This window comes from Streptomyces sp. TRM68416 (assembly GCF_014596915.1).
In the GTDB taxonomy this organism is placed as follows: domain Bacteria; phylum Actinomycetota; class Actinomycetes; order Streptomycetales; family Streptomycetaceae; genus Streptomyces.
Genome location: NZ_JACVWU010000017.1, coordinates 167,445 through 218,438, shown reverse-complemented (window position 1 = coordinate 218,438; position 50,994 = coordinate 167,445). Strand labels below are relative to the sequence as shown.

The following is a 50,994-nucleotide window of genomic DNA, read 5'->3' as shown; positions in this document are numbered from 1 at the left end:
CAGGTCCTGGTGGGCCGTCTTGACAGCGGGCCCGTGGACGCGGGTTTCAGACATGGTGCCCTCCGAGCAGCATCGCCTCGATGAGGGAATCATCAAGTTTGACAGTCTTGCCGTCAAGACGTTCGCGACAGGAATTGATGACTTCATCAGAGCTGCTGTAGCCATCGCCCCCGCAGTTAGACTCTGTGCATGCCTACGTCAGCCCCGCCCAGCAACCGCTTCGAGCGGCGCCGCGCCGAGACCCGTCGCGCGCTCATCCACGCCGCCCGGCAGATACTCGCCGAGACCGGGGACACCAGCGCCAGCATCCAGGCGATCGCCGAGCGCGCCGACGTCGGCTTCGGCTCCTTCTACAACCACTTCGACTCCAAGACGGAGCTGTTCGAGGCGGCCGTGGTGGATGCCATGGAGGAGTTCGGCCAGAACTGCGACGAGCGCCTGACGGGGATCGACGACCCGGCGGAACTCGTCGCTGCAGGCTTCCGGCTCAGCGCCCGCATGGCCGACTCCCACCCCGAGCTGATGCAGATCCTGCGCCGCCGCGGCCTGGGCCACATCCACTCGGACAATGGCCTGGTCCGGCGGGCCCTGCGCGACATCGACGCCGGCCTCGCCTCCGGCCGCTTCACCCCCGTCGACCCGGCCGTCGCCCTGACCGCCCTGGGCGGAACCCTGCTGTCCCTGGTGGAGATGAGATTCGCCCGCCCCGACCTGGACGGCGACCAGGCCGCGGTGAACCTCGCCGAGATGGTCCTGCGCATGCTGGGCGTACCCCAGGACGACGCCCACGAGATCGCCCGGCGCCCCCTGCCCGAGCTCGACTGACCGTTCCCCGACCCCTCACCCCTGCACGGATGACGAGTAGCGGGCTGTATACCCCGAAGGGAGCAGCTCACGTGGACACTGCGACGTCGACGGCTTCTGGCTACTCCCTTGGGGAAGGTCTGGCTGACGCTGACAACGACGGCTAGAGGTAGGCCTCGTCACACGGGGCGTCAGCGCCGCACCCGGGGCATCCCCAGTCCGATCCACGAGATGATCTCCCGTTGGATCTCGTTGTTGCCGCCGCCGAAGGTGAAGATGACGGCGGAACGGTAGCCGCGCTCCAGTTCGCCGTGGAGGACGGCGCCCGCGGAGCCCTCCTTCAGGGCGCCCGGGACGGCGACGATCTCCAGGAGGCTCGCGTAGGCGTCGCGGCGGGCCTCGGAGCCGTAGACCTTGACGGCGGAGGCGTCCTGGGGGGTGAGGGTGCCGGCCTCGACGGCGTGCACCATCTGCCAGTTGAGGAGCTTCAGGGCGTCGAGGCGGGCGTGGGTCCGGGCGAGGTGGCGACGGACCCAGGGCAGGTCGATGACGCGGCGGCCGTCGGCGAGCTTGGTCTCGGTCGCCCAGCGCTGGACGTCGTGCAGGGCGCGGATGGCCATGGTGCCGTGGGCAGCGAGGGTGACGCGTTCGTGGTTGAGCTGGTTGGTGATCAGCCGCCAGCCCTGGTTCTCGGCGCCGACGCGGCGGGAGACCGGGACGCGGACGTTCTCGTAGTAGCTGGCCGTGGTGTCGTGGCCGGCGAGGGTGTTGATGAGGGTGCAGGAGTAGCCGGGGTCGGTGGTCGGGACCAGGAGCATCGTGATGCCCTTGTGGGCGGGGGCGGCGGGGTCGGTGCGGACGGCCAGCCAGACCCAGTCGGCGGTGTCGCCGTTCGTCGTCCAGATCTTCTGGCCGTTGACGACGTACTCCTCGCCGTCGCGCACCGCGCGGGTGCGCAGGGAGGCCAGGTCGGTGCCGGCGTCGGGCTCGCTGTAGCCGATGGCGAAGTCGAGTTCGCCGGAGAGGATGCGGGGCAGGAAGTACGTCTTCTGCTCGTCGGTGCCGAACTGCATGATCGTGGGGCCGACGGTGTTGAGGGCCATCAGCGGCAGGGGGACGCCGGCCTGGGCGGCCTCGTCGAAGAAGATGAACTGCTCCATCGCGCTCAGGCCGCGTCCGCCGTACTCCTTCGGCCAGCCGACACCGAGCCAGCCGTCCGCGCCGAGGCGCCTGATGGTCGCGCGGTAGAAGCGCTTCTGGGCGGCCGGGTCGTGGTGGCGGGCGTGGGCCGCGTCGGGCACCAGCTCGGCGAAGTAGGCGCGCAGTTCGGTGCGCAGCCGCTGCTGCTCGGGCGTGTGGTCGAGGTGCACGGCGCCTCCAGGTCTGCCTCAGCCGATGCTGACGGCGCACACCGTAGAACGTGTTCCAGAAATTGGGAATGGCGGGGACACGGCGAAGGGCCCCCGGCGGGGTGCGCCGGGGGCCCGTGGAGGTGGAGTGATCAGTGCGGTACGGGGGTTGCCCGCGCGGGCGCCGTCGCCTCCGCCTCGGAGGCGGGGGCGAGCAGTCGCTGCGCCAGCACGCCGAAGACCAGGCCGAAGGCGGTCCACAGGGTGACCTGGACGGCGAGTGCGGCGAGCCGGTACTCCCACAGCAGGGTGGCGGGGAAGTCGGGCGGGGTCTCGTTGTACGACGGCAGGAAGGCGTAGGCCAGACCGACGACGAGGACGAAGAACGCGCCCGCCGTGACCGTGGCGTTCCAACTGCCGAGGCGCGGGGCGAGGCGCTTGCCCAGGATGACCGTGCCCACCGTCAGCAGGACGCCGAGGACGACCATGAGGAAGTACAGGGCGGTGCGCTGGTTGATGGTGTCGGGGTCGCTCGACGCAGGCGGGTTGGCCGGGTACTTGAGGAAGGGGACGACGTAGACGGCGAGCAGTCCCGCGCCCGCCAGCAGGAGCGCGCTCGCGCGCGGTCCGAACCGGCCGATGCGGCCGAGCGCGAAGCAGTACGCGAGGGCGGCGATGCCGCCGAAGGCCACGCCGTAGACGAGGACGCCGGCGGAGAGGCCGACGGTGGACTGCATGGTACGGCTGACGAGTTCCTCGCCGCCGTGTTCGTGGGCGTGGGACTCCTCGAAGGCGATGGCCGCGTCGACGTGCGGTTCGCCCAGGAAGTAGGCGACGACGAGGGCGGCCAGGCCTGCGACGAGGCCCGCGAGCATGCCGCGGACCAGGAGGTTTCTGACGGTTGCGGAGTTCATGAGCGGTGGGGCTTCCTCGTCGCCGTCAGTGGCAGGGGAAGCCGAGGAGGTGGCGGGCGTCGTGCACGAACTCGTGCACGCCCTCGCCGGAGAGGAGAGCGGTGGCGCCCTGTTCGGCGCCGACGAAGTAGAGCAGGACCAGCATCAGGATGCCGAAGAAGACCGCCCAGGGGACGATCGCGCCGATCGGCAGCTTGGCGGGGGCGGCGGTGGAGCCGGTGGTGCCGAGGGTCGGCTGGACGGCGGACTGCGCCATGGCAGGTACCTCCTGGGGGAACTCGCGTCCCGTCTCGGTGGTGCACAGGACGACGGGACGGGTCTGACTCACCCGGCCCGCACCCCTGGGTGCGCCCGAGGCATACAGTGGCGCGACCGTGCCGGAATCTCACCGGCTTCCGTATGTCCGTCGTCGATTTCGACGAGAAGGTACCGCGTGCCGGGAAGGCGGCCAAGGGCGCACGGAACGGCGTCGTGCGCCCTCGGGGGGCGCGGGACGGGGCAAGTACCGGACAGGGGTGGGGCATTGACCGCAAGGACGGGCTCATGACAAGTCGGGTGATGTTGATCTCACCGGCGATCACCGCGGCACTGCGGGAGGCCCGCTTCGACGACGGCTCCCCGCTCGACCCCTCGGGGCTACGGCTCGCCCGCGCCGCCGCGGGCACCCTCCCGGTGGCGCGGCGGGCCTGGGTCTCCCCCACCGTCCGCTGCCGCGGGACCGCCGAGGCCCTGGGCCTCACGGCGGCCGTGGACGAGCCCCGGCTGGCGCCCCTGGACGCGGGCCGGTGGCGCGGCGCGACCCTGGCGGACGTCGGCACGCGCGAGCCGGCGGAACTGGCACGCTGGCTGACGGACCCCGACGCCGCACCGCACGGCGGCGAGTCGGTGCGCGCGGTGTGCGACCGTGTCGGGGACTGGCTGGAGACGGCCGCCGAGGCCGACGGACGGACCGTCGCGGTCATCGAACCGGAACTCGTCCGGGCCGCGGTGGTGCGGGCGCTGGAGGCGCCGGAGACGGCCTTCTGGCGGACGGACGTGCCGCCGCTGACGCTGGTGGAGCTCAGCGGGCGGTCGGGACGCTGGAACGTACGGATGGGACGGCCGGTGACGGCGTCACCCCAGTGAGGCCGGGAAGTCCGTCACCCCAGTGAGGCCAGGAAGTCCGTGCACGCCTGTGCGCACTCCCGGCACGCCTTCGCGCCGTCCTCCGCGCCCGGCCGTCCGTCGAAGACGTGGGCGCACTCCAGGCAGACGGTGCGGCACCACTCCAGTTGGACGCGGATGCCGGTCTCGTCCGTGCGGTTCTGTTCGGACAGCACCCTGCAGGTGGCGTCGCACACCTCGGCGCACATGATGCCCTTGCGTCGTACGAGCTCCTGTTCCTCCGTGCCGTCCGGATCCATCAGGCTCGCGCGCAGCGCACAGGCACGCGCACACTCGGTGCACGCCTGGGCGCACGCGAAGCGGTCCTCCAGGTACTGGAAGAGCTGCTGCTGCGTTGTAGTCGAGGTCACATCGCGCGGGTAGCCGACGCGCCGGGCGCCAAACCCGGTCCCGCCCCGGGCCCCTGCCCGCGTTCCGGCCCAGATTCCGTCCGGGCCCCGGCCCAGGTTCCGCCCCGAGCCCCGGGCCAGATTCCGCCCCGAGCCCCGGCTCGGGCCCGGGCCCGGGTTCCGGCAGATCGCGACGGCCCGGTTCACGAAGGTCGGCGGGGGTACTCGCGCCCCATGGACACGACCTGGATGAACATCGCCGCCACGAGCGGCGCGCTCGGTATCGGGCTGATCGTCGCGGGCGTGGTTGTCGTGGCGCTGCTGCTCGGTGCCTTCGTGCTGGGCGCCCGCATCAGGCGCCGTGAGCCCCCGCCGCCGCGGCGGCAGGACCAGCCCACACTGCCCCCCGAGGGCGCGGTGCACGAGGTGCGGGAGGGCAGGGAGCCGGACGAGGTGCCCCGGAGCGATCACCGTGTGACCCCGCACGAGATGCCCGCCTTCGGCAACAGCCCGTCCCGGCCGAGCCCGGAGAAGAAGCGGCCGCGCTGGAACGGGGGCAGCAGCGGCTCGTTCGGCAGCGGCGGCCCCGGCGGCAGCTGACGCCCACCGACGGAGACAGACCGTAGGGACCGGACGCCCGCCGGCGGAACCAACACCGTAGGGAAGTGAGAACCATGGCCGACCCCGCCCGCAACACCCTGCCGCTGCCCGACTACGACCATCTGCCGATCGGCGGCCTGGAGAGCCGTGTACGGTCGCTGACCGCCGGCGAGGTGGAGGAGCTGCTGGCGTACGAACGCTCGCACGCCGACCGGCTCCCGGTGACCGAGGTGCTGGCCGCCCGTCTGGAGCAGTTGGAGGCCGGCGCCGAACCGACGTCCGGCGACCCCCACGCGCTGCGTCCGGAACAGGACGAGCGGCGCACGGGTTCCCCGGTGTCGCCGGTGACCTCGCCCGAGCCGTTCAGCCCGCCGCCGCACGGCACCCCGGACCAGCGGGGCAAGCCGAAGGGTGATCGTAGGTAGTCACCTGTTTCCCGGCGCGGCTGCGAGGGCACTCGTGATCCGTGCTGTGGAGGACGAGAAGGGCCCGGGCCGCCGCGCGAGCCCGTCACGCCTCGCAACGCACCACCGACTGGGTGGACGGCCGCCTCCCTCTCTACGAGGGCGGCGGCCTGCTGCGCAAGGCGTTCCCCCACCACTGGTCGTTCTTCCTGGGCGAGATCGCCCTGTACAGCTTCGTCGTCCTGCTGCTGACGGGCGTATGGCTGACGCTGTTCTTCCATCCGTCGACGACGGAGGTCGTCTACCACGGCTCGTACCGGCCGCTCGACGGGATCCGCATGTCGGAGGCGTACGCGTCGACCCTCGACATCAGCTTCGACGTACGGGGCGGGCTGCTGATCCGTCAGCTGCACCACTGGGCGGCGCTGGTCTTCCTCGCCGCGATCGGGCTGCACCTGTTGCGGGTCTTCTTCACGGGGGCCTTCCGGCGGCCCCGCCAGGTCAACTGGCTGATCGGCGTGACGCTGTTCCTGCTGGCGCTCGTCGAGGGCTTCGCCGGCTACTCGCTCCCCGACGACCTGCTGTCGGGGACGGGCCTGCGGATCGCGCAGGGCATCATGATGTCGATCCCGATCGTGGGCACGTACGTGAGCTTCTTCGCCTTCGGCGGCGAGTTCCCGGGCGAGGACCTGATCCCCCGGCTGTACACCCTGCACATCCTGCTGGTGCCGGGGCTGATGCTCGCGCTGATCACCCTCCATCTGATCCTGGTGTTCTATCTGAAGCACACCCAGTGGGCGGGCCGCGGCCGCAGCGAGCGCAACGCCGTCGGCAAGCCGATGTTCCCGCAGTTCACCGCCTCCTCGGGCGGCCTGTTCCTGATGGTGTTCGGTGTGCTGACGGTCCTGTCCGGCGTGGCCCAGGTCAATCCGGTCTGGGCGTACGGCCCCTACCGTCCGCACGCCGTGTCGACGGGCTCGCAGCCCGACTGGTACGTCGGCTTCCTGGAGGGCTCGCTGCGCCTGGTGCCGCCCTGGGAAACGACGCTCGCCGGGCACACGCTGATGTGGAACGTGCTGCTCCCCGCGGTCGTCCTGCCGGGGGCCCTGTTCGCGGTGCTCTACGCCTATCCGTTCCTCGAACGCCGGTTCACCGGCGACCACGGGGAACACCACCTGTGCGACCGCCCGCGCGACAACCCGGTGCGCACGGGCCTCGGCGTCGCCGCGATCTGCGGCTACGGCGTCCTGCTCACGGCCGGCGGCAACGACGTGATCGCCCTTGTCTTCCACGTCTCCCTGAACACCCTGACCTGGGTGTTCAGGGTGGCCTTCGTCCTGTTGCCGCCGCTGGCGTACATGGTGACCCGGCGCGTGTGCCTCGCCCTTCAGGAGGCCGACCAGGAGCGGCTGGAGCAGGGCGAGGAGACCGGCGAGGTGCGGCAGACCGTCGCGGGCGGGTACGAGGAGAGCCACGAGCCGCTGGACGGGGAGCAGCGGTACGTCCTGGAGGCCTACGGCTACGAGCGGCCCCGGGGCGAGGAGGAGCGGGAGCGCTGAGCGTCGCGGCCGGCGTACTGGAAGACCAGGCCGAACACCCCGAGGGCGAGCACGCCGAGGCCGAGCAGGGCCAGCCACAGGCCGTAGACGATGCCGAGCGCGAGCAGCACCGAACCCAGGGCGGTGACGACGGGCCAGGGGCTGTGCGGCGGGAAGAAGTCCAGCGGGCCGGAGGTGTCGACGACCTCGGCGTCCTTGCGGTCCTGCGCGCGCAGGCCCCGTTTGCGGTACTGCGTGTGCAGGAAGAACGCGACGAGCGCGGCCATCAGGAACGCGAGGGCCAGCACGGCGGTGCCGGCGGGTTCGCGGGAGCGCCAGCCGTAGCCGACGGCCGTGACGAGGAAGAACACGGCCACGCCGGCGAACAGGCGGGACTCGGTGCGCATCAGCTCTCCTTGGCGATGTCCGGGTGGTGCAGGTCGAACGCCGGGGACTCGGAGCGGATCCGGGGCAGCGCCGTGAAGTTGTGGCGCGGGGGCGGGCTGGAGGTGGCCCATTCCAGGGAGCGGCCGTAGCCCCAGGGGTCGTCGGCGTCGACGCGGCGTCCGTGGCGGGCGGTGCGCCAGACGTTGTAGAGGAACGGCAGTGTCGACAGGCCGAGGAGGAAGGCGCCGATGGAGCTGATGGTGTTCAGGAGGGTGAAGCCGTCGGCGGCCAGGTAGTCGGCGTAGCGGCGGGGCATGCCCTGCTGGCCGAGCCAGTGCTGGACCAGGAAGGTGGTCTGGAAGCCGACGAACAGCGTCCAGAAGTGCATCTTGCCCAGGCGTTCGTCGAGGTGCTTGCCGGTGAGTTTGGGCCACCAGAAGTAGAAGCCGGCGAACATCGCGAAGACGACGGTGCCGAACAGGACGTAGTGCAGGTGGGCGACGATGAAGTAGGAGTCGGTGAGGTGGAAGTCGAGCGGCGGTGAGGCGATCAGGACGCCGCTCATGCCGCCGAGCAGGAAGGTCACCAGGAAGCCGCACGACCACAGCATGGGGGTCTCGAAGGACAGGGATCCCTTCATCATCGTGCCGATCCAGGCGAAGAACTTGATGCCCGTGGGGACGGCGATGAGGAACGACATCAGGGAGAAGAACGGCAGCAGCACCGCGCCGGTGGCGAACATGTGGTGGGCCCACACCACGGCGGAGAGCATGGTGATGGCGATGGTGGCGCCGACCAGTCCGAGGTAGCTGAAGATCGGTTTGCGGCTGAAGACCGGGATGATCTCGGAGATGATCCCGAAGAACGGCAGCGCGACGATGTACACCTCCGGGTGGCCGAAGAACCAGAACAGGTGCTGCCACAGCAGTGCGCCGCCGCTGGCCGCGTCGAAGATGTGCGCCCCGAATTTTCGGTCCGCCTCCAGGGCGAGCAGGGCGGCGGTGAGGACGGGGAAGGCCGGAAGGATCAGGATCGAGGTGAACAGCACGTTCCAGGTGAAGATCGGCATCCGGAACATGGTCATGCCGGGGGCGCGCAGGCAGAGGATGGTGGTGATGAAGTTGACCGCGCCGAGCGTGGTGGACACCCCCGTCACCACCAGACCCATGGTCCACAGGTCCCCGCCCGCTCCGGGGCTGCGTACGGCGCTGTTCAGCGGGGCGTAGGCGAACCAGCCGAAGGAGGCCGCCCCGCCCGGGACCAGGAAGCCGGAGACCACCATCAGGCCGCCGAACAGGTACAGCCAGTACGACAGGGCGTTCATGCGGGGGAAGGCGACGTCCGGGGCGCCGATCTGGAGCGGCATCACGGCGTTGGCGAACCCGGCGAACAGCGGGGTCGCGAACAGCAGCATCATGATCGTGCCGTGCACGGTGAACAGCTGGTTGTACTGGTCGTTGCTGACCAACTGCAGCCCCGGGCGGGCGAGTTCGGCCCGCATCAGGAGCGCGAGGAGACCGCCCAGCAGGAAGAACCCGAAGGCGGTCGTCAGGTACAGGTTGCCGATCACCTTGTGATCGGTCGTGGTGGCCCAGCGCAGCAACGCCCGGCCCAGGGTCGTGCGTGGTCCCGGCCCTGTCGTGCCCGGCCGCTGCGTCCTGCTGTCCACCGCCATGGGCCGCTGGGTACCCCGGGGGCGAAGGCGTCAGTCCTGCGCCCCCGGGCATTCACCCGTGCGCCTCACCGGCTGTCGCTGGTCCCGGTCGTGTCGGCGACGGCCGCCCGGCCGGCCTCCAGGCGGGCCGCCGGGATGCGGAACGGCGAGCAGGAGACGTAGTCCAGTCCGGCCCGGTGGAAGAAGTGGATCGACGCGGGGTCGCCGCCGTGCTCGCCGCACACCCCGGTCTCCAGGCGCGGGTTGACCGCCCGTCCGGCCTCGACGCCCAGCTCCACCAGCCGTCCCACGCCCTCCTGGTCGATGGTCTCGAACGGCGAGACCTCGAAGACGCCCTTGTCCAGGTAGAGCGGGAAGAAGGAGGCCTCGGCGTCGTCCCGGGACAGGCCCCAGGTGGTCTGGGTGAGGTCGTTGGTGCCGAAGGAGAAGAAGTCGGCGGCCTCGGCGATGCGTCCGGCGGTCAGCGCCGCGCGCGGCAGCTCGATCATCGTGCCGATCGGGCAGTCGAAGCCGGTGCCGGTCTCCTCGGCGACCCGGGCGAGGACCTCTTCCGCCTCGGTGCGGGCCAGGCGGAGTTCCTCGACCGTGCCGACGAGCGGGATCATGATCTCGGCGCGCGGGTCCCCGCCGGCCCGCAGCCGTTCGGTCACGGCCTCGGCGACGGCGCGCACCTGCATGGCCGTCAGGCCCGGCACGGCCAGGCCCAGTCGGACGCCGCGCAGACCGAGCATCGGGTTCTGCTCGTCCATCCGCTCCACGGCGGCGAGCAGTTCCTTGTCGTGCTCGTCGGGGCGCTCGGCGGAGGCGAGGCGGACGGCCAGGTCGGTGCGGTCGGGCAGGAACTCGTGCAGCGGCGGGTCGAGCAGCCGGATCGTCACCGGCAGACCGTCCATCGCCGCCAGGATTCCGGTGAAGTCCTCGCGCTGCAGCGGCAGCAGCGCGGCGAGCGCCCGCTCGCGCGCGTCGTCGTCGCGGGCCAGGATCATCGCCTCCACCAGTTCCCTGCGCTCGCCGAGGAACATGTGCTCGGTGCGGCACAGGCCGATGCCCTGCGCGCCGAGGGCACGCGCGCGTGCGGCGTCCTCGGGGGTGTCGGCGTTGGCGCGCACCTCAAGGCGGCGCACGGAGTCGGCGTGGGCGAGGGCGCCCAGGACGGCGTCGGTGAGCGGGCCGGTGGACGCGCCGGACTCCAGGGCGCGGCCGACGTCGGAGGCGGTGAGCGGGAGCGCGCCGAGGTGGACGGTGCCCGCGGTGCCGTCGACGGAGACGGTGTCGCCCTCGGCCACGACCGTGCCGTCCGGTGTGGTGAAGCGGCGGGCGGCCGGGTCGACGGTGAGGGCCTCGGCGCCGCAGACGCACACCTTGCCCATGCCGCGGGCGACCACGGCGGCGTGGCTGGTCTTGCCGCCCCGGCTGGTCAGCACGGCCTCGGCGGCGATCATGCCGGGCAGGTCGTCGGGGGTGGTCTCCCGGCGGACCAGCACGGTGCGCTCGCCGGCCGCGGCCCGCCGTACCGCCTCGGCGGAGTCGAAGACGGCGACGCCGACCGCCGCGCCGGGCGAGGCGGGCACGCCGTGGGCCAGGGGCACGTCGTCCTCGGTGGTGTCGAAGCGGGGGAACATCAGCCGGGTCAGTTCGGCGCCGTCGACGCGGATCAGTGCCTCGTCGGCGCTGATCGCGCCCTCCTCGCCGAGGTCGTGGGCGATGCGGAAGGCGGCTTCGGCGGTGCGCTTGCCGACGCGGGTCTGCAGGATCCACAGCCGGCCGTGCTCGACGGTGAACTCCACGTCGCACAGGTCGCGGTAGTGGTCCTCCAGGGTGCGCAGGTGGTCGCCGAGTTCGACGTACGCGCGCGGGTTGAGCGTCTTCAGTTCGGTCAGCGGCAGCGCGTCGCGGACGCCGGAGACGACGTCCTCGCCCTGGGCGTCGGGCAGGTAGTCGCCGTAGACACCCTGTTCGCCGGTGGCGGGGTCGCGGGTGAAGGCGACGCCGGTGCCGGAGTCGGTGCCGAGGTTGCCGAAGACCATCGCCTGGATGTTGACGGCGGTGCCCAGGTCCTCGGGGATGTGCTCGCGGTGGCGGTAGACGCGGGCGCGTTCGCCGTTCCAGGAGTCGAAGACGGCACGGATGGCGCGGGCGAGCTGGTCGGCGGGGTCCTGCGGGAAGTCCTCGCCGGTCTCCTTGCGGATGATCGCCTTGAAGTCGTCGGTGAGCTTGACCAGTTCGCCCGCGTCGAGCTCGTGGTCGGTGGCGACCTCGCGCTGTGCCATGTGCTCGGTGATGGCCTGTTCGAACAGGTCGCCGTCCACGCCCATCACGGTCCGGCCGAACATCTGGATCAGCCTGCGGTAGGAGTCCCAGGCGAAGCGTTCCTGTCCGGAGGCCTTGGCGAGTCCGGTGACGGACTCGTCGTTGAGGCCGATGTCGAGGATGGTCTCCATCATGCCGGGCATGGAGAAGCGGGCGCCCGAGCGGACGGAGACCAGCAGCGGGTCGTCGAGGGCGCCGAGGGTGCGGCCCATGGCCCGCTCCAGGCCCGCGAGGGCGCGGGCCACTTCGACGCCGAGCTCGTCGGGCTCCTCGCCGGTGGCCAGGTACACCTTGCAGGCCTCGGTGGTCACGGTGAACCCGGGCGGGACGGGCAGGCCGATCCGGGTCATCTCGGCGAGCCCGGCTCCCTTGCCGCCGAGGAGGTCTGCCATGTCGCGGCGGCCCTCGGCGAATTCGTAGACGTACTTCGTCGGCGCGGTCATCAGGGGGCCTTTCAGTCGTGAGGGACGACGGCCACAGGGCAGTCGACGTGGTGGATGGCGGCGTGCACGACGGGGCCGGTGCGGGGGCCCGCCGGGCGGTCGGTACTGCGGCGGCCCACTACCAGGAGACTCGCCCCGGACGCGGCCCGCACCAGGACGGACGGGGCCCGGCCGGCGGTGACCGTCTCGACGACCTCGACGTCCGGGTACTTGTCGCGCCACACCTGGAGCACGGCCGTCATGAAGCCCAGCCACTCCTCCGCCTGCCGGGGGCCCTCGGCCAGGCCGATCTCGCCGGGGCCGAGGCCGAGGGGGGAGGGCGGCTGCCAGGCGTGGACCACCTTCAGGCGGGAGCCGCGCAGCCGGGCGGCCTCGAAGGCGAACGCGATCACCTCGTCGCAGGGGTCGCCCAGGTCGATACCGAGGACGACGTCCCGGTATCCGGTGCGGACAGAGGCGCTGCCGCCGGGTCCGGGCAGGTGCTCGTCGGCGGCCTCCTCGTCCGCGCGGACGAGGACGACGGGCCGCTCGGTGCGGGCCACCACCCCGAGGGCGACCGACCCGACCAGGAAGCCGGTGAAGCCGCTGAGTCCGCGGGAGCCGAGCACGAGCAGGTCGGCCTGGGTAGCGGCGTGCAGCAGGGCCGCGGTCGCCGGGCCCTCGACCTGGTCCTCGTCGAGGGTGACGCCGGGGGTGGTGCGCAGGATGCGTTCCTCGGCCCGGTGCAGCGCCTGGCGTGCCAGGTGGCGCTGGGCCGCGGTGGCGAGATGGCTGTCGTCCCGGTGCGGCTGCCAGCTCCAGGCGTGCACCAGACGCAGGGGCCGCTGCCGGCGTACCGCCTCGCGGGCGGCCCACTCGGCGGCGGCGAGGCTCTCGGTGGAACCGTCGACTCCGGCGATCACGGGCAAAAGCATGGCGCGCACCTCCTGCGCTCGAACTGCTCCTCGGTGCCAGCGTCGTCCCACGGACCGCCTGCGGACAGGGGCCTCCAGGTCTTCGACCGGGGACCGTTCGGCCCCTGCTGCGGGAGCGGCCGGGCCGGAAAGGTGGGGCTCGGCCGGGCAGGGGCCGGGTTCCCCGGCCGGAAGGCGGCAGACATGGAACGAGTGATCATCGCCGGTGTCGACCGGTCGGCCCGCAGTCGCAGCGCGGCGGACTGGGCCGCGCGCGAGGCGCTGCTGCGCGGGCTGCCCCTGTGGGTGGTGCACGCGGCCGCGCCGGAGACCGAGGACACGGCCGGGCGATGGCCGTACCGCCCCGAGGCGGTGGCGGAGCACGTCGTGGCCGAACTCCTCGACCGCCACCCGGGGCTGACGTCCCGGAGCGTCTGTGCGGCCGGGGCGCCCGAGGCCGCCCTGCGCGGGGCGGAACTGCTCGTCGTCGGCCTGCGCGGCGAGGGCGGTCACGCCGGGATCGCCGTGGGGTCGACCGCGTCGGCGCTGGCCACGGGGTCCGACGGGCCGGTGGTCCTGGTGCCGGGCACGCTCGCCACCCCGGGGCCCGCCCATCGCACCGACGGCGTGGTCGTCGGCGTCGACGCGCGCGCCCCCTCGGACGCCGCGCTCGACTTCGCCTTCGCGGCGGCGGCGCTGCACGGCACCCGTCTGCACGCGGTGCACGCCTGGCGGCTTCCCGAGGGTGCCGCCTGCCTGCCCTTCCCGGTCCCCGAGGCCACACGTGCGACGTGGGAGGACCACGAGGTGCAGCTGCTGGCGGACGCGTTGCGGCCGTGGCGCGAGAAGTACCCCGGGGTCGCGGTCCTGGAGGACGTGGTGCTCCTGGCGCCGGCCGTGGCGCTGGCCCGCGCCTCCACCGACGCGGGCCTCGTGGTGGTCGGCCGGCGCTCCGGCGCCACCGCACGCGCGCTGCTCGGGCACGCCAGGTGCCCGGTCGCGGTGGTGCCCTCGTAAGGGGCGGCGGCGCGGGGCGGGTCGGCCCGGTGACATGGGTCGTTCGGCCCCTGTGGCAGGCGGGCGGCCCGCCCCAGGGTGGAGACATGAGCAGGCGTGCGCGGATCGCCGTGATCGGCGTCGGGAACGAGTTCCGGCGCGACGACGGCGTGGGCTGGGCCGTGATCGACCGGCTCCGCGCGCGAGAGCTGCCGGCGGACGCCGTGCTGGCCACCTGCGACGGTGATCCCGGTCGGCTGATCGGGCTGTGGGAGGGTGCCCGGCTGGCCGTGGTCGTGGACGCGGCACACACCCATCCGGGCTCTCCCGGCCGGGTGCACCGGCTCGCCCTCGACGCCGGACTGCTGCCGCCACCGTCGGCCACCAGCTCCCACGGGCTGGGCCTCGGCGAGGCCGTCGAACTCGCCCGGGTCCTCGGCCTGCTGCCCGAACGACTGATCGTCTACGCCGTCGAAGGCGCCGACAGCGACTACGGCACCGGCCTCTCCCCCGCCGTCGCCGCGGCCGTAGCCCCCCTGGCCGAGGCCGTCGAGGCGGAACTCACGCCGTACCTGACATCCCGGGAGCGGACGTGAGCGCGCGCGGCTGCCGGCAGGAGAGGGCCGGGCGCGGCGCCGACAGCCCGGGAGACGGGCTTGTGCCGGGCGCCCGCAGCCGGGAAGACGGGAGCTTGCAGGGCGTAGGCAGTTGGGGAGTCGTAGCCGGGCAAAGCGTCGACTTCCGGCCGCTCCTCCATCGCACCCCGCTCCTCGCCCCCGTCACCGACACCGTCGCGGCGGAACTCATCACCCACCCGGCACTCCAGGAGCCGACATGACTGCGCGCAGCTTCCGCAGGCACGGGGACGCGCAGGGCCTCGGCAGCCGGGCGAACGGGACAGCCCGTGGCGTCGGCAACCGCGGCGACGGGACCACGCAAGGCCTCGACAACCGCGGCGACAGGACCACACAAGGCCTCGACAACCGCGGCGACAGGACCACACAAGCCGTCGACAACCGCGGCGACAGGACCACGCAAGCCGTCGGTTTCCGGGTGGACGGGATCGTGCAGGGCGTCGGCTTCCGGCCGTTCGTCCATCGCACCGCGGCCGACCTGGGCCTGTCCGGCTGGGTGGCCAATGTCAACGGGCATGTCGAGGGCGAGGTGGCCGGCCCGCCGGCCAGCATCGAGGAGTTCGCCGAGCGGCTGCGCACCGCCGCCCCGGCCCTCGCGCGCGTGCGCAGTGTCCGGCTGAGCGGCGGCGGCCCCGGCCGGGCGGCGTACGGCGGTGGCTTCGAGGTCCGGCCCAGCGCGGCCGGTCCCGCGGAACCGGCCGCGCGGGAGGTGCCGCCGGACGCGGCGCTGTGCGAGGCGTGCCTGCGCGAACTGCGCGACCCCGGCGACCGCCGCTTCCGCTACCCGTTCATCAACTGCACCGACTGCGGGCCGCGCGCCACGATCATCGAGGACCTCCCCTACGACCGCGTGCGCACGACGATGCGTCGCTTCCCGCTGTGCACGGCCTGCGCGGCCGAGTACGCCGACCCGGCCGACCGACGCTTCCACGCCGAACCGGTGGCCTGTCCCGTCTGCGGCCCCCGGCTCGCCTGGGAGGAGCTGCGCGGGGAGGCGGCGCTGCGGGCCGCGGTGAAGGCCGTCGACGAGGGCGGCATCGTGGCGCTGAAGGGGCTGGGCGGATACCAGTTGGTGTGCGACGCGGGTGATCCGCGCGCGGTGGCGGAGCTGCGCCGCCGCAAGCGCCGCCCGACGAAACCCTTCGCCGTGATGGTGCCCGACCTGGCGGCGGCGGAGCGGCTGGCCTGGGTCGGGGCCACGGCACGGCGGTGCCTGCTCTCGCCGGAACGACCCGTGCTGCTGCTCACCCACCGCCGCACCGCCGCTGCCGCGCTCGCGCCCGAGGTGCACCCGGGGCTGGACCGTGTGGGCCTGTTCCTGCCCACCACCGGCCTGCACCAGCTCCTCCTCGACGAACTCGCCCGGCCCCTGGTGGTGACCAGCGGCAACCTCAGCGACGAGCCGATCGCGGTGGACGACGCCGAGGCCCGGCGCACCCTGGACCGCGTCGCGGACGGTTTCCTGACCCACGACCGGCCGATCCGCTCCCGCTACGACGACTCGGTGGTGCAGTTCACCGGGCGGGTCCGGATCACGGTCCGCCGGGCCCGGGGCCTCGCCCCCGCCCCGCTGCCGCTCGGCGCGCGGGGGCCCGTCGCCGGTGCCGGAGCCCAGCTCAAGCACACCTTCACCCTGGCCGCCGACGGTCGGGCCCTGACCGGCCCGCACACCGGTGACCTGTCCGACCTCGCGACCCACGACGCGTTCCTGGCGTCGTACGCGCACCTCAAGCGGCTCAGCGGCATCGAGCCGGTCGCGATCGCCCACGACCTGCACCCCGGCTACCTCTCCACGCAGTGGGCCACCGCCCAGCCGGTACGGCACATCCCCGTACAGCACCACCACGCGCACGTGGCGGCCTGCGCGGCCGAGCACGGAGTGCGGGGCCCGTTCCTCGGCGTCGCCTACGACGGCCTCGGCCTGGGCGACGACGGCACCCTGTGGGGCGGCGAGATCCTCGTGGCCGACCTGGCCGGCTACCGCCGCGTGGGCCGGTTCTCGACCGCTCCCCTGCCGGGCGGCGACGCGGCGGTACGCCGTCCCTGCCGCACGGCACTCGGCCACCTGCTGGGCAGCGAGACGCTGGGCACCCCGCGGCCCTACCCATGGCTCACCCGGCCCTTCACCGACCGGCTCGACCCGGCCGAGGCCGGCGCCGTGCGCGCCATGATCGCCCGCGACGTCAACTGCCCGCGGGCGTCCAGCGCCGGACGCCTCTTCGACGCGGTGGCCGCGCTGCTCGGCCTCGCGGACGAGGTGAGCTACGAGGGTGAGGCGGCCGTGCGGCTGGAGGCGGCGGCGGGCGACGAGCACGCCGCACCGCTCGCCCGTCGCGTCGTGCTGTCCCAGGGCCTGTGGGTCTACGACTCCGCGCCGACCCTCGCCGACCTGCTGGAGCGGCGGCTGGCCGGGGAACCGGTGGGCCGGCTGGCCGCGGCCTTCCATCTGACGCTGGCGGAGGCCACCGCCGAGCTGGTCGCGCGGGCCGTGGCCGAGGGCGCGCCGCGCACGGTGTGCCTGGGCGGCGGGTGCTTCGTCAACCGGCGGCTGCTGACCGAGGTGCGGCGCCGACTGCGGGCGCAGGGGCTGCGGGTACTGGTCGGCGGCGAGGTGCCGGTCGGGGACGGCGGGATCAGTTACGGGCAGGCCGCGGTGGCCGCCGCGAGGCTGAGCGGGGAAGGGTGAGCGCGGATGTGCCTGGGGATTCCGGGGCGGGTGCTGGAGGTCCACGACGACGCCGGGCTGCGGATGGCCACGGTGGACTTCGGGGGTGTGCGGCGGGAGGTGTGCCTGGACTGCACGCCGGACGCCGACGTCGGCTCGTACGTGATCGTGCACGTGGGTTTCGCGATCACCGAGGTCGACGAGGCGGAAGCACACCGGACGCTTGAGGTGCTGCGGGCGATGGCGGGCGCGGTCGAGGGCGAGCTGGGCGAGCCGCTGCCCTGACAGGACTCCGTCAGGCCGTGTTCGAAATGTTGATCAATGGCGTCTCCAGGGTCTCGATCAGCAATTTGAACTCGGCCAGTGCCGAGGCGATGGAGACGACGCATCGGCCTGCTGCGCTGGTGATCTTCCTGGATGCCGCTCACCGCGGGACGTGCGGTGGAAGGGCACCAGCTGTAGACGCCTCGCCAGTTGCCGAACTCTCCGGCAGGGAAACCCACTGCGTTCCGGTCTGGAACTTGAAGGCGATCGCGTCGATCACCTGTCGGTGGTCTCGCCGGCGACCACCCCGCTTCGGCGTCCGGTCAGGGAGCAAGGGCTCAATCCGCGCTCACTGCACGTCCGTCAATGGCACGCCCGGACAAACGATCCGATGATCCAAACGAAACAACCCAGGTCTGTCTTGACCTCGATGTCGCGGGTGGCTTGCTGGGCAAGGGCTGTTGGCAGGTACTGCAGACGCCGGTCCAGCACATCAGGAGTCCGGTGTGGGCGCTTTTGGCGCCCTGCCCGGCCCAGACGGCGGACCGGCGGGCGCATGCCCCCGTCCGCCAGCTCATCGCGCATGTCCAGGGCCAGCCGCCACTGCAGCGGGCAGGTTCACGAACTGCTGCGCGAGGGCGTGCTCTTGCGCGTGTCGTCGTCGGGTCGCCGGGCCATCCCTGCGCACATGGAAGCCGCAGTCAAGGACACAGCTCAGCCCACCGCATAGCGCCCCTTTCGCGCGTGACGGTGCCGTGCCGAGCGGCGAGGGCGGCAACGATGAACATCCCACGGCCGTGTTCGTCCTCCGAGTCCCTGCGCGACGGCCGGGGGGTGTGCGAGCCACCGTCCGTGACCTCGATACGCAGGGCGCCGCATCGCGTGCAGCGGACCCGTAGGGCTGCCGGCGGGCGAGCGTGGACGACGGCGTTGGTGACCAGCTCGGAGATGATGAGAAGCGCGTCTTCGCGTGCCGAGGGCGGGACGCACAGACGCGCCAGGAAGTCGTGCGCGAGGCGGCGGATCCGGCCCACGTCCTCGGCGCCGGCGGCCACCAGGACGAGGTGCCCGGCTTCCGTGTCCTCGGTGCCGGGCCGGAGTCCGTGGCGCTGGGCCTGCCCGGAACCGGCGTTCGTGGCTCTGGGGGGCGCGGCGAACAGTTGCACCGGCCCGGTCGGTTCGGGGAGTACTTGGGCAGTCATGGCAACCTCGCGCCTTCCGCATGGGGGCCGAGTGGTCTCCGCCCCACAAGCCAACTGGTAATAACCAGATATGACCAGATTGAACCCGGGGTGGAGAGGTTGTCAATTGGGTCAAAGGAGTTTTTCGGCAGGCCTCGGGACGAGGCGGCACGGAGGGGGTCGCACGCATCAACGGCCGCTCCGGATCCGGGCGCGGAAGGCTCGACGATGGGACTCCTGCACCTGCTCCAACGGATCACCGTCGAATTGCCACGGCCAGGCGGTGGCCACTGCCGCCATGGCCTCGAAGACCGGCCAGGCGTCACGCGGGCGCGTGGCTTTCGTGAGTACGTAGGCGAGGAGGTTGAGATCGGCGAGTGCTGCTGCGTGTGTGAGGAATCCGGGCTGCGGCCAGGTTGCGACCGCTTGGTCGACAAGGGCGCGTTCGTGCGGCTGGTCCCAGTGCCGGTGTGCGGTCAGCGCTTCGATCCCGCCGGCTGCCAGAGCTCGGCGGTACCGGGCGAGGGAGTGGGTGAGGCTGAGGCCCGCCACGGGGGCGCCGGGGGGTGCGGCGATGGTGACGGAGTCGAGGAACTGCACGGTCAGGGCGCTGGATCCGCATTCCTCCGGGGAAACGTAGCCCAGCATCTCGAGGTGTGCTGCCCGGTTCCAGCGGTCGCGTTCTGTGACGGCGTCCCACACGGGCTGGACCGCCGCGGCGGAGGCTCGCTGCATCCGGTGGCAGCTGAGCATGGCGATCCAGGGGGCGGGGTCCGGGGGCGCGAGCGCCGCTGCGTGCCGGCACAGACTCAAGGTGGCGTCGATGTCGAGAGCCGTACCGGTGGCGCGGGCCCTGTGGATGTCGGCGAAGACCTGGAGGAGCAGGGCGTCGGCACCGGCGGGGCTCCGGCTTCTCCATTGGCGGGCGAGGACGGAGGCCTCGGGGACGGTGCTGAGCACGAGCAGGCGGTGCATGCGCCGGTCCCAGTCCTCTGCCGCATCGCGCAGTGCCTGCTCGATGGGGTACGTGAGGGCGCCGCGGTCGTTGGATTCCGCCAGGTTGTCGCCCTGGGCGGCGATCTGGGCTTCGAGGTGGGTCAGGGTGCGGGTGAGTTGGCTGTCGTCCAGCTGTGGGCACAGTCGGCGGGGAGGTTTCTGTCGTCTTCGGGGCCACATGGTCACCTGCTCCTTCTGCGTTGTGTCCGTACGGCGGCGGGCGCCGGGTGGCCACTGCCGCACGAAAGCGGTCAGGCCGTGCGAGGTGCCTGTGCCTCAGCGGGGGCCTCCCGGCAGGCCCCTTCCCGGGCGGAGGCCGCGTCTGTGGCCGTCACGGCGTGCAGAGCCGCTCCAAGGAGCCCGGCGTTCGCGCCGAGAGGAGATGTCTCCGCCACGGGTGCGGTCCGCCGGGCCGGTCCCCGTTGCAGGCTTCGGCGGACCGGAGCCGTCAGGGGATCTCCGGCCGCTGCCGTTCCGCCCGCCAGGACGATGCGCTGGTGGTCGAGCAGGCAGGTCGAGACAACGAGCGCCCTGCCGAGGGCGTCCGTCGCCTCCGCCAGATGCAGGTGGCGTCCGCGTCGGTGTCCAGGCGTGCGGTGATGTCGGCGGCGGTGACCGTGCCACTGCCGGTGCGGCGGTAACGGCGGACCGGGGCACGACCACGAGCAGGTCGCTCAGGCCGGCGCCGAACCCCGGCTGCCGCTCCGCCAGGCAGGCGGCCCTCACATCGTGCTCGAGTGTGACGGGCAGGTGCACGGCTGCGGCCAGGGGTGTGTCACGCAGGCCGGGGTTCGATGCGAAGCGGACGATTCCGGCGTCGGTGTCGATCAGCCCTGCAGCACAGCGGCCGACGGCCCCGACGCCCGGCCGGACGTAGGCGGTGGCCGCCTGCACGACCGCGGCGACGACGGCGTCGGGCCCTTTCGAGGAAGGGGTGGGCAGCCGCAGGGTTTCCTCTGCCGTCCCGTGGGCGTCGGAGCGGGCTGCCTTGATCGTGGTACCGCCGGGATCGACGGCGACACCATGGGCGGGGCGAGTCATCAGTAGCGTTGTCCAGCGGGCTTGTGACGGGCAACGGAGCGGTAGTAGGCCCGGTGTTCCAGCTGCGAAGCGGCGAGCGCGTCCACCACGACGGTGACGTGGGGGTGCAGTTGGAGGACCGAGGCGGGGCAGGCCGCGGTGACAGGGCCTTCGACGGCAGCGGCCACCGCACGGGCCTTGTGCGGGCCGATGGCGACCAGCACGAGGTGGGACGCCTCGCCGATCGTCGCGAGTCCCTGGGTGATGACGTGGCGGGGAACGTCCTCGATGCCCCCGAAGAAGCGGGCGTTGTCGCGCCGGGTGTCGTCGGTGAGGGTCTTGAGCCGGGTACGTGAGGCAAGTGAGGAGCCCGGCTCGTTGAAACCGATGTGGCCATTGACCCCGATTCCGAGTATCTGCAGCCCGACGGGCCCTGCCTCGGCGAGGCGGCGCTCGAAGCGGCGTGCTTCCGCAGCCGGGTCGGATGCCGCACCGGAGGGCAGGTGGAGCCGCGCGGGGTCGAGGTCGACACGGTCGGCCAGCTCGCGTCGTATCACCTGGGCGAAGGACTGCGGATGGTCGGCCGGGAGCCCGACGTACTCGTCGAGCAGGAAGGCTTCGACACCGCTGAAGCTGAGGCCCTCGTGACGGTGGCGCCGGGCCAGGTCCCGGTAGACCCCCAGGGGTGAGGAGCCCGTGGCCAGCCCCAGCGTTCTCACGCCCTCCGCGAGCGCCTGGTGGACGATGCCGGCGACCGTGCGGCCGGCGTCCTCCGCGTCAGGGCGGATCACCACCTCCATGTCACAGCCCCTCGCCGTTGGCGGCCACCGCGCGGAATGTCTCGATCGTCTCCTGGGCGGTGGCACGTGCCGTCGCCGGGCCGGTGGCGTCGAGTACGGCGGCCGCAAGGCTGCGGCACTGCTCCAGCGTGAGGTCGGCGAGAGCGTCGCGGACGTCGGCGACGGCCGGGGCGGCCATGGACAGGCCGCTCACCCCGAGGCCGGCCAGAACGAGCGCCAGCAGAGGATCGGCGGCCGCCTCTCCGCAGACACCCACGGGCCGGTCCAGGGCTCCGGCCACACGACACACCGAGGCGACCAGGGTGAGCAGGGCCGGCTGCCAGGGGTCCAGGAGGTGGCCGAGGGGCTGGGAGGTCCGGTCGGCGGCCAGGGTGTACTGGGCCAGGTCGTTGGTGCCGATGCTGGCGAAGTCGACGTGAGGCAGCGCATCGTGCGCGCGGAGGGCCGCAGACGGTACTTCGATCATGATTCCGACGGTCTGTACGCCGCAGCTGCGGGCGAGGCCGGCGAAGTCGGCGGCTTCCTCGGCAGTGGCGACCATCGGCGCCATGACCCTCATCCGCGCGCCGGTGCGGCGCTGTGCCGTGACGAGGGCTGCGAGCTGGGTTTCGAGGACGCCCGGCCGCAGCGTCGCCGTGCGCAGCCCCCGCAGTCCGAGAGCGGGATTGTCCTCGCGGGGCAAGTGCAGGAAGGGCAGGGGCTTGTCGGAGCCGGCATCCAAGGTGCGTACCGTCACCGTGCGGCCCTCGAAGGACTCGAAGACCTGGGTGTAGGCCCGTATCTGCTCCTCGAGCGTGGGGGGTTCGCGGCGGTCCAGGAAGAGGAACTCGGTACGGAACAGCCCCACGCCTTCGTTGTCGGTCTGCGCCGCGCGCAAGGCGTCCGCGGGGGTGCCGATGTTGGTCAGGAGCTCCACGGTGTGCTGGTCGGCGGTGCGGCCCGGCCCCTTGGTGCGGGGCTGAGTGCGGGTACGGGCGTCGAGGGCTTGCTGCCGGCGTCGGGGCGAGGGGTGGGCCTCGACGGTGCCGGCCCGGCCGTCGAGGAGAACGGGAGTGCCGTCCGGCAGGTCGCCGGCGTGGGGGCATCCGACCACCGCGGGCAGACCGAGTGCGCGGGCGAGGATGGCGGTGTGGCCGGTCGGGCCCCCCTTCTCGGTGAGCAGGCCCACCACGTCCCCACCGGCCAGCTGCGCGGTGTCGGCCGGGGAGAGGTCCTCTGCGGCGAGGATGAACGGGTGTCCTGGACGGGGTATGCCGGGCATGGGCACACCCCTCAACAGTGCGACGGCGCGGTTGCGGATGTCGCGCAGGTCGGCGGCGCGTTCGGCCATGTACCCGCCGGCTTGCTCCAGTTGGGTGCAGTAGGTGTCGACGGCGAGGGAGAGGCTGTGGGCAGTGGGCGCGCCCTGGCCGATGTGGTGGGCGGCGGCCTGGACCAGGGCGGGGTCGCCGGCCATGGCGGCGCCGGCCTCCAGGATGGCGCCTGCCGTGCCCTCTGTGGCGATCGCGGAGAGTTGCGCGGCGACTTCGGTCAGGGCCCGGCGTACCCGCTGGACTTCGTGGGCCGCGTTCTCACCTGGTGCTTCGTCGGGATCGGTGATGACCGGCGGCGTCATGCGGGCCAGCGGTGCACAGGCCAGCCCGGGGCTGACGCCGTAGCCGGTCATCGTGATCGAGGTGGGGCTCACGCGTCGAGCTCCTTGCTCAGCAGGGCCGCCAGTTCGTCCAGGACGACCTCCGCCTGCGGGCCTTCCGCGGTCAGGGTGACCCGGTCTCCGTGGCCGGCGCCGAGCGTCATGACGCCCAGCATGCTGTCGGCGGCCACGGGGGGCTTGCCGTCGACGGCGATCATGACCGGCAGGGGCACCTGGGAGGCGGCCTGGACGAAGACGGCGGCGGGCCTTGCGTGCAGGCCGCTGCGTGAGCCGATGGAGACGACGCGCTGCGCCATGGACGGTCTTCCTTTCGAAGGGGTTGCCGAAGGACGTGGGGGCCGTGTCAGGCCACGGGCTGGGGTCGGCGTTCCTGATCGGCCTCCGGGTTGTCCTCCTCGCGGCCGGGGGTACGCAGGTTCCAGCGGCGGATGACGAAGCGGAACAGCACGTAGTAGAGGGCGGCGTAGCCCAGGCCTATGGGAATCAGCAGCAGCGGGTTGGTGGCCTTGCCCCAGTTGAGTACGTAGTCGATGAGGCCGGAGGAGAAGGTGAACCCGTGGTGGATGTCGAGAGCGTTCACCAGGGCGAGAGAGGTTCCGGTCAGTACGGCGTGCACCAGGTACAGGGGCCAGGCGACGAAGAGGAAGGCGAACTCGATCGGCTCGGTGATGCCGGTGAGGAAGCTGGTGAGTCCGGCGGAGAGCATGATCCCGCCGACGGCCTTGCGGTGCTCGGGGCGGGCTTCGCGCCAGATCGCCAGGGCTGCGGCGGGGAGCGCGAACATCATGATCGGGAAGAATCCGGTCATGAAGATGCCGGCCTCGGGGTCGCCGGCGAAGAACCGGTTCAGGTCACCGTGGGTGCCGTTGTAGTCGCCGATGATGAACCACACGACGGAGTTGAGGATGTGGTGCAGGCCCAGCGGGATGAGCAGCTTGTTCGCCGTTCCGTAGATGCCGCCGCCGACGATGCTGTTCTCGTCGACCGCCTCGCCGACCGCGGTGAGACCGCTGTTGAACAGCGGATAGACCAGGCTCATCAGAACGCCGACCACGAGAGCGGTGACCGCGGTCAGGATGGGCACGAGTCTGCGGCCGCTGAAGAACCCCAGATAGGGCGGTAGCACGGTGCGGTAGAAGCGTTGCCACAGCACGGCGGAGAGCAGGCCGATGACGATGCCGCCCAGGACCCCGAAATTGACCACCGCCTGCTCGCCCGCGAGATCCTTCTGGCCCTCCAGGACGACAGGCGACATCGCCTTGAAGACACCGTCCAGGACGAGATACCCCACCACCGCGGCCAGTGCCGTGGAACCGTCCGCCTTCTTCGCGAACCCGATCGCGATACCGACGGCGAAGATCAGCGGCAGATGCGTGAACAGCGCCCCGCCGGCGGCCGAGATGACGTGCGCGGTGTCCTGGAGTGCGGGAAACCGGCCCAGGACGTCGTCCTGCCCCAGCCTGAGAAGCAGACCTGCGGCCGGAAGCGTGGCAATCGGCAGCATGAGGCTGCGGCCGAGTTTCTGCAGGCCCGCAAGGCCAGGACGGCGGCCTGCGGACGTGGATGTACTGGTGCTCATGACAACCTCAAAGGCGTGTGCGGGAGGGCGGGACAGTGAGCCGGACGGGAACGCCGCAGCCCGGAGCTGCCGGATCAGCCGAGGTTCCAGCTCTGGTACGGACTGGTCATTACCAGTGAGCCCTCAGCATGGCCCCGCACCCAGGGCATGTCAATGCTTCGACGCGACAGAAGGCCACGGCCCTCCGATCCACCCAGAGGCAGGCGCAGCCGCCGCACGGCGGGAATCGAGGGCCTGGCGCGTGCTGCATACTGGTAGTAACCAGTCGGGGGTGCGACGAAGCCCCCGGAACCGAGAGTGGGGTCGCAGTGACGACACGGCAGATCGCCGCCAAAGGCATGGTGCCCAAGCACGCGCAACTGCGGGCGATTCTGGTCGACATGTGCACCAACCAGCTGTCCCCCGGTGACGCACTGCCGAGCGAGCGACAACTGTGCCTCGACCACGGAGTCAGCCGGGTGACGGTGCGCGAAGCCCTCGGTCAGCTCGTAGCCGAAGGGCTGGCCGTCCGGGTGCACGGGCGCGGCACCTTCGTTGCCGAGCGGACACACCGCTCAGAACTCGGCCTGGCCTCCTTCCACGAGGACATGCGGCGACTCGGCCTGGAGCCGGGCACCGTCGTGCTCTCCGTCGAGAAGGAAGTCCCCGCCCCAGCCACCGCCGCAGCTCTCCAGATGTCCGAGAAGCAGCAGTCATGGCACGTCCGCCGACTCCGGCTGGCCAATGGGACACCCATCTGCGTCGAGGACGCCTGGTACAACGCCGACCTGCTGCCGGAGCTGGACAGCGTGGACTTCACCGCCTCGATCTACGACACCCTGGGCTCGCAGTTCGGATATCCCGTCGACCGTGCGGAGCAGACGGTCGGAGCAGGGCCGGCCTCCGCGGAGACCGCCGCCCTTCTGGGCATCCGCAAGGGCACTGCCGTCATGACCTTCGACCGGATCGCCTACAGCGGCGAGCAGCCCGTCGAGCACGCGTACTCATGGTTCCGCGCCGACCGCTACCAGGTGCACATGACTCTCACCGAGCACTGAGCCCCCACCCGGGACTTCCCGGGGCGGGGGCACCCCCTGCTTTGCCGTGCACTTTTGACATGCCCATGACTTTACTTGCCTGTGGTGACACCTCCGGGCTACCCTCCTGGTTATAACTGGTAATAACCAGTCTCCTTGCGGCGTGTTCGTCGCTTCGGCGCGGCGCCGCATCGGTCCACTGATCAGGAGGGGGCACCCATGTCCAAAGCCCGGCTCATCGTCGAAGGGCTCGGAGGGGCCGACAACATTGCCGACATCGAGGCATGCATCACCAGGCTGCGCACCGAGGTGAACGACCCGGGCGTCGTTGACGTGGGCGCCCTCAAGAGAGCGGGCGCCCACGGGGTCCTGGTGTCGGCCGGAGTCGTACAGGTGGTCGTCGGCCCCGAGGCGGACTCCCTGGCCGAGGACATCAAGGAGCTGCTGTGAGTCTCGCCGTCCACGCCCCGCTGTCCGGGACCCTGACGGCGCTCGGCAAAGTCCCCGACCCGGTCTTCGCGGCCCAGATGGTGGGCTCGGGAGTGGCGGTGGAGCCTCACCACGGTGCCGGGCCCGTCGATGTCGTGGCGCCGGTCGCCGGTACGGTCGCCACCCTGCTTCCGCATGCGTTCGTGATCCGTACCAGCAGCGGGGCCGCCGTCCTCGTGCACCTGGGCATCGACACCGTGCGGCTGAAGGGAGAAGGGTTCCACTCGCATGTGGCCGCGGGGGAACAGGTGGAGGTCGGCCGGGCTGTGATCACCTTCGACCCGTTCGCGGTCCGGGCACACGGCCTGTCCGCCATCTGCCCGGTTGTGGTCCTCGACAGTCGGCCCGGATCGACGCAGCCGCCGTCCGTCACCGGCCCGGTACCGGCCGGGGCCCTGCTGTTCAGCTGGGCGGCGCTGTGACAACGGCCGGCGCGCGTCCCCCGAAGAGGCCCGGCAACCAGGGGCTCGGCTCCCGTCCGCCGTGCGAAGCGGTCCTCCTGGACCTGGACGGCACCCTGGTCTTCAGCGAAGAGGTCCACCGCCTCGCCTGGCAGGCGTTCTTCGACGCATGGGGTGTCGAGGTGACCGACGCCGACTACGCGCAGCAGTACATGGGGCGACGGCCCAGTGACGTCATCGCCGGCGTTCCCGGGCCCTGGACGGGCGCCGACGCACAAGCCGTGCTGTCCACCATGACCGCCTTCACGTTGGAACACGCCGGCAGCGTCGAGGTCGTTCCCGGTGCTGCCGCACTCGTCCGGCGGCTGCGCGTGAAGTATCCCGTCTCCGTCATCACCAGCGCCGGTGCGCTGTGGGCCCAGTACCTCCTCGACGAGGTCCTCGGCGTACGGCACCTGGTCGACGTGGTCATCACCGCTGAGGACACGACCACCGGCAAGCCCTCCCCCGAGGGCTATCTCAGGGCCTGCACCGCCCTGCGGGCGAGGCCCGACCACTGCCTCGCCTTCGAGGACTCGCTGTCGGGTGTCAGCGCCCTGGTCGCCGCCGGTGTCCGGGACATCGTCGGCGTCACCACCACCACTGCAGCGGCCGACCTCGCCCTGGCCGGAGCGCGCTGGACCGTTCCCGATCTCACCGCCGCAAGCGTGCGCAGTGTCAGCGACGCCCTCAGATCAGACCGGGCGGCGGCAGGACGCAACGACGAAGAGGAGACGGAAGCATGAAGGGACTCGACGTGGCCGTGATCGGTGCCGGGTTCATCGCCCGCACCCACATCCCGGCCTGGATCGCGCTCGGAGCACGGATCCGCATCTTCTCCACCGACGACCAAGCCGCGCCGCTCGCCGAGGAGTTCGGTCTCACCGAGGCCTCCTGCCTCGAGGAAGCGCTGGACGGGGCATCGGTCGCCGACATCTGCACCCCCACCACCACCCATCGCGGCATCGCCCTGGCCGCCTTCGCGGCCGGAGTGGACGTCCTGTGCGAGAAACCCCTCGCCCTGACACCGGCAGACGCCCTGGAGATGGCCGAGGCCGCCCACAAGGCCGGACGCCTGCTCTACCCCGGACACGTCGTGCGGTTCTTCCCCGCCTACGCCCGTCTCCGCAGCACCATCGAGTCCGGGGCCCTCGGACGCCCGGCCGTGGCCCGCTTCACCCGCACCGGACGCTATCCCACGTGGAGCCCCTGGTTCGCCGATAGCGCCCTCTCGGGAGGCATCGTCACCGACCAGATGCTCCACGACATGGACATCGCCAGGTGGCTCTTCGGGGAGGTCGTCAGCATCCACGCCACCCAGCGCGGCCACTTCACCACCCACGCCTCCGACCATCCCGTGGCCACCGGCAGCGCCACCCTGACCCACGACTCCGGTGTGATCTCACAGGTCCTGGGTGTGTGGGGCCCGCCCGCCACTCCGTTCCGCTACACCTTCCACGTCGCCGGCTCCAACGGCACCGTCACCCACGACTCCCTCGCCCACCCGTCCCTGCGTGTGACCGGTGCAGCCGGGGCGGAAGCCGACGCGGTACCCACCGGCGACTTCGGCGAAGACCCCTTCACCGCCCAGATCCGCGAGTTCGCGACCGCCTTCCAAGGCGGTCCCGCCCCGCGGGTGAACGCCCGGGACGGTGTGGCGGCCGTCAAGATCGCCGCAGCCGCCCGCCGGTCCGCAGCCACCGGGCTGAGCGTCGCCGTCCAGGACGCAGCACCCGGCACGCCCACGGAAGGAAGCCCCCGATGAAGGTCGCCCTCCTCTCCTTCGCCCACGTACACGCAGCGACGTACATCCAACTGCTGCGCGACCGAAGCGACATCGAGCTCATCGTGACCGACCCCGACGCCGATCCCAGCGACCCCACACGCGGCAAGGCCCTGGCCGACGCACTCGGTGTCACCTACCGGCCCGGTTACGACGATGCCCTCGCCGAGCGCCCGCGGGCCGTCATCGTCACCAGCGAGAGCGCCCGCCACCGCACACTGGTCGAGCAGGCCGCCGCCGCGGGGGCTCACATCCTGTGCGAGAAACCCCTGGCCACCACCGAGGACGACGCACGCGCCATGATCGAAACCTGCGAGCTGGCCGGCGTGAACCTCATGATCGCCCATCCCGTACGCCACCACCCCGCCTTCGCAGCTCTCCGGCGCACCCTCACCGACGGCACCCTCGGGCCCCTCCTGAGCGTGCACGGCGTCAACACCTCCTCCCCGCCCGCCCTCCAGCGCCCCTGGTTCGCCGACCCCGCCCTCGCCGGAGGCGGCGCCGTCATCGACCACACCCTGCACATCGCCGACCTCCTCGACGTCCTCCTCGACGGCCGGCAACCCACCCACGTCCACGCCGTCGCCAACACCCTCCTCACCCCCGACGGTGCCGACCAACCGGCTGTCGAGTCGGCCGGCCTGATCACCCTCACCTACCCGGGTGGCCTCGTCGCCACCATCGACTGCAGCTGGAGTCACCCCGCCACCCACCCCACCTGGGGCGGCCTCACCCTCACCTGCATCGGCGAGCGCGCCCTCGCGGAGTTTGACGCCTTCCCACCACTGCTCACGGGCTACGACACCACCCAGGCCACCACCCGCTGGGAACCCGCCGCCACCAACCTCGACGCCGCCATGCTCGACACCTTCCTCACCGCCGCCCGCACCGGACAACGCGCCCACCCCGACGGGCACACCGGACTACGCACACTCCGAGCCGCCCTCGCCGCCTACGAGTCGCTCCGCACCGGCCAACCCGCCCCCCTCAACGGGAGTACCTGATCCACGGCTCCGGCTCACTTCCGGCGGTGGGGAAAGCCGTGGAAAGGACGCCTGGCTCAAGCTGCCGGGCGCCCGCCCGGGGCCGAGCTCCCTGCCTGCGACGCAGTCGTCCCCCGGTGTCCACGTGCAGCCTGAACTGCGTTGATCGCCACAGGCAACGAGCACACCACCAGCTGTTACCCCAGTTCGGCGCCGCTCACCGCCCCAGAGGTGTCGATCACCACGCACACCCGGGGCGGTGCAGGGCGCAGGCTCGGCAGCAGCACCCCGGGGACGGAAGCCGAGCGCGCCATCCGCAGGTACTCCTCCATCGGCAGCGCCCCGAAAGGGCACGCGGCTGCATGTGTCAGCGGCTCTGCCGCGGGGCTCGACCAGCCACGACGGGCCCGCAGGCGAACGACGACACACCACGGCACCTCCAGCAGAGCGCTTGGAGAGGGGCCCGGGCTTCCGGACGGGACCCGGTCGGCCCGTCAAGAGGGCCGGTCAGCCCCTGCCTGTGAAGGCCTTCGCGGGCGGACTCTGACGGTGGAGGACCGCACGTTCGAGGAGGAACGTCATGACCGTCACCCCGCGCCCGGCCGTCGTGCTCGACCGTGACGGTCTGAACGCGCTGGTCGCCGCCCTGGCGGCGCAGGGACGGACCGTCGTCGGACCCACCGTCCGCGACGGGGCGATCGTGCTCGCCGAGCTGACCTGCGCGGACGACCTTCCCTTCGGCTGGGGCGTCGAGCTGGAAGCCGGCCGGTACCGTCTCGTACGCCGTGCGGACGGGGCCGCCTTCGCGCACAGCGCGGGGCCGCAGTCCTGGAAGAACTTCCTGCACCCGGCCCGCGAACGGCTGTGGAGCGCCGACCGCACCCCCGAGGGCGGTCTCGCCTTCACCCCGGAGGAGCCCGATACCCCGTCGTACGCCTTCCTCGGCGTCCGGCCCTGTGATCTGCGGGCCATCGCGATCCAGGACCGGGTGCTGGCCGGCGGGCGGTACGCGGACAGCGGGTACGGGCGGCGGCGCAGCGGGGCGTTCCTGATCGCGGCCGAGTGCACCGAGCCCGGCGCGACCTGCTTCTGCGTCTCCACCGGCGGCGGGCCCGCCGCCGACCCCGGTTACGACCTGGCGCTCACCGAGGTGGACGGCCACTTCCTGGTGCGGGTGGGCAGCGACGAGGGCGCCGCCCTGCTGGAGCAGGTGCCCCACCGCGTCGCCGGCCCGGACGCCGAGCGCGACGCCCGTGCCGCCGTCGACGCGGCCCGCGAGCGCATGGGCCGTGCCCTGCCCCCGGTCGACGTGCGGGCGCTGCTGGGGGCGAGCGCCGGCGCCGAGCGCTGGGACGAGGTCGCCTCCCGCTGTCTGACCTGCGGCAACTGCACGATGGTCTGCCCCACCTGCTTCTGCACCACCACCGAGGAGGTCACCGACCTCACCGGTGACCACGCCGAGCGCTGGCAGCGCTGGGACTCCTGCTTCGATCTGGACTTCTCGTATCTGCACGGCGGCCCGGTGCGCGCGTCGGCGCGCAGCCGCTACCGCCAGTGGCTCACCCACAAACTCTCCACCTGGCACGACCAGTTCGACTCCTCCGGGTGCGTGGGCTGCGGGCGCTGCATCGCCTGGTGCCCGGCCGGAATCGACATCACCGAGGAGGTCGCCGCGCTCGCCGCCGAAGCGGCCGAAGCGGCCGAAGCGGCCGAAGCCACTGAAGCCGCCGGAGCAGCCGAAGCACCGGAAGTCGTAGACGCCCTTGACGCCGTCGATCACGGAACGGAGGCCTGACCGATGCCCCCCTCGATCGCCCTGCGCATGAACCACGCCCTGCCCGCCGAGCATCGCGACCGGCTGCTGCGCGTCGGCAGGGAGGTGCGCTTCGCCCAGGGTGCCCGGCTGTTCGACGAGGGCGGGCACGCCGACCGCTTCTGGATCGTCCGCGACGGCACGCTCGCCCTCGACCTGCATGTGCCCGGCCGCCGGGCACCGGTCGTCGAGACGCTCGGCGTCGGCGACCTGGTCGGCTGGTCCTGGCTGTACGAGCCGTACGTGTGGCAGTTCGGCGCCGAGGCCGTGACGCCCCTGCGGGCCTACGAGTTCGACGCCGTCGCCGTCCGGCTGATGTGCCTGCACGACGCCGAGTTCGGCCGTGTCGTGGAGCACTGGGTCGGCCGGGTGCTGGCCCACCGGCTGCGCGCGGCACGGACCCGGCTGCTCGACCTGTACGGGCCCTACGCCAGCGGTGGTGCGTGATGACAGACGTACCGGTTCCCTACCGCGTGGTCGCCCGCAGGCCGGAGACCGCGGACACGGTGACGCTGCGCCTTGAGCCGGTCGGCGTGCCGCTCGGTGACTTCGCGCCGGGCCAGTTCGCGATGGTGCACTGCTTCGGGCGGGGCGAGATCCCGGTCTCGGTGAGTTCGGTGCAGGCCACCGGCGGGCTCGCGCACACCGTACGGGCGGTGGGCGCCGTCTCGGCGGGGCTGTGCGCGGCGCAGGCCGCCGATGTCCTCGGGGTCCGCGGCCCGTACGGGACCGGCTGGGAGCTGGAGCGGGCCCGGGGCAGGGACGTGGTGGTGGTCGCCGGCGGCATCGGACTCGCGCCGCTGCGGCCGCTGATCCTGCGCGCGCTGGCCGAACCGGCGGCGTACGGCAGGGTCAACGTGCTGATCGGGGCGCGCACCCCGGCCGATCTGATCGCCCGCAAGGAGATCGAGGGCTGGCGGACCGCGTACACCGGGGTGACCGTCGACCGGCCGGACGACGGCTGGCGCGGTGACGTGGGTCTGGTCACTGACCTGCTGGACCGGGCGGACTTCGCGCCCGCCGACGCCTGGGCGTTCGTGTGCGGGCCGGAGCCGATGATCCGGGCCACGGCCCGCGAGCTCGCCGCGCGCGGGATGCCCCGCGCACGGATCCGGGTCTCGCTGGAGCGGAACATGCGCTGTGCGACCGGCCACTGCGGGCACTGCCAGCTCGGGCCGGTGCTGCTGTGCCGGGACGGCCCGGTCGTGGACTGGGAGCGGGCCGAATCGCTGCTGTCGGTGAGGGAGTTGTGATGGCGCCCAAACTCGCGGTGTTCAAGCTGGCCTCCTGCGACGGCTGTCAGCTCACCCTGCTGGACTGCGAGGACGAACTCCTCGCGCTGGCGGGCGAGGTGGACATCGCCCACTTCCTGGAGGCGTCCAGCGCGGTCGCGCCGGGCCCCTACGACCTGACGCTGGTCGAGGGCTCGGTCACCACCGCCCAGGACGCCGAGCGGATCCGGGCGATCCGGGCCGCCTCCCGCCACCTGGTGACGATCGGGGCCTGCGCGACGGCCGGCGGCATCCAGGCGCTGCGCAACTTCGCGGACGTCGACGAGTACCGGCGCGTGGTCTACGCCCGCCCCGAGTACGTCTCGACGCTGGCCACCTCCACTCCGGTCTCCGCCCATGTGGACGTCGACTTCGAGCTGCGCGGCTGCCCGGTGGACCGGCGTCAGCTCCTCGAAGTGATCACCGCGTTCCTGGCCGGCCGCAAGCCCGATGTGCCGGACCACAGTGTCTGCTTCGAGTGCAAGCGGCGCGGCACGGTCTGCGTCACCGTCGCCCACGGCACCCCGTGTCTGGGCCCGGTCACCCATGCGGGCTGCGGGGCGCTGTGCCCGGCCTACCATCGCGGCTGCTTCGGCTGCTTCGGGCCGTCCGGGTCGGTGAACCTGCCCGCGCTGATCCCCGTGCTGCGCCGCGACGGCCTGGACGAGGACGCCGTGGAGCGGTTCCTGCACACCTTCAACGCCCCTGCGTTCGACGAGGAGTTGAGGAAGTGACTCATCGAGGATCCCGTGTGCTGCACGTCGGCTCGTTGTCCCGGGTCGAGGGCGAGGGAGCGCTGCGCCTGGGCGTGCACGACGGCACGGTCACCGAGGCGCGGCTGGAGATCTACGAGCCGCCGCGGTTCTTCGAGGCGCTGCTGCGCGGGCGCTCGTACACCGAACCGCCGGACATCACCGCCCGGGTGTGCGGGATCTGCCCGGTGGCGTACCAGATGAGCGCGTGCGCGGCGATCGAGGACGCGTGCGGGGTGAGCGTGGAGCCGGTGATCCGGGATCTGCGCAGGCTGCTGTACTGCGGGGAGTGGATCGAGAGCCAGGCCCTGCACATCTACCTGCTGCACGCACCCGACTTCCTGGGCCGGTCGAGCGCGATCGAGCTGGCCCGCACCCACCGGGCCGAGGTGGAGCGGGGGCTGCGGCTGAAGAAGGCGGGCAACTCGCTGATGGAGCTGCTCGGCGGGCGGGCCGTGCACCCGGTGAACGTCCGGCTCGGCGGCTTCCACCGCGCCCCGGCGCGCGCCGAACTGCTCGGCCTGGTCGAGGAGTTGAAGCGGGCCCTGGACGACGCGTGGGACACCGTGCGCTGGGTGGCCGGCTTCGAGTTCCCGGACGCCCGGGTCAAGGCCGATCTGCTGGCCCTGGCCTCCCCGGACACCTATGCCATCGAGTCCGGCACGCCGACCGTACTGCGCGCGGACGGGACCCAAGGGTCCTTCCCGGTACGGGACTTCACCCACCGGGTCGTCGAGACGCACGTACCGCACTCCACCGCCCTGCACTCGCGGCTGGACGGCCGGGTGCATCTGACCGGCTCCCTCGCCCGGTTCGCGATCGGCGGGGCGCGGCTGTCGGAGCCGGCGCGCCAGGCGGCGGTGGAGGCCGGGCTCGGCGATCCGCGGGAGGGTGCCGTGTGCCGCAACCCGTACCGGTCCATCCTGGTGCGGGCGGTGGAGACGGTGTACGCCCTGTGCGAGGCGCTGCGGATCATCGAGGCCTACGAGCCGCCCGAGCGCCCGTACACCGAGGTCCCGCCGGTGGCGGGGGTCGGGCACGGGGCGACCGAGGCCCCGCGCGGGGTGCTCTACCACCGCTACGAACTCGGCCCGGACGGGACGGTGACCGGCGCGACGCTGGTGCCGCCCACCGCGCAGAACCAGGGCGCGATCGAGGACGACCTGCGACGGCTGGCCCAGCGGGCGATCAGCGAAGGCGACCCGGACGACGCCGAGTTGACGGATCTGTGCGAGCGGGCGATCCGCAATCACGACCCGTGCATCTCGTGCTCCACCCATTTCCTCGACCTGACGGTCGTCCGAACCACAGGAGGCGGCGATGCCTGAATCCCCGTACGCCGTGAGCGATGTGATGACGCACACCGTGATCGCGGTCGGCAGCGAGGCGACCTTCAAGGAGATCGTCGAGCTGCTCGACCAGTGGAAGGTCAGCGCCCTGCCGGTGCTGGCCGGCGAGGGGCGGGTCGTCGGGGTGGTCTCCGAGGCCGACCTGCTGCTCAAGGAGGAGTTCCGGGACACCGACGAGGGCGACCTCGCGGAGCGGGCCAAGGCGGGGGCGGTGACCGCGGGCGAGCTGATGAGCGCCCCGGCGGTGACCGTGCACGCGGACGCCTCGCTCGCCGAGGCGGCCCGCATCATGGCCCGTCGGCACGTCAAGCGGCTGCCGGTGGTCGACGGGGTCGGCCTGTTGCAGGGCGTGGTCAGCCGCAGCGACCTGCTCAAGGTGTTCCTGCGCTCGGACGAGGAGATCGCCGAGGAGATCCGCGGCAGTGTCCTCGGCCAGCTTCCGATCGTCACGCCCCTGACGGTCTCGGTGACCGAGGGCGTGGTGACGCTCGGCGGCGCCCTGCCCGACCGTGCGCTCGTGCCCGTGGTGGCCCGGGCGGTGCGGGCGGTGGAGGGGGTCGTGGACATCCGGCTCGATCTCACGCACCGATGAAGTACCTGGACGAGTACCGCGATCCCGTGCTCGCCCGGCGGCTGCTGGACGAGCTGCGGCGGTCCGCCACGCGCCCGTGGCGGATCATGGAGGTGTGCGGCGGGCAGACCCACACCCTGGTCCGCCAGGGCATCGACGAACTGCTGCCGGCCGGCATGCGGATGATCCACGGTCCGGGCTGCCCGGTGTGCGTGACGCCGCTGGAGACCCTGGACCGGGCCATGGCGGTCGCCGCCCGGCCGGGCGTGATCCTGACCAGCTTCGGTGACATGCTGCGGGTTCCGGGCACGGACACCGACCTGCTCTCCCTGCGGGCGCGCGGCGCCGACGTCCGGGTGGTCTACGCCCCGATGGACGCCGTACGCCTGGCCGCCGAGCACCCCGACCGCGAGGTGGTCTTCCTCGCCGTCGGCTTCGAGACGACGGCGCCCGCGAACGCGACGGCGGTCCTGCACGCGGCCCGTCTGGGCCTGACGAACTTCTCGATGCTGGTCAGCCACGTTCTGGTGCCCCCGGCCATGACGGCGCTGCTGGAGGACCCGGACTGCGAGGTGCAGGCCTTCCTCGCGGCCGGGCACGTGTGCGCGGTGATGGGCTGGCGCGAGTACGAGCCGATCGCCGCCCGCCACCGGGTGCCGATCGTGGTGACCGGCTTCGAGCCGCTGGACCTGCTGGAGGGCATCCTCATGGCGGTGCGGCAGCTGGAGTCGGGCCGGTCGGAGGTGGAGAACCAGTACGTGCGGGCCGTGCGCCGCTCGGGCAACACCCAGGCGCAGGACGCGGTCCGTGAGGTGTTCCAGGTCGCCGACCGGTCCTGGCGGGGCATCGGGGCGCTGCCCGACAGCGGCCTCGAACTCGCCGAGAAGTACCGGGAGTTCGACGCGGCCCGCCGCTTCGACGTGGGCGGGCTCAGTCCCGTGGAGGACCCGGAGTGCATCGCGGGCGCGATTCTCACCGGGGCCCGGCTGCCCACCGACTGCGCGGCGTACGGCACCCGTTGCACACCCCGTCACCCCCTCGGCGCGCCGATGGTGTCGTCCGAGGGCACCTGTGCCGCCTTCCATGCGGCCGGACGCACCCGTACGAGGAGCACGCCATGACTCTCGACTGTCCCGTCCCGAACCACGAGGACGAGGTCGTCCTGCTCGGCCACGGCGCCGGCGGGCGCCTGACCGCGGAGCTGCTCGACCGGGTCGTGCTGCCCGCCCTCGACGCGGGCGACGGCCCGCTGGAGGACGCCGCGCTGCTGCCCGGGCGGCCGGATCTGGTGATGAGCACCGACAGTTTCGTCGTCAGTCCGCTGTTCTTCCCCGGCGGGGACATCGGGTCCCTCGCCGTCCACGGCACGGTGAACGACCTCGCGATGCGGGGCGCGTGGCCGCTGGCGCTGTCCGTCTCCCTGATCGTGGAGGAAGGACTGCCGCTGGCCGAACTGCGCTCCGTGATGGAGTCGTTGGGCAAGACCGCGCAGGAGGCGGGGGTGCCGGTGGTCACCGGGGACACCAAGGTGGTGGGGCGGGGTGCCGCCGACCGGCTCTTCGTCAACACCACGGGCGTCGGGCGGCGGCACCCGCTGCTCAGGCCTTCCGCGGCGCTGGCCCGTCCCGGGGACGCGGTGCTGCTGTCCGGGCCGATCGGGCTGCACGGCACGACCGTGCTCAGTACCCGTGAGGGCCTCGGCTTCGAGAGCGACATCGCCTCGGACTCCCGGCCGCTGCACCGGCTGGTGGACGCGCTGGCTCCACTCGGCGGCGCCGTGCACGTGCTGCGCGATCCCACCCGGGGCGGTCTGGCGGCGGCCCTCAACGAGATCGCGCGCGACTCCTCGGTGGCCGTGGAGATCGACGAAGCCGCCGTCCCCGTGCCCGAGGCGGTGGCCTCCGCCTGCGATCTGCTGGGCCTGGACCCGCTGGTCGTCGCCAACGAGGGCTGCCTGGTCGCCTTCGTCGCCGCGCACGCGGCCGACGACGCGCTGGCCGCCCTGCGCTCCCGGCCCGAGGGCCGGGAGGCGGTGCGGCTCGGGGAGGTGCTGCCGGACGGGCCGCGCGGCCGGGTCACACTGCGCACGCTGGTCGGCGCCCGGCGCATCGTCGACATGCCGCTGGGCGAGCAACTGCCGCGGATCTGCTGAGCGCTGCGTTCGACGTGCCGCGACGGGCGGGTGGTTCGCCGCGGCGCCGTCGTGACCGGTCACTCCCCCACCCTCGGCTTCGCTCGCGCGGAGGGAGCCGCATCGCGGCGGAGCCGCGCGCCCGGGGCGCCGCCGAACCTCAGTCGACTTCACCCGGCCGGCTCGGGTCCGTACTGCCGGCCGCGGTCGAACCGCCGTGCACTGTCCGATCAGCCACAGCCAGGCCATGATCACTGTACAGCTCGATATTGGCTCCCCACCGGCCCCCCGCCCATACTCCTGCACCGGACGGCCAACCCGTACCACGATCCCCCGGCAAGGAGTCCCAGCCGTGAACGAGTCGACATCCGACGCGCCCCGCCCGACCAGCTCCGCGAGCGACCGGTCCCTCACCCGCCGCCACTTCTGGCAGCTCGGCACCGCCGCGGCGCTGGGCACGGGGGCAGCGGTCCTGCTTCCGGGGCAGGCGACCGGGGCCACGGAGGCCAGGAGCAGGACCTCCCAGTACTACTTCGACCGGGCTGCCCGACTGGCCGGCGACAACCCGATTCTCACCGATCTCGTCGCAGGGCTCGCCGCCGGTTTCAGCATCCCCTTCCCTCCCGCGCCAGCGCCGCTGAAGATCTTCGACGACGTCGCCGTGGTGAGCATCGGCTTCGTGTCCGCCACGGCGATCCTCACCTCGGACGGCATCATCCTCATCGACGCCCTGACGTCGCCCGCCGACGTCCAGCAGACCCTCGTCCCCGGTCTGCGGGCCCTCGCCCTGGACCCGTCGACGATCAAGTACGTCGTCGTCTGCCACGCGCACGGCGACCACTTCGGCGGCGCGCAGTACCTCGCCGACACGTACGGCACCCGCGTGCTGATGGCCCCGGCCGACTGGGAGATGATCGCCGCCAATCGGCCCGCGAACGCGCCCACCCGCGACCTGGACATCACCGACGGCCAGAGACTGACCCTCGGGAACACCACGGTCACGCTCCACCACACGCCGGGCCACACCCCCGGAAGCGTCTCCCCCATCTTCCCCGTCCGCTGGCACGGCAAGGCGCACCGCGCAATGCTCTGGGGCGGCACCAACCCTCCCGCCGCCACCGCGGACAAGCAGACCTACCTCGCCTCCGCCCTTGCCTTCGCCTCCCGGATGAGGCGGGCCGGGGTGGACGTCGAACTCAGCAACCACGGATTCTGCGATCACGGCCTGGCGCGCATCGAGGAGGTGCGCGCCTCGCCGGACAGCCGCGACAACCCGTTCGTCGTCGGCACCTCCGGCGCACAGCGGTTCATGAAGGTCATGGAGAACATGCTGCGCGGCCGCATCCTCCTGGACCAGGAGTCCACCGCCACGGCCACGGCGACCGCCGCCACCCCCGCGGCGGCCTGCGGCTGCTGACAGGCAAGGCGAAGGCCCATGTGCCGGCCCAAGTGCGGCTTGGGCCTGTCTCCTTGATCCGCGCACATTTGGTTCGCGTGGTTCGACTGCCCGGTGGCAGGGTGCAGCTATGGATCAAGCAGAGGTATTGCTCATCGGAGGGCGCGCTGGCGTCGGCAAGACGACGGTGGGATGGGAGGTCTCAGCACGACTGCGTGCTGCGATGGTTGCTCACTGTGTGATCGAAGGTGACTTCATGGGACAGGCCCATCCCGCTCCGGAGGGGGACCCCCACCGCAGGAAGATCGCTGAGTGCAATCTGACGGCGCTCTGGTCGAACTATGCCGAGCTCGGGTATCGCCGTTTGATCTACACGCAGACGGTGAGTGTTCTGGCCGAGAACGAGGGCATGTTCCGGCGCGCCATGGGAGCGAATGTCAGGATTGTGCGGGTGGTGCTCACCGCGTCCGACGCCACCGCTCGTGACCGGTTGACCGGTCGGGAGCTGGGCTCGGAGCTGGAGCAGGAGTTGGAGAGCAGCGCCCGCAAGGCGCGGATTCTGGATGAGCAGGCGCCCCCGGACACGGTGTGGGTGGCGACTGACGGACGGACCGTGGACGACATAGCGCGCGAGGCTGTAGGTGCTACCAGATGGCTGGCGAGCGTATCCGGATAGGTTCAGGTCGCCGGTCTCGTCGCTCATCAGCGCCGCCTGGTCGTCCGCCATGCTCTGCGCTCGTCCAACGTCGGCCAGAGTAATGGCGGCCGACCTGGCGACGCAGACTAGAGTCCTTCAGACAGTCAAGGTGTCCGGAGACGGGGCTGCACTACTTCCGTGCTTCGGCCGCGAGCGTGCGGGGTCGTCCGCAGTCCCGGGCCAGGAGGACATGTGCAACGCGGCGAAGTGTGGTGGGTCGAGTTCGAAGAGCGGCGGCCGGTCGTACTCCTGTCGGGAGACGAGGCGCGCGGGTTCCGGGCGATGCAGGTCGTCGCTCCGGCTGACGTCGACATCAGCGGTCTGGGAGTCGAAGTGGCAATAGGAGCTACGGAAGGGCTGCCCTTCGAAGGCGTACTGCGATTCGGCTTCTCGCATCCCGGCATCACCCCTTGCACCTGGCTGACCACACTGTCCCGGAACGACCTGATCGAGCAGGCGGGCGCCCTGCCCCCTGCGAAGCTCAGTGCGATCGAGGATGCGCTCCGTCTCAGTGAACAGGAGAAGGAGTGGACCCCAGCTACGGCTGCGAAGCTCAGCGACATCAGGGACGCCCTCCGTCTCGGCGAGCTCAAGTAGGCGGAGAATCGAACCATCGGCGTTCACCACGCTGAGCACGGGCGTGCCTCCCCGGCCCGCACTGCAACGCGGGCCTACGGCGCCGTCCGCGTCCCGCACAAGGCTGATCCACAGGTCTTGAACATTGCTCCCCGAGAAAGGCGTCCGCTGGGCTGACGCCCACTCGCGAAGGCAGCACGAGCGAAGGGTTCCCGGTCAACGCACCCGGTCGCACCAAGGACCTTCCGGTACCAGGGCAGCGAGAACGGACATCAATGCCGGCGGCTCGATTCGATCCGCCAACGTGTTCAGGTCCGACCATGCGACCCAGGCGTGTTCACGGAGATTGACCTGCTCATCGGGCAGGAGACCGGCAGGACTCAACGTCGGCCGCTCCTCGGCGAAATGGGCCACGAAGAAGTCCTCCGCCCCGACAAATCGCTTCCCGTTCCACCAAACGTCACGTTCGACCGACACGGACCGGTCACGGACCGCCGCGGGGTCCAGACCGGTCTCCTCCGCCAGTTCTCGCCGAGCCGCGATCAGCGGTGTCTCGCCCGGTTCGATGCCGCCACCAGGCGGCTCCCAGAGCATCACCCCGTCAAACGGATCACGCCAGTGGAGAAGGAGTAGGCGCTGAGCGGCATCCAGGCAGATCACCCGCACGGCGGGCCGATGTGTCGTCTCCACAGCCCTGACCCTACTTGACCGCGCCATGACCACCCCGGCGAACGTTGGCGGCCAACCCGACGGCAGGAGGTGACCCGATGGGTTTGGCCTGACCGCAATGCCGGGGCCGCGTTCGTCGGTGTGCTGGGCACCCTTGCGTTGTGCGGTCGCTTGAGACGGCGGAGCGGCCGGGGGGCCGACCGGCTGTCCGAGCCCGCCCGGCTGCTGGAGGCGCAGCCGCACGTGGTGACATCTGCACACCCATCGAGGGCCCCACCCCCTACGCGCACGCCGTGGCCGAGGCCGCCATCCACACGGTCGTCGAGAAGACGAAAGGTCGCACTCGGCGTCTGCGGACGCGACTTCGGCACCTTCTACGTCCATGAACACGCCTGCTTCTCTGAACCAGGCATGGACGCTTGGAGCTCAGGCAGCGCCCGTCGACATGTCGATGGATGCCGCGAAGGCCGCGAGGGTGGTGAAGTCGTCGTTCCGCAGGCCAATCCGTGGATTGACGTGGTGGAGCAGGACGGCTGCGTGATGGTTGGCAGCCACGTGTGCATGATCCGCGTCGCTGTGTTCGTCGTCCACCCAAGCGAACGGTCGGCCGTTGGCGTACTGCACCAATGGCTCCGACTTCCAATGAACGCCATCAGGGCGCTCGTTGAGCAGGGCATCACCGAAGTCGACGAACGGCAACTCAGGCAGACCGAGCGTAGGTCCGATCCACTTGTTCGCGTCACTCATCCAGGTTGTGGCCCAGCAGATCTCGTATCCGAGAGCCAGCAGCGCCGGCCCGTGATCGGGGTTGAGCCATACCCGTAGTGGCCTTGTGCGGGTCCGCAGGCTCCCGTGCCCCCCGGATGCCCCGCTCTCCAGTGGGACGCGAAGGGTGGTCCTCGGGGCGCTTCTCGGGCTTCGCCGCATACGGATTCAGGGGTCCGTCGACGTCGAGGAACAGCAACGGCCGACTCATGGCACCCCCATCTCTGCGCCCCCAATGTTACGGATACCGCTTCTTCGGCGGTCCGGTACGGGCGGATGGAGGGCGTCTTCGGGAAGTCGTGCGACAGGGAGGCGCACAGGGGCCACGGTGCAGGCGTTCCTGGCCGTGGCTGACGTACCGACAGCCCACGGGTGTGGCGGGTCCGACGTGCGGGACCGCCACACCCGTAGGTGCACGTCAGCAGTCGCAGGATGCGGGCCGTGCACCACGTCCTTCGTGAACAGCGGTGCGTCGGAGGTGTCCGCGTCGCGGTTGGGCGCGTTGGCCGGCTTGAGCGAGGTCAGAGCGGAAGCGGCTCAGGCGTTGACGGTGGCCTGTTCGTCGTCCTTGTGGTCGGTCGCGGTGTCGCCGAGTGGCACGTCCTTGCGCTCCTGTACGAAGAAGGAGGTGACGAGGCCCACGACGGTGACGGCGGCGAGGTAGACCGCGACCGAGTAGATGGTGCCGGTGCTGGTCTCCAGGGCCTCGGCGATCATCGGGGCGAAGGCACCGCCGAGGACGGCACCGATGGCGTACGACAGCGCGGCGCCGCTGTAGCGGACGGCCGTCGGGTACATCTCGGAGAACAGGGCGGACTGCGGGCCGTAGGTCAGGCCAAGACCGACGCTGTAGAGGATCAGGGCCAGGACGATGTAGCCGGTGTGGGCCGTGTTGAGCAGGCCGAAGAAGGGGAACATCCAGGCGAGTTGGATGACGAAGCCGATCTGGTAGACGCGGATGCGGCCGATCCTGTCCGACAGGATGCCGCCGACCATGGTGCTGGTCAGCCAGATGACCGCGGCGACCATGACACAGATCAGGATCGTCGTCTTGTCGATCTTGAGTTGGTTGACTGAGTAGGCCTGGATGTAGCCGCCGGCGGTCATGTAGCCGACGGCGTTGTTGGCGGCGAAGAGCAGGGCCCCACCGATGACGAGCGGCCAGTGGTTCTGGAACAGGGCGGCGAGCGGGGTCTTCGCGGCGTTGCCGGTCTTCTTCAACTCCTGGTAGACCGGGCTCTCCTCGACCTTGTGGCGGATGACGAGGCCCACGGCGACGAGACCGACGCTCAGCAGGAAGGGGATGCGCCAGCCCCAGGCCAGGAACTGGTCGTCCGTGGTGAGGGCGGTGATGAGGGCGAGGACGCCGTTGGCCAGGAGCAGGCCGAGGGGGGCACCGAGCTGGGGGAAGGCGCCGAATCGGCCGCGCTTGCCGGTGGGAGCGTGCTCCACCGCGATCAGGGCGGCCCCGCCCCACTCGCCGCCGGCCGACAGGCCCTGCAGGATGCGCAGGAAGACGAGGATGATCGGGGCGGCCACGCCGATGGAGTCCTGGGTCGGCACCAGGCCGATGAGGGTCGTGGCGGCGTCCATCAGCAGCAGGGCAGCGATCAGCATGGCGCGGCGGCCGAGCCGGTCACCGAGGTGGCCGGCGAGAGCCGCGCCGACCGGCCGGAAGAAGAAGCTGACGCCGATGGTGGCGAAGGCGATGAGCATCGAGTCTTCGCCGAAGCCCTGGAAGAACAGCTGGTTGAAGACCAGGCCGGTGCTCAGGGCGTAGATGAAGAAGTCGTACCACTCGATGGTGGTGCCTGCCATGGCGGCGAGTGCGACCGTGCGCTGCTGGCGGCCGGTTGCCGTTGCGGGTTGGGACATGGCACGTCCGATTCGTCGTCGGGTCATCGTCGGCCCGGGGCGGGAAGGTGAGCGGAGGAGGTGGGGAGAGAGGGGGTGGGGACAGAGGGTGGGGGGACAGAGGGTGGGGGGTGCCTGTGCGGGGGCCCGGGGTGGGGCGTGGCGGGGCGCGGGGAGGGGTCAGACGGCGTGGTCGGGGGTGGTTCGGTCGTTGCGACGGCGCACCGTGGTGAAGCTGGTTCGGCCTGCCTGTGTGCGGTCGCCCGTCCGGGAGGATTCCTCGGTCGAGCGCGCGGCCGCGTCGTGGGTCACCGGCATCAGTGGCTCACCGGACCACTGGGCGGTGAGCCGCATCGCGCGGGCCCGCTGCAGAGGCCGCGGTGCCGGGGACGCTGCGGCCAGTGCCGGGCCGGGCACATGGAGACCGTGGTGGCGCGGGATCATCGAGCTCCGCTCGCCGGGGTCGGCCAGGGTGGATCCGTCGAGCGGGTGGGTCAACAGGGGTCCGTCCTCGCCCGGCGCCCGCACGGTGATGTGGTGGAAGACCATCTCGGGCCGGCCCGGATGGCCGAAGACGCGGTAGCGCGCGGCGCGTTCGAGCCGCGCCCGCCCCTCCGCCTCGGTCATGCCCGCGGGCTTCGTCGTGCGCGCCCAGGCGTCCAGAACGGTCACTGCTGTGCTCCTCGGTTGCTTCACGGGCGCCGCCTCTGGGGGGAAGCGTGCCTCGATGTCCAGGAGCATGGGCGGGGGAACACCCGACCGCCAATGTCGAGACCGCCATGAAGAAGGGCGGGGCACTGTACGGGCCGACACTACGGCTGGGGCAATGCGGCCAACTCCAGCGTCAGCAGCAGGCGCCGGGTCGGGTCGGCGAGCGCTACCCCAAACAGCTGTTCGGCTCGTCGAAGCCGCAGTCGCAGGGTGTTCTGGTGGATGTGGAGCTCGCTGCTGGCCGCGGCGACGTCCCCGAAGTGCCGTAGGTATGCCGCGAGGGTCGCCACGTACTCGGTGTTGTGCTCGCAGTCGTACGCCCGCAGGCGTTCGCCGATGCCGGTGCGCAGTTCGGCGTCGGCGCGCACGGAACCGACGAGCCGCCGCAGTACCAGTTCCGGCCGCAGGTCCTCGGTGCGGTAGGCGCCCGGATCGGCCCCCTGCTCCCGCAGGTGGTCCAGAGCCGCGTCGAGGTCGCGGCGGGCCCGGAGCAGTGGGGACAGGGCGCCGACGGAGGGTGAGCTGACCGCGACGAACGAGCGATGCAGACTGTGCCGGGCCCGGTCCAGGAGGTGGTCGAGGAGGACTCCGGTGGACACGGGCCCGGAACCGGCGGTCGGCAGCAGGACGTACACGCGGTCGCCGAGCAGGGCGGCCGCCGGTTCGTAGCCGAGCGAACGGCCGTCGAGGACGGCGAGGTCCACCAGGCGCAGCAGCGCGGCCCGCCGCCGGGCCGCGGCACCGGGGTCGGAGTCCTCGTCGGCCGTCGACTGCACGACCTCGCTCATCCCGACCAGGACGCCGGGGAGGCGGACGCTGTCGGGGAGGCCGCTCTGCTCTGCCCGGCCCTCCAGCACGGAACGCAGCGCGCGGTCACGGCTCTCCTGCTCCGCGTCCGCCTGGCGGCGCAGGGCCAGCATGTGCAGTGCCGCGACCCGGGCCGCCTCCTGCAGGGTGGCACCGCACTCCGGGAGCGGGGCGTCGTCGGGGAACACCACCCACAGGGAGCCGAGGACGTCCTCGCCCGCCCGGATGACCACGGCCAGTCGCGGCAGGCTGCCGGGCCGCTTGTGGCCGACGACCGTGTCGCTCGTCCACACCTTCCGGTCCAGGTGGTCGGCGATCGCGTCCTCGGGCACCCGGCGGCCCAGGATGCCGCTCCGGCGGGTCTCGTCGATGGGTTGGTCGGGCAGGTTGGAGTAGGCGACGACGACCTGCTGGGTGTCCATGATGGCGACGGCTCCGCCGACGATGCCGGCCACCGCGTTGGCCAGGGAGAACAGATCGCCCCCCGTGGGCGGGCCGCCGGGTTCTGAGTCCGCCGCGCCCGCCGCCATGACCGTGGTGACCAGGCGTTGGACACGAGTCCACGGCATCCGTGGATTGACCGCCAGCACGGGGACCCCGCTGGGGCGGATACGGGCCAGCAGGTCGTCCGGGACGGGGACCTCGCACTTGACGGCGAGCGCGCAGGACGTGTCCGCCGCCGTCCGCAGGGCGGCGTCGAGGGCGGCGGCGTCCGCGAGGTCCACGCCGACCCCGAGCAGAAGGTGCCCGGTCGCGGTCGCCCGCACGACCTCGTGCGAGTCCAGCAGTTCGACACCGGCGACTCTCGGCTCGGCCGCACTCCCCTCCGACAGCACGCTGACGACGTCGTCCTGCAGAGCCTCGACGAGCTGTTCCAGGAGCATTGCGGTCACGCGCCTCCCTCTCACCCGGAGATCACATGTGGATGGCGGAACTTACATCAGCGGGTGACCACGTGTGTAGGTCCCGACATTGCCGCTCATCCGTGCCGCGGCGCATGCTCACTGCCGTGGGAGATCGGATCGGCGTCGTCGGACCGTGCGCGGTCGGCGCCGACGATCTCGGTTGATCACCGGCCCGGCGGGGAGAGTTCCTCCCCACGCCTCCCGCCTCGTCCGGACCGGCTCCCCTCGTACTCGGGACATGTCCGCTCTGCCGGGACATGGTCGCTCCGTCTGGCCCGGAGGCCCCTCTTGCCCTTCCACACGCTGCTCGGCTTCGCCGACCTCTGGTGCGGTGGCATCGCCCTCGTGTCCTTCACCGGCGCGGTGGTGTGGGGGCAGGTCTCCGTCGGGCGACAGGTTCTGACACCTCGTCACCGGCTGATGGCACAGGCGGCGCACCGGGCGACGGGGGTGCTGGGAATCGGCTCGCTCGCCCTGCATGTCATCGCGAAGATCGAGTACGGCCGAGCAGCGCCCGCGGCCGTGGTGCCGTTCGCCGACCCGCACCAGCGATTCCTGGCCGGGCTCGGTGCGCTGGCCCTCTGGCTGATGGTGGCGGCGGCGGTGACGGGCGCGGCGCGCAGCGCGTTCGTCGCCCGGCGGCATCCCGGACGGTGGCGGTTGCTGCACGGCGTCGCCTACCTGGGATGGTGCTCGTCCTTGGTGCACGGTCTGAAGGCCGGGCAGCCGGAGTCGAGCCCGTGGGTGACGGCCGGCTACGGCGCTTGCCTGCTGGCCGTCGTGGTGGTGCCGGTGTGGCGTGCGGTCCGTCGGGCGGGGGCGGGGACGGACGACCGGTTCGGGGTGGACTGGACACTGTGTGACGGACACGGGTTGTGCGCGGGCATGGTGCCGGAACTGATCCGGATCGGACCGGACGGCTATCCGTTCGTCTCCACCAGTCCCATTCCCCCCTATCTGGCGGCCCGGGCGCAGGCCGCGGCACGCCGGTGCCCGACACTGGCCCTGCGCGTCGAGGGAATCCGCTCCGGCCGGTGACGCCCCCGAGGGGATGTCCGTCCCTGCTCGGAGGCTGTGCCGCCGGGCACTTGCGGGCGCCGCCGCAGACGGCGCTCCGGGTGGCCGTACCGAACGGCATCGGCGGTCGGCCTTCCGATGACCGGCGGCCCGGCGTCCTTCACCTCGACGCCTGCGCCCACGGCCTCCGTCCTGGTCGATGCCCGGCCCTTCACCGAGGCGACGCGGCGGACCTCAGCGTGCGTACCGCCAGGGGGGCGCCGCTGCGGGCTTCCCTGGGCTTCCCTGTCCGTCCCCGGCAGAGAATGCTGCTCGCCGCGTCGGTGTCAGCGCGTCACGGGCGGCCGGGTGGCTCGCTCCAGCTGCTGGATGACCGAGGTGTAGGCCTCGCCGCTGGCGTGGTGGAGGCCGATCTCGCAGGTGCGGTTCGCGCTGAGATGGGCTTGTGCGTCGAGCTGCCTGACCTCGTGCGCCTCGGGTGCGCCGGCACTCTCCGTCAGTTCCCGGTGCAGGAAGCCGCGGTCGCCGGCGAACCCGCAGCAGGACTCGTCGATCGGCTGGCCGACGGTGTCGGCGACCGCCTGCGCCACGGTCTTCAACGCCGATCCGTGGTCGGTCTGATGCATCGAGCAGGTGGTGTGAACCACAGCCGTGGGGACCCGTGCGGTGACCGTGAGATGCGGCAGCAGCTCCCGCTGGGCCCAGTCGACGGCGTCGTGGATGGTCAGCCCGCTGTGGCGGTGCCGGTCGGCGGGGCTCAGGCGGGGCACCACGTCGCGCAGGGCACCGAGTGAGCAGGAGGAGGCGTCCATGACGATCGGCAGCCGCCCTTCGTCGCTCCATCGCCACAGCCGCTCCACGAGCACCGCCGCCATGGCGTCGTGCCCGCCCTCGTACCCCTTGCTGTGCCAGATGGTGCCGCAGCAGGTGCCCGCCACGTCCGCGGGGATCCACATCGGTTTGCCGGCCCGCTCCGCGAGCGTGACGAGGGCCTGGACCACCGTCGGGCCACTCTGGCCCGCGGGCACGCCGAAGATGCGGTTGACGCAGGCGGGCACGTAGACGGCGTGCGCCCCGGCCCGCCGCGTGGCGGGCAGACCTTTCGGGGCGGCTTCCGGCACCTCCGGCAGCCAGGCGGGGAACTGCTCGGTGCCGAGGACGGCACGAGCCGCGGACGTGACGGCACGCAGCGGCGCGTCACCGACGACGTCGGCGGTGCGCCGGGCGACGCCGACGGCGAGTCGGGCGCCCCCCTCCAAAGCCGCGAAGTGCCGTGCGGCCCAGGTGGCGGCGCGCTCGGCGAAGGGGCCGTGCTGGGCATGCCGCAGCTTCTTCATCGCGGCACCGGTGTCGATGTCGACGGGACAGCTCACCGCGCAGCTCGCATCCCCGGCGCAGGTGTCCACAGCGTCGTAGGCGTAGTCCTGGGTGAGGGAGAGCACGAGCGGGGAGTCGGCGCGGTGACGGGCCATCTCCCGCTGGAGCACGATGCGTTGGCGGGGAGTGGTGGTCAGATCGCGGCTGGGGCAGGCCGGTTCGCAGAAGCCGCACTCGATGCACGGGTCCAGGGCCGCGTCGACCGCGGGCAGGGTCTTGAGGTTGCGGACGTTGGCGTCCGGGTCGTCGTCCAGGATCACGCCCGGGTTGAGGATGCCGTGCGGATCGAGGGCGATCTTGAGCCGCCACATGAGTCCGACGGCGACGCCGCCCCACTCCTGGACCACGAACGGCGTCATGTTGCGTCCGGTGCCGTGTTCGCCCTTGAGCGCGCCTCCGTAGGTGTTCAGCACCAGGTCGGCGAGATCCTGCATGCAGGTGCGGTAGCGGCTGACGGCCTCGGGCGAGGAGGGGTCGAGCATGAGCGGGAAGTGCAGGTTCCCGGCGGAGGCGTGCCCGGCGATGGGTGAGGCGAAGCCGTGGGACTGCAGGAGCTGGAACAGGTCGCGGGCGGCGTCGGCGACCCGGTGCGGGGGGACGCAGACGTCCTCCACGAGCAGCACGGTGCCCGGCGGGCGGGTGCTGCCGACGGCGGTGAGCAGGCCCTTGCGGACCCGCCAGTACGCGCCGGCGGTGGCCGCGTCCCGGGTGAACTCCCCCACCACGGGGACGGGTGAGGCCGCGAGCACCGCCTCGGCGCGCTCCTGCCGGGCTTGGAGGTCGTCGAGGTCGGCGGCCCGGAACTCCACCAGCAGGGCGGCGTCCTCCGCGTCCTCGGCGAGTTCGGCGAGCCAGCCGGGCGCTCCCGACACGGTGGAGGTGGAGCGCAGCGAGGGGGCGTCGAGGAGTTCGACGGCATGGGCACCGGCCTCGACCAGGGCCGGGACGAGGGCGGCTGCCTCGTTCAGACCCGGCAGGCGCAGCAGCGCGGTGGCGTGGTGGCGGCCGAAGGGCACGGTGTCGAACACGATCTCGTCGAGGAAGCCGAGGGTGCCCTGGGAGCCGACCATGAGCCCGCGCAGGATCGCCGCGGGGGTGTCGGCGTTCAGAAAGGCGTCCAGGCGATAGCCGTTGGTGTTCTTGATGGAGAACTTGGACCTGATGCGGTCGCACAGCTCCGGATCGGCCTCAAGTTCCTTCTTGATGGCCATGAGTTCGCGCACCAGGGCGGGCTCCGCGCTCGCGAGGCGTTCGTCGGCGTCGGGAGCGGCGGTGTCGACGACGGTGCCCGAGGCGAGCACGACACGCAGGGATCGCACCGTGTGATACGCGTTGTGCACCACTCCGCACGACATGCCGCTGGCGTTGTTGGCGACGACACCGCCGACGGTGGCGGCGGCGCTGCTGGCCGGGTCCGGGCCGAGCATCCGGCCGTGCCGGGCGAGTTGCGCGTTGGCCCGCGCGATCACGGTTCCGGGACGGGAGCGCAGCACCCGGCCGTCCTCCTCGACCACGGCTCCGGCGAAGTGTCGACGCACGTCGACCAGGATGCCCGCCCCCTGGGACTGTCCGTTCAGGCTGGTTCCCGCGGCACGGAAGGTCACCGGCAGGCCGTGACGGGAGGCGAAGCCCAGGACGGCCGCGACATCCGTCGCGTGACGGGCCGTCACGACCACGCGGGGCACATAGCGGTACGGGCTCGCGTCGGAGGCGTACCGTGCGAGATCGGTGGGACGGGAGAGCACCTGCTCCGCGCCGACCAGCGCCGCCAGTCCGTCACGCAGCCACTGCGGGGTGCCGACGGGGCCGCCGCCGTCCGCTTCCCCGGCCTCTCGGCGGGCGGGAAGCGCGGCGCGCAGCCGAGCCAGTTTCTTCATGTCGACTCTCCTGAGATCCTCGGCGACCCGCGACCCGCGACCCGCCGTACGGCAGACGCCGCGCCACGGAGACGCGCGGCCCGGCGCTGCCGCGGTGCGACGGACGCAGGCGCCGAGCACCGCATGGCGGCATGGCCGACGAAGACGAGAAGGACGGCGACGACGGTCATCGCGGGGCGGGCTGCGGTTCCTTCGAGTCTGTCTCCGGGACTTCACCGCTGCCATGTTGAGTTCACTCAAGAGCGGGGAGTTGAATGAGGGAATTACACAAAGGCGAACGCCCGGCAGGAGTGAGCATGTCCCGAGCGGAAGCGTCGGCCTCGGCGACCCTCACCTCTTTGCTGGACGCGGTGGGCGACACCCTGCTGACGCCGCTGGAGGCCCCCTTCGGCCTCGATGTCCCGGTGGACGAGCTGGAGATCCTCGACCCGCCCCACCCCATCGGCGCGGTCCCGCGGACGATGCTGTTCGCCATCGGTGCAGGCCCCGACTCCCCGGAAGCGGAAGCTGCCCTCACCGTGGCCGCCGAGGCCGGGTACACCGCCCTGGTCGTCAAACTTCACGGCAAGGACCCGGCCGGGCTGCGCTCGCTCGCGCGCGAGCAGGGCATCGCTCTGCTCGCGGCGGACGACGAAGTCAACTGGCGCCACCTCGACGGTCTTCTCTCCGCGGTTCTCGCCACTCGGTCCGGACACGGCCCGGCGGGCGGCGACGGGGAGTGGGACGACCTGTTCGACCTCGCCAACGCGACCGCCGCCCAGCTGCACGGCGCGGTGGCGATCATGGACGATCGTTACCGGATCATCGCCTACTCCACCATCTCCGGTCAGCCCACGGACGAGGCACGGCGCCAGGGGATTCTCGGCCGGGAGGTCCCCCAGGCTTTCCGGGCCGTGCACGCCGACCCACGTCTACGGCAACGGCCCTGCCCCGTACGGTTCACCGGGCACGGCACCCTGCCCCGCGTCGCCGTCGGCATCCTGGCCGGCCGCGTCGTGCTGGGGTCCCTCTGGGTCATCGACGCCGACGACAGCCTGGGGCCGGAGGGGGAACGGACACTCCAGGACGCCGCGGACCTCGCGGCCCTGCGTCTGCTGCGGCACCGCAACTCCCGTGACCTGGCTCGCAGAGCCCGTGAACAGGCA

49 protein-coding genes, 1 pseudogene and 1 riboswitch (1 of these 51 cut by a window edge) are annotated in these 50,994 nt (G+C 71.8%); of the genes and pseudogenes, 28 read left to right on the top strand and 22 right to left on the bottom strand.

The window, feature by feature from the left end; all coding sequences use genetic code 11:
- Positions 1 to 189: 189 nt before the first annotated feature.
- On the top strand, positions 190 to 825 hold the full coding sequence (locus tag ICC28_RS26370) for a TetR/AcrR family transcriptional regulator (RefSeq protein WP_188291195.1): 636 nt from the start codon (positions 190 to 192) through the stop codon (positions 823 to 825).
- A 170-nt stretch (positions 826 to 995) separates the two neighbouring features.
- Here the strand turns inward: ICC28_RS26370 and ICC28_RS26365 are convergent, their stop codons facing one another.
- The 3 genes from ICC28_RS26365 to ICC28_RS26355 form a co-directional block, all read right to left on the bottom strand.
- On the bottom strand, positions 996 to 2,174 hold the full coding sequence (locus ICC28_RS26365; protein ID WP_188291194.1) for an acyl-CoA dehydrogenase family protein: 1,179 nt from the start codon (positions 2,172 to 2,174) through the stop codon (positions 996 to 998).
- A gap of 131 nt (positions 2,175 to 2,305) precedes the next feature.
- Positions 2,306 to 3,067, bottom strand: coding sequence for a CbtA family protein (locus tag ICC28_RS26360; protein ID WP_188291193.1), 762 nt, complete (start codon positions 3,065 to 3,067; stop codon positions 2,306 to 2,308).
- 25 nt (positions 3,068 to 3,092) lie between these two features.
- Positions 3,093 to 3,323, bottom strand: coding sequence for a CbtB domain-containing protein (locus ICC28_RS26355; protein ID WP_188291211.1), 231 nt, complete (start codon positions 3,321 to 3,323; stop codon positions 3,093 to 3,095).
- Between the two features lie 38 nt (positions 3,324 to 3,361).
- Positions 3,362 to 3,516, bottom strand: a riboswitch (cobalamin riboswitch).
- A gap of 94 nt (positions 3,517 to 3,610) precedes the next feature.
- On the opposite strand from ICC28_RS26355, the gene ICC28_RS26350 reads away from it, so the two are divergent.
- The gene (locus ICC28_RS26350; RefSeq protein ID WP_188291192.1) at positions 3,611 to 4,192 is read left to right on the top strand and encodes a histidine phosphatase family protein; all 582 of its coding nucleotides are present in this window, start codon (positions 3,611 to 3,613) and stop codon (positions 4,190 to 4,192) included.
- Positions 4,193 to 4,206: 14 nt separating this feature from the next.
- Here the strand turns inward: ICC28_RS26350 and ICC28_RS26345 are convergent, their stop codons facing one another.
- Positions 4,207 to 4,581, bottom strand: coding sequence for a ferredoxin (locus ICC28_RS26345; protein ID WP_188291191.1), 375 nt, complete (start codon positions 4,579 to 4,581; stop codon positions 4,207 to 4,209).
- A 213-nt stretch (positions 4,582 to 4,794) separates the two neighbouring features.
- On the opposite strand from ICC28_RS26345, the gene ICC28_RS26340 reads away from it, so the two are divergent.
- The 3 genes from ICC28_RS26340 to ICC28_RS26330 all read left to right on the top strand — a co-directional run bounded on the left by ICC28_RS26340 (position 4,795) and on the right by ICC28_RS26330 (position 7,123).
- Complete coding sequence (locus ICC28_RS26340) at positions 4,795 to 5,160, top strand: DUF6479 family protein (RefSeq protein ID WP_188291190.1); 366 nt, start codon at positions 4,795 to 4,797, stop codon at positions 5,158 to 5,160.
- 74 nt (positions 5,161 to 5,234) lie between these two features.
- Entirely contained in the window at positions 5,235 to 5,585 is a 351-nt protein-coding gene (locus ICC28_RS26335; RefSeq protein ID WP_188291189.1) for a hypothetical protein, read from the top strand.
- A 41-nt stretch (positions 5,586 to 5,626) separates the two neighbouring features.
- On the top strand, positions 5,627 to 7,123 hold the full coding sequence (locus tag ICC28_RS26330) for a cytochrome b (RefSeq protein ID WP_188291188.1): 1,497 nt from the start codon (positions 5,627 to 5,629) through the stop codon (positions 7,121 to 7,123).
- On the opposite strand, the gene ICC28_RS26325 is transcribed toward ICC28_RS26330, so the two are convergent.
- From ICC28_RS26325 to ICC28_RS26310, 4 genes are all read right to left on the bottom strand, one after another.
- A complete protein-coding gene (locus ICC28_RS26325) occupies positions 7,084 to 7,509 on the bottom strand; it encodes a cytochrome c oxidase subunit 4 (protein ID WP_188291187.1) in 426 nt (141 codons plus the stop codon). The two genes, ICC28_RS26330 and ICC28_RS26325, sit on opposite strands and share 40 nt — an antisense overlap.
- A complete protein-coding gene (gene ctaD, locus ICC28_RS26320; protein WP_188291186.1) occupies positions 7,509 to 9,164 on the bottom strand; it encodes a cytochrome c oxidase subunit I in 1,656 nt (551 codons plus the stop codon). Before ctaD ends, ICC28_RS26325 begins: the two co-directional genes overlap by 1 nt.
- Before the next feature lie 65 nt (positions 9,165 to 9,229).
- Positions 9,230 to 11,917, bottom strand: coding sequence for a pyruvate, phosphate dikinase (gene ppdK / locus ICC28_RS26315; protein WP_188291185.1), 2,688 nt, complete (start codon positions 11,915 to 11,917; stop codon positions 9,230 to 9,232).
- Positions 11,918 to 11,928: 11 nt separating this feature from the next.
- Positions 11,929 to 12,831: a universal stress protein gene (locus ICC28_RS26310; RefSeq protein WP_188291184.1), complete on the bottom strand. Its 903-nt coding sequence runs from the start codon at positions 12,829 to 12,831 to the stop codon at positions 11,929 to 11,931.
- A gap of 183 nt (positions 12,832 to 13,014) precedes the next feature.
- Here ICC28_RS26310 and ICC28_RS26305 point away from each other — a divergent pair, with 183 nt between their 5' ends.
- From ICC28_RS26305 to ICC28_RS26290, 4 genes are all read left to right on the top strand, one after another.
- Positions 13,015 to 13,827 (top strand): universal stress protein, encoded by an 813-nt coding sequence (locus ICC28_RS26305; RefSeq protein ID WP_188291183.1) that lies wholly within the window; start codon positions 13,015 to 13,017, stop codon positions 13,825 to 13,827.
- Between the two features lie 86 nt (positions 13,828 to 13,913).
- Positions 13,914 to 14,402, top strand: a complete 489-nt coding sequence (locus tag ICC28_RS26300) for a hydrogenase maturation protease (protein WP_188291182.1) — start codon at positions 13,914 to 13,916, stop codon at positions 14,400 to 14,402.
- A gap of 238 nt (positions 14,403 to 14,640) precedes the next feature.
- Positions 14,641 to 17,127, top strand: coding sequence for a carbamoyltransferase HypF (gene hypF / locus ICC28_RS26295; RefSeq protein WP_223189470.1), 2,487 nt, complete (start codon positions 14,641 to 14,643; stop codon positions 17,125 to 17,127).
- A 6-nt stretch (positions 17,128 to 17,133) separates the two neighbouring features.
- Entirely contained in the window at positions 17,134 to 17,391 is a 258-nt protein-coding gene (locus ICC28_RS26290; RefSeq protein WP_188291181.1) for a HypC/HybG/HupF family hydrogenase formation chaperone, read from the top strand.
- A gap of 139 nt (positions 17,392 to 17,530) precedes the next feature.
- Here the strand turns inward: ICC28_RS26290 and ICC28_RS41585 are convergent, their stop codons facing one another.
- The 8 genes from ICC28_RS41585 to ICC28_RS26250 all read right to left on the bottom strand — a co-directional run bounded on the left by ICC28_RS41585 (position 17,531) and on the right by ICC28_RS26250 (position 24,600).
- On the bottom strand, positions 17,531 to 17,713 hold the full coding sequence (locus ICC28_RS41585; protein WP_411158627.1) for a transposase: 183 nt from the start codon (positions 17,711 to 17,713) through the stop codon (positions 17,531 to 17,533).
- Positions 17,714 to 18,071: 358 nt separating this feature from the next.
- On the bottom strand, positions 18,072 to 18,572 hold the full coding sequence (locus ICC28_RS26280; protein WP_188291179.1) for an ATP-binding protein: 501 nt from the start codon (positions 18,570 to 18,572) through the stop codon (positions 18,072 to 18,074).
- Positions 18,573 to 18,740: 168 nt separating this feature from the next.
- Positions 18,741 to 19,727, bottom strand: coding sequence for a hypothetical protein (locus tag ICC28_RS26275; RefSeq protein ID WP_188291178.1), 987 nt, complete (start codon positions 19,725 to 19,727; stop codon positions 18,741 to 18,743).
- A 96-nt stretch (positions 19,728 to 19,823) separates the two neighbouring features.
- On the bottom strand, positions 19,824 to 20,588 hold the full coding sequence (locus ICC28_RS41580; protein ID WP_188291177.1) for an ROK family protein: 765 nt from the start codon (positions 20,586 to 20,588) through the stop codon (positions 19,824 to 19,826).
- Positions 20,588 to 21,367, bottom strand: coding sequence for a glucosamine-6-phosphate deaminase (nagB, locus tag ICC28_RS26265; protein ID WP_188291176.1), 780 nt, complete (start codon positions 21,365 to 21,367; stop codon positions 20,588 to 20,590). Before nagB ends, ICC28_RS41580 begins: the two co-directional genes overlap by 1 nt.
- 1 nt (position 21,368) lies before the next feature.
- On the bottom strand, positions 21,369 to 23,033 hold the full coding sequence (gene ptsP, locus ICC28_RS26260; RefSeq protein ID WP_188291209.1) for a phosphoenolpyruvate--protein phosphotransferase: 1,665 nt from the start codon (positions 23,031 to 23,033) through the stop codon (positions 21,369 to 21,371).
- Between the two features lie 17 nt (positions 23,034 to 23,050).
- Positions 23,051 to 23,317, bottom strand: coding sequence for an HPr family phosphocarrier protein (locus ICC28_RS26255; RefSeq protein ID WP_188291175.1), 267 nt, complete (start codon positions 23,315 to 23,317; stop codon positions 23,051 to 23,053).
- A gap of 47 nt (positions 23,318 to 23,364) precedes the next feature.
- Positions 23,365 to 24,600, bottom strand: a complete 1,236-nt coding sequence (locus ICC28_RS26250; protein WP_188291174.1) for a PTS transporter subunit EIIC — start codon at positions 24,598 to 24,600, stop codon at positions 23,365 to 23,367.
- A gap of 308 nt (positions 24,601 to 24,908) precedes the next feature.
- On the opposite strand from ICC28_RS26250, the gene ICC28_RS26245 reads away from it, so the two are divergent.
- The 17 genes from ICC28_RS26245 (at position 24,909) to ICC28_RS26165 (ending at position 39,888) form a co-directional block, all read left to right on the top strand.
- Positions 24,909 to 25,637 carry a GntR family transcriptional regulator gene (locus ICC28_RS26245; protein ID WP_317454103.1) on the top strand — a complete coding sequence of 243 codons (729 nt, stop codon included), beginning with the start codon at positions 24,909 to 24,911 and terminating at the stop codon, positions 25,635 to 25,637.
- A 198-nt stretch (positions 25,638 to 25,835) separates the two neighbouring features.
- Positions 25,836 to 26,066 (top strand): PTS transporter subunit EIIB, encoded by a 231-nt coding sequence (locus ICC28_RS26240; RefSeq protein ID WP_093659907.1) that lies wholly within the window; start codon positions 25,836 to 25,838, stop codon positions 26,064 to 26,066.
- Positions 26,063 to 26,527, top strand: a complete 465-nt coding sequence (locus ICC28_RS26235) for a PTS glucose transporter subunit IIA (RefSeq protein ID WP_188291173.1) — start codon at positions 26,063 to 26,065, stop codon at positions 26,525 to 26,527. Before ICC28_RS26240 ends, ICC28_RS26235 begins: the two co-directional genes overlap by 4 nt.
- Complete coding sequence (locus ICC28_RS26230; protein WP_188291172.1) at positions 26,524 to 27,291, top strand: HAD family hydrolase; 768 nt, start codon at positions 26,524 to 26,526, stop codon at positions 27,289 to 27,291. Before ICC28_RS26235 ends, ICC28_RS26230 begins: the two co-directional genes overlap by 4 nt.
- Positions 27,288 to 28,310: a Gfo/Idh/MocA family protein gene (locus tag ICC28_RS26225; protein WP_188291171.1), complete on the top strand. Its 1,023-nt coding sequence runs from the start codon at positions 27,288 to 27,290 to the stop codon at positions 28,308 to 28,310. Before ICC28_RS26230 ends, ICC28_RS26225 begins: the two co-directional genes overlap by 4 nt.
- On the top strand, positions 28,307 to 29,332 hold the full coding sequence (locus ICC28_RS26220; protein ID WP_188291170.1) for a Gfo/Idh/MocA family protein: 1,026 nt from the start codon (positions 28,307 to 28,309) through the stop codon (positions 29,330 to 29,332). The genes ICC28_RS26225 and ICC28_RS26220 overlap by 4 nt, the downstream gene beginning before the upstream one ends.
- Positions 29,333 to 29,891: 559 nt before the next feature.
- Positions 29,892 to 31,106, top strand: coding sequence for a 4Fe-4S dicluster domain-containing protein (locus tag ICC28_RS26215; protein ID WP_188291169.1), 1,215 nt, complete (start codon positions 29,892 to 29,894; stop codon positions 31,104 to 31,106).
- Positions 31,107 to 31,109: 3 nt separating this feature from the next.
- Positions 31,110 to 31,571: a Crp/Fnr family transcriptional regulator gene (locus ICC28_RS26210; RefSeq protein ID WP_188291168.1), complete on the top strand. Its 462-nt coding sequence runs from the start codon at positions 31,110 to 31,112 to the stop codon at positions 31,569 to 31,571.
- A complete protein-coding gene (locus tag ICC28_RS26205; RefSeq protein WP_188291167.1) occupies positions 31,571 to 32,377 on the top strand; it encodes an FAD/NAD(P)-binding protein in 807 nt (268 codons plus the stop codon). The genes ICC28_RS26210 and ICC28_RS26205 overlap by 1 nt, the downstream gene beginning before the upstream one ends.
- Positions 32,377 to 33,129, top strand: coding sequence for an oxidoreductase (locus ICC28_RS26200; protein WP_188291166.1), 753 nt, complete (start codon positions 32,377 to 32,379; stop codon positions 33,127 to 33,129). The genes ICC28_RS26205 and ICC28_RS26200 overlap by 1 nt, the downstream gene beginning before the upstream one ends.
- Positions 33,126 to 34,475: a Ni/Fe hydrogenase subunit alpha gene (locus ICC28_RS26195; protein WP_188291165.1), complete on the top strand. Its 1,350-nt coding sequence runs from the start codon at positions 33,126 to 33,128 to the stop codon at positions 34,473 to 34,475. Before ICC28_RS26200 ends, ICC28_RS26195 begins: the two co-directional genes overlap by 4 nt.
- Entirely contained in the window at positions 34,468 to 35,088 is a 621-nt protein-coding gene (locus ICC28_RS26190; protein ID WP_188291164.1) for a CBS domain-containing protein, read from the top strand. The genes ICC28_RS26195 and ICC28_RS26190 overlap by 8 nt, the downstream gene beginning before the upstream one ends.
- A complete protein-coding gene (gene hypD / locus ICC28_RS26185) occupies positions 35,085 to 36,188 on the top strand; it encodes a hydrogenase formation protein HypD (RefSeq protein ID WP_188291163.1) in 1,104 nt (367 codons plus the stop codon). The genes ICC28_RS26190 and hypD overlap by 4 nt, the downstream gene beginning before the upstream one ends.
- Positions 36,185 to 37,219 (top strand): hydrogenase expression/formation protein HypE, encoded by a 1,035-nt coding sequence (gene hypE, locus ICC28_RS26180; protein WP_188291162.1) that lies wholly within the window; start codon positions 36,185 to 36,187, stop codon positions 37,217 to 37,219. The genes hypD and hypE overlap by 4 nt, the downstream gene beginning before the upstream one ends.
- 331 nt (positions 37,220 to 37,550) lie before the next feature.
- A complete protein-coding gene (locus ICC28_RS26175; RefSeq protein ID WP_317454102.1) occupies positions 37,551 to 38,615 on the top strand; it encodes an MBL fold metallo-hydrolase in 1,065 nt (354 codons plus the stop codon).
- Between the two features lie 109 nt (positions 38,616 to 38,724).
- The gene (locus ICC28_RS26170; RefSeq protein ID WP_188291160.1) at positions 38,725 to 39,270 is read left to right on the top strand and encodes an AAA family ATPase; all 546 of its coding nucleotides are present in this window, start codon (positions 38,725 to 38,727) and stop codon (positions 39,268 to 39,270) included.
- Positions 39,271 to 39,483: 213 nt separating this feature from the next.
- On the top strand, positions 39,484 to 39,888 hold the full coding sequence (locus ICC28_RS26165; RefSeq protein ID WP_188291159.1) for a type II toxin-antitoxin system PemK/MazF family toxin: 405 nt from the start codon (positions 39,484 to 39,486) through the stop codon (positions 39,886 to 39,888).
- 195 nt (positions 39,889 to 40,083) lie between these two features.
- Here ICC28_RS26165 and ICC28_RS26160 read toward each other — a convergent pair whose 3' ends face one another.
- The 5 genes and pseudogenes from ICC28_RS26160 to ICC28_RS26140 all read right to left on the bottom strand — a co-directional run bounded on the left by ICC28_RS26160 (position 40,084) and on the right by ICC28_RS26140 (position 45,557).
- Positions 40,084 to 40,557 (bottom strand): NUDIX hydrolase, encoded by a 474-nt coding sequence (locus ICC28_RS26160; RefSeq protein WP_317454101.1) that lies wholly within the window; start codon positions 40,555 to 40,557, stop codon positions 40,084 to 40,086.
- 405 nt (positions 40,558 to 40,962) lie between these two features.
- Positions 40,963 to 41,512 (bottom strand): annotated as a pseudogene (locus ICC28_RS26155) (hypothetical protein).
- Positions 41,513 to 41,838: 326 nt separating this feature from the next.
- On the bottom strand, positions 41,839 to 43,176 hold the full coding sequence (locus ICC28_RS26150; RefSeq protein WP_188291158.1) for an MFS transporter: 1,338 nt from the start codon (positions 43,174 to 43,176) through the stop codon (positions 41,839 to 41,841).
- Between the two features lie 159 nt (positions 43,177 to 43,335).
- Complete coding sequence (locus ICC28_RS26145) at positions 43,336 to 43,827, bottom strand: hypothetical protein (RefSeq protein ID WP_188291157.1); 492 nt, start codon at positions 43,825 to 43,827, stop codon at positions 43,336 to 43,338.
- 140 nt (positions 43,828 to 43,967) lie between these two features.
- Positions 43,968 to 45,557: a PucR family transcriptional regulator gene (locus ICC28_RS26140; protein WP_223189512.1), complete on the bottom strand. Its 1,590-nt coding sequence runs from the start codon at positions 45,555 to 45,557 to the stop codon at positions 43,968 to 43,970.
- Between the two features lie 309 nt (positions 45,558 to 45,866).
- Here ICC28_RS26140 and ICC28_RS26135 point away from each other — a divergent pair, with 309 nt between their 5' ends.
- Entirely contained in the window at positions 45,867 to 46,616 is a 750-nt protein-coding gene (locus ICC28_RS26135; protein WP_223189468.1) for a ferredoxin, read from the top strand.
- A 305-nt stretch (positions 46,617 to 46,921) separates the two neighbouring features.
- Here the strand turns inward: ICC28_RS26135 and ICC28_RS26130 are convergent, their stop codons facing one another.
- Positions 46,922 to 49,849, bottom strand: a complete 2,928-nt coding sequence (locus ICC28_RS26130; protein ID WP_188291155.1) for an FAD-binding and (Fe-S)-binding domain-containing protein — start codon at positions 49,847 to 49,849, stop codon at positions 46,922 to 46,924.
- Between the two features lie 296 nt (positions 49,850 to 50,145).
- On the opposite strand from ICC28_RS26130, the gene ICC28_RS26125 reads away from it, so the two are divergent.
- Positions 50,146 to 50,994, top strand: partial view of a PucR family transcriptional regulator gene (locus ICC28_RS26125; RefSeq protein WP_188291154.1) — the 5' portion only. It continues 735 nt past the right edge of the window; only the first 849 of its 1,584 coding nucleotides appear in the window; the start codon lies at positions 50,146 to 50,148; the stop codon falls past the right edge of the window.

Bases quoted from the DNA above. Each gene is read 5' to 3' on its own strand.
- ICC28_RS26310 (WP_188291184.1), bottom strand. From the start codon at position 12,831: ATGCTTTTGCCCGTGATCGCCGGAGTCGACGGTTCCACCGAGAGCCTC.
- ICC28_RS26130 (WP_188291155.1), bottom strand. From the start codon at position 49,849: ATGAAGAAACTGGCTCGGCTGCGCGCCGCGCTTCCCGCCCGCCGAGAG.
- ICC28_RS26225 (WP_188291171.1), top strand. From the start codon at position 27,288: ATGAAGGGACTCGACGTGGCCGTGATCGGTGCCGGGTTCATCGCCCGC.
- hypD (WP_188291163.1), top strand. From the start codon at position 35,085: ATGAAGTACCTGGACGAGTACCGCGATCCCGTGCTCGCCCGGCGGCTG.
- ICC28_RS26250 (WP_188291174.1), bottom strand. From the start codon at position 24,600: ATGAGCACCAGTACATCCACGTCCGCAGGCCGCCGTCCTGGCCTTGCG.
- ICC28_RS26215 (WP_188291169.1), top strand. From the start codon at position 29,892: ATGACCGTCACCCCGCGCCCGGCCGTCGTGCTCGACCGTGACGGTCTG.
- ptsP (WP_188291209.1), bottom strand. From the start codon at position 23,033: ATGACCGGCTACGGCGTCAGCCCCGGGCTGGCCTGTGCACCGCTGGCC.
- ICC28_RS26140 (WP_223189512.1), bottom strand. From the start codon at position 45,557: ATGCTCCTGGAACAGCTCGTCGAGGCTCTGCAGGACGACGTCGTCAGC.
- ICC28_RS26290 (WP_188291181.1), top strand. From the start codon at position 17,134: ATGTGCCTGGGGATTCCGGGGCGGGTGCTGGAGGTCCACGACGACGCC.
- ppdK (WP_188291185.1), bottom strand. From the start codon at position 11,917: ATGACCGCGCCGACGAAGTACGTCTACGAATTCGCCGAGGGCCGCCGC.
- ICC28_RS26200 (WP_188291166.1), top strand. From the start codon at position 32,377: ATGGCGCCCAAACTCGCGGTGTTCAAGCTGGCCTCCTGCGACGGCTGT.
- ICC28_RS26240 (WP_093659907.1), top strand. From the start codon at position 25,836: ATGTCCAAAGCCCGGCTCATCGTCGAAGGGCTCGGAGGGGCCGACAAC.
- ICC28_RS26325 (WP_188291187.1), bottom strand. From the start codon at position 7,509: ATGCGCACCGAGTCCCGCCTGTTCGCCGGCGTGGCCGTGTTCTTCCTC.
- ICC28_RS26255 (WP_188291175.1), bottom strand. From the start codon at position 23,317: ATGGCGCAGCGCGTCGTCTCCATCGGCTCACGCAGCGGCCTGCACGCA.
- ICC28_RS26210 (WP_188291168.1), top strand. From the start codon at position 31,110: ATGCCCCCCTCGATCGCCCTGCGCATGAACCACGCCCTGCCCGCCGAG.
- ICC28_RS26170 (WP_188291160.1), top strand. From the start codon at position 38,725: ATGGATCAAGCAGAGGTATTGCTCATCGGAGGGCGCGCTGGCGTCGGC.
- ICC28_RS41580 (WP_188291177.1), bottom strand. From the start codon at position 20,588: ATGACTCGCCCCGCCCATGGTGTCGCCGTCGATCCCGGCGGTACCACG.
- ICC28_RS26220 (WP_188291170.1), top strand. From the start codon at position 28,307: ATGAAGGTCGCCCTCCTCTCCTTCGCCCACGTACACGCAGCGACGTAC.
- ICC28_RS26305 (WP_188291183.1), top strand. From the start codon at position 13,015: ATGGAACGAGTGATCATCGCCGGTGTCGACCGGTCGGCCCGCAGTCGC.
- ICC28_RS26275 (WP_188291178.1), bottom strand. From the start codon at position 19,727: ATGTGGCCCCGAAGACGACAGAAACCTCCCCGCCGACTGTGCCCACAG.
- ICC28_RS26150 (WP_188291158.1), bottom strand. From the start codon at position 43,176: ATGTCCCAACCCGCAACGGCAACCGGCCGCCAGCAGCGCACGGTCGCA.
- nagB (WP_188291176.1), bottom strand. From the start codon at position 21,367: ATGGAGGTGGTGATCCGCCCTGACGCGGAGGACGCCGGCCGCACGGTC.
- hypE (WP_188291162.1), top strand. From the start codon at position 36,185: ATGACTCTCGACTGTCCCGTCCCGAACCACGAGGACGAGGTCGTCCTG.
- hypF (WP_223189470.1), top strand. From the start codon at position 14,641: ATGACTGCGCGCAGCTTCCGCAGGCACGGGGACGCGCAGGGCCTCGGC.
- ctaD (WP_188291186.1), bottom strand. From the start codon at position 9,164: ATGGCGGTGGACAGCAGGACGCAGCGGCCGGGCACGACAGGGCCGGGA.
- ICC28_RS26360 (WP_188291193.1), bottom strand. From the start codon at position 3,067: ATGAACTCCGCAACCGTCAGAAACCTCCTGGTCCGCGGCATGCTCGCG.
- ICC28_RS26300 (WP_188291182.1), top strand. From the start codon at position 13,914: ATGAGCAGGCGTGCGCGGATCGCCGTGATCGGCGTCGGGAACGAGTTC.
- ICC28_RS26190 (WP_188291164.1), top strand. From the start codon at position 34,468: ATGCCTGAATCCCCGTACGCCGTGAGCGATGTGATGACGCACACCGTG.
- ICC28_RS26355 (WP_188291211.1), bottom strand. From the start codon at position 3,323: ATGGCGCAGTCCGCCGTCCAGCCGACCCTCGGCACCACCGGCTCCACC.
- ICC28_RS26335 (WP_188291189.1), top strand. From the start codon at position 5,235: ATGGCCGACCCCGCCCGCAACACCCTGCCGCTGCCCGACTACGACCAT.
- ICC28_RS26350 (WP_188291192.1), top strand. From the start codon at position 3,611: ATGACAAGTCGGGTGATGTTGATCTCACCGGCGATCACCGCGGCACTG.
- ICC28_RS26280 (WP_188291179.1), bottom strand. From the start codon at position 18,572: ATGACTGCCCAAGTACTCCCCGAACCGACCGGGCCGGTGCAACTGTTC.
- ICC28_RS26205 (WP_188291167.1), top strand. From the start codon at position 31,571: ATGACAGACGTACCGGTTCCCTACCGCGTGGTCGCCCGCAGGCCGGAG.
- ICC28_RS26370 (WP_188291195.1), top strand. From the start codon at position 190: ATGCCTACGTCAGCCCCGCCCAGCAACCGCTTCGAGCGGCGCCGCGCC.
- ICC28_RS26340 (WP_188291190.1), top strand. From the start codon at position 4,795: ATGGACACGACCTGGATGAACATCGCCGCCACGAGCGGCGCGCTCGGT.